This window comes from Kitasatospora sp. NPDC036993 (assembly GCF_055607525.1).
This window is the reverse complement of sequence record NZ_JBVJRP010000009.1, coordinates 328,332-371,500: the sequence shown is the minus strand read 5'-3', so window position 1 is coordinate 371,500 and position 43,169 is coordinate 328,332. Positions and strand designations below refer to the sequence as shown.

Annotated in this window: 36 protein-coding genes (1 of these 36 only partly in view); 20 read left to right on the top strand and 16 right to left on the bottom strand. The window is 71.7% G+C overall.

Annotated features, from left to right (window positions below; translation table 11 throughout):
* Nucleotides 1–135: 135 nt before the first annotated feature.
* The 5 genes from asnB to ACZ7C5_RS21540 all read right to left on the bottom strand — a co-directional run bounded on the left by asnB (nt 136) and on the right by ACZ7C5_RS21540 (nt 8,088).
* Nucleotides 136–1,953 carry an asparagine synthase (glutamine-hydrolyzing) gene (gene asnB / locus ACZ7C5_RS21560; protein ID WP_470323232.1) on the bottom strand — a complete coding sequence of 606 codons (1,818 nt, stop codon included), beginning with the start codon at nt 1,951–1,953 and terminating at the stop codon, nt 136–138.
* A gap of 227 nt (nt 1,954–2,180) precedes the next feature.
* Nucleotides 2,181–3,632: a phenylacetate--CoA ligase family protein gene (locus ACZ7C5_RS21555; protein ID WP_470323231.1), complete on the bottom strand. Its 1,452-nt coding sequence runs from the start codon at nt 3,630–3,632 to the stop codon at nt 2,181–2,183.
* A gap of 138 nt (nt 3,633–3,770) precedes the next feature.
* Nucleotides 3,771–5,393 (bottom strand): aromatic amino acid lyase, encoded by a 1,623-nt coding sequence (locus tag ACZ7C5_RS21550; RefSeq protein WP_401077908.1) that lies wholly within the window; start codon nt 5,391–5,393, stop codon nt 3,771–3,773.
* A 208-nt stretch (nt 5,394–5,601) separates the two neighbouring features.
* Complete coding sequence (locus ACZ7C5_RS21545; RefSeq protein WP_188301126.1) at nt 5,602–6,804, bottom strand: cytochrome P450; 1,203 nt, start codon at nt 6,802–6,804, stop codon at nt 5,602–5,604.
* A gap of 90 nt (nt 6,805–6,894) precedes the next feature.
* On the bottom strand, nt 6,895–8,088 hold the full coding sequence (locus ACZ7C5_RS21540) for an acyltransferase family protein (RefSeq protein ID WP_470323230.1): 1,194 nt from the start codon (nt 8,086–8,088) through the stop codon (nt 6,895–6,897).
* Between the two features lie 206 nt (nt 8,089–8,294).
* On the opposite strand from ACZ7C5_RS21540, the gene ACZ7C5_RS21535 reads away from it, so the two are divergent.
* A complete protein-coding gene (locus ACZ7C5_RS21535) occupies nt 8,295–9,806 on the top strand; it encodes an MFS transporter (protein ID WP_401077914.1) in 1,512 nt (503 codons plus the stop codon).
* Complete coding sequence (locus tag ACZ7C5_RS21530) at nt 9,803–10,837, top strand: GDSL-type esterase/lipase family protein (RefSeq protein ID WP_401077917.1); 1,035 nt, start codon at nt 9,803–9,805, stop codon at nt 10,835–10,837. The genes ACZ7C5_RS21535 and ACZ7C5_RS21530 overlap by 4 nt, the downstream gene beginning before the upstream one ends.
* A gap of 67 nt (nt 10,838–10,904) precedes the next feature.
* Here ACZ7C5_RS21530 and ACZ7C5_RS21525 read toward each other — a convergent pair whose 3' ends face one another.
* The 6 genes from ACZ7C5_RS21525 to ACZ7C5_RS21500 all read right to left on the bottom strand — a co-directional run bounded on the left by ACZ7C5_RS21525 (nt 10,905) and on the right by ACZ7C5_RS21500 (nt 18,812).
* Nucleotides 10,905–12,530 (bottom strand): dipeptide ABC transporter ATP-binding protein, encoded by a 1,626-nt coding sequence (locus tag ACZ7C5_RS21525; RefSeq protein ID WP_470323229.1) that lies wholly within the window; start codon nt 12,528–12,530, stop codon nt 10,905–10,907.
* Nucleotides 12,527–13,402: an ABC transporter permease gene (locus tag ACZ7C5_RS21520; protein ID WP_401077922.1), complete on the bottom strand. Its 876-nt coding sequence runs from the start codon at nt 13,400–13,402 to the stop codon at nt 12,527–12,529. Before ACZ7C5_RS21520 ends, ACZ7C5_RS21525 begins: the two co-directional genes overlap by 4 nt.
* Nucleotides 13,399–14,358, bottom strand: a complete 960-nt coding sequence (locus ACZ7C5_RS21515) for an ABC transporter permease (protein WP_401077925.1) — start codon at nt 14,356–14,358, stop codon at nt 13,399–13,401. The genes ACZ7C5_RS21520 and ACZ7C5_RS21515 overlap by 4 nt, the downstream gene beginning before the upstream one ends.
* On the bottom strand, nt 14,355–16,052 hold the full coding sequence (locus ACZ7C5_RS21510) for an ABC transporter substrate-binding protein (protein ID WP_470323228.1): 1,698 nt from the start codon (nt 16,050–16,052) through the stop codon (nt 14,355–14,357). Before ACZ7C5_RS21510 ends, ACZ7C5_RS21515 begins: the two co-directional genes overlap by 4 nt.
* A 465-nt stretch (nt 16,053–16,517) precedes the next feature.
* Nucleotides 16,518–17,375, bottom strand: a complete 858-nt coding sequence (locus ACZ7C5_RS21505) for an IclR family transcriptional regulator (RefSeq protein WP_401077931.1) — start codon at nt 17,373–17,375, stop codon at nt 16,518–16,520.
* A gap of 132 nt (nt 17,376–17,507) precedes the next feature.
* Nucleotides 17,508–18,812, bottom strand: coding sequence for a M14 family zinc carboxypeptidase (locus ACZ7C5_RS21500; protein WP_401077934.1), 1,305 nt, complete (start codon nt 18,810–18,812; stop codon nt 17,508–17,510).
* A gap of 623 nt (nt 18,813–19,435) precedes the next feature.
* On the opposite strand from ACZ7C5_RS21500, the gene ACZ7C5_RS21495 reads away from it, so the two are divergent.
* A complete protein-coding gene (locus ACZ7C5_RS21495) occupies nt 19,436–21,379 on the top strand; it encodes a TIGR03960 family B12-binding radical SAM protein (RefSeq protein ID WP_470323227.1) in 1,944 nt (647 codons plus the stop codon).
* A gap of 327 nt (nt 21,380–21,706) precedes the next feature.
* Here the strand turns inward: ACZ7C5_RS21495 and ACZ7C5_RS21490 are convergent, their stop codons facing one another.
* The 3 genes from ACZ7C5_RS21490 to ACZ7C5_RS21480 all read right to left on the bottom strand — a co-directional run bounded on the left by ACZ7C5_RS21490 (nt 21,707) and on the right by ACZ7C5_RS21480 (nt 24,605).
* The gene (locus ACZ7C5_RS21490) at nt 21,707–22,519 is read right to left on the bottom strand and encodes an SAVMC3_10250 family protein (protein WP_470323234.1); all 813 of its coding nucleotides are present in this window, start codon (nt 22,517–22,519) and stop codon (nt 21,707–21,709) included.
* Between the two features lie 168 nt (nt 22,520–22,687).
* Nucleotides 22,688–23,401, bottom strand: a complete 714-nt coding sequence (locus ACZ7C5_RS21485; RefSeq protein WP_470323226.1) for a creatininase family protein — start codon at nt 23,399–23,401, stop codon at nt 22,688–22,690.
* A gap of 25 nt (nt 23,402–23,426) precedes the next feature.
* A complete protein-coding gene (locus tag ACZ7C5_RS21480; protein ID WP_470323225.1) occupies nt 23,427–24,605 on the bottom strand; it encodes a hypothetical protein in 1,179 nt (392 codons plus the stop codon).
* A gap of 261 nt (nt 24,606–24,866) precedes the next feature.
* Here ACZ7C5_RS21480 and ACZ7C5_RS21475 point away from each other — a divergent pair, with 261 nt between their 5' ends.
* The 6 genes from ACZ7C5_RS21475 to ACZ7C5_RS21450 all read left to right on the top strand — a co-directional run bounded on the left by ACZ7C5_RS21475 (nt 24,867) and on the right by ACZ7C5_RS21450 (nt 28,490).
* Nucleotides 24,867–25,337 (top strand): ATP-binding protein, encoded by a 471-nt coding sequence (locus tag ACZ7C5_RS21475; protein ID WP_470323224.1) that lies wholly within the window; start codon nt 24,867–24,869, stop codon nt 25,335–25,337.
* Between the two features lie 148 nt (nt 25,338–25,485).
* On the top strand, nt 25,486–25,803 hold the full coding sequence (locus ACZ7C5_RS21470) for a hypothetical protein (RefSeq protein ID WP_470323223.1): 318 nt from the start codon (nt 25,486–25,488) through the stop codon (nt 25,801–25,803).
* Entirely contained in the window at nt 25,800–26,087 is a 288-nt protein-coding gene (locus ACZ7C5_RS21465; protein ID WP_470323222.1) for a hypothetical protein, read from the top strand. The genes ACZ7C5_RS21470 and ACZ7C5_RS21465 overlap by 4 nt, the downstream gene beginning before the upstream one ends.
* Nucleotides 26,088–26,111: 24 nt before the next feature.
* Entirely contained in the window at nt 26,112–26,543 is a 432-nt protein-coding gene (locus tag ACZ7C5_RS21460; RefSeq protein ID WP_470323221.1) for a hypothetical protein, read from the top strand.
* A gap of 242 nt (nt 26,544–26,785) precedes the next feature.
* Nucleotides 26,786–27,277, top strand: coding sequence for a DUF4365 domain-containing protein (locus ACZ7C5_RS21455; protein WP_465772150.1), 492 nt, complete (start codon nt 26,786–26,788; stop codon nt 27,275–27,277).
* Nucleotides 27,249–28,490 carry a hypothetical protein gene (locus ACZ7C5_RS21450; RefSeq protein ID WP_470323220.1) on the top strand — a complete coding sequence of 414 codons (1,242 nt, stop codon included), beginning with the start codon at nt 27,249–27,251 and terminating at the stop codon, nt 28,488–28,490. Before ACZ7C5_RS21455 ends, ACZ7C5_RS21450 begins: the two co-directional genes overlap by 29 nt.
* Nucleotides 28,491–30,065: 1,575 nt before the next feature.
* Here ACZ7C5_RS21450 and ACZ7C5_RS21445 read toward each other — a convergent pair.
* Entirely contained in the window at nt 30,066–30,839 is a 774-nt protein-coding gene (locus ACZ7C5_RS21445; RefSeq protein ID WP_465772152.1) for a GntR family transcriptional regulator, read from the bottom strand.
* A gap of 253 nt (nt 30,840–31,092) precedes the next feature.
* On the opposite strand from ACZ7C5_RS21445, the gene ACZ7C5_RS21440 reads away from it, so the two are divergent.
* The 5 genes from ACZ7C5_RS21440 to ACZ7C5_RS21420 all read left to right on the top strand — a co-directional run bounded on the left by ACZ7C5_RS21440 (nt 31,093) and on the right by ACZ7C5_RS21420 (nt 34,714).
* Nucleotides 31,093–31,446: an SCO3933 family regulatory protein gene (locus ACZ7C5_RS21440; RefSeq protein WP_465772153.1), complete on the top strand. Its 354-nt coding sequence runs from the start codon at nt 31,093–31,095 to the stop codon at nt 31,444–31,446.
* Nucleotides 31,446–31,652, top strand: coding sequence for a hypothetical protein (locus ACZ7C5_RS21435; protein WP_465772154.1), 207 nt, complete (start codon nt 31,446–31,448; stop codon nt 31,650–31,652). Before ACZ7C5_RS21440 ends, ACZ7C5_RS21435 begins: the two co-directional genes overlap by 1 nt.
* Complete coding sequence (locus ACZ7C5_RS21430) at nt 31,649–32,956, top strand: FtsK/SpoIIIE domain-containing protein (protein ID WP_470323219.1); 1,308 nt, start codon at nt 31,649–31,651, stop codon at nt 32,954–32,956. The genes ACZ7C5_RS21435 and ACZ7C5_RS21430 overlap by 4 nt, the downstream gene beginning before the upstream one ends.
* Nucleotides 32,956–33,147: a hypothetical protein gene (locus tag ACZ7C5_RS21425; RefSeq protein WP_392869933.1), complete on the top strand. Its 192-nt coding sequence runs from the start codon at nt 32,956–32,958 to the stop codon at nt 33,145–33,147. Before ACZ7C5_RS21430 ends, ACZ7C5_RS21425 begins: the two co-directional genes overlap by 1 nt.
* Nucleotides 33,148–33,274: 127 nt before the next feature.
* A complete protein-coding gene (locus tag ACZ7C5_RS21420) occupies nt 33,275–34,714 on the top strand; it encodes a replication initiator (protein WP_470323218.1) in 1,440 nt (479 codons plus the stop codon).
* Between the two features lie 202 nt (nt 34,715–34,916).
* Here the strand turns inward: ACZ7C5_RS21420 and ACZ7C5_RS21415 are convergent, their stop codons facing one another.
* Nucleotides 34,917–36,533 carry a recombinase family protein gene (locus ACZ7C5_RS21415; RefSeq protein WP_465772157.1) on the bottom strand — a complete coding sequence of 539 codons (1,617 nt, stop codon included), beginning with the start codon at nt 36,531–36,533 and terminating at the stop codon, nt 34,917–34,919.
* 240 nt (nt 36,534–36,773) lie between these two features.
* Here ACZ7C5_RS21415 and ACZ7C5_RS21410 point away from each other — a divergent pair, with 240 nt between their 5' ends.
* From ACZ7C5_RS21410 to rpmA, 6 genes are all read left to right on the top strand, one after another.
* On the top strand, nt 36,774–37,034 hold the full coding sequence (locus ACZ7C5_RS21410) for a type II toxin-antitoxin system VapB family antitoxin (RefSeq protein WP_470323217.1): 261 nt from the start codon (nt 36,774–36,776) through the stop codon (nt 37,032–37,034).
* The gene (locus ACZ7C5_RS21405) at nt 37,010–37,438 is read left to right on the top strand and encodes a PIN domain nuclease (protein ID WP_401077942.1); all 429 of its coding nucleotides are present in this window, start codon (nt 37,010–37,012) and stop codon (nt 37,436–37,438) included. The genes ACZ7C5_RS21410 and ACZ7C5_RS21405 overlap by 25 nt, the downstream gene beginning before the upstream one ends.
* 170 nt (nt 37,439–37,608) lie before the next feature.
* Nucleotides 37,609–38,409, top strand: coding sequence for a TIGR03936 family radical SAM-associated protein (locus ACZ7C5_RS21400; RefSeq protein WP_401077945.1), 801 nt, complete (start codon nt 37,609–37,611; stop codon nt 38,407–38,409).
* Between the two features lie 396 nt (nt 38,410–38,805).
* The gene (locus tag ACZ7C5_RS21395; protein ID WP_470323216.1) at nt 38,806–42,480 is read left to right on the top strand and encodes an Rne/Rng family ribonuclease; all 3,675 of its coding nucleotides are present in this window, start codon (nt 38,806–38,808) and stop codon (nt 42,478–42,480) included.
* Between the two features lie 228 nt (nt 42,481–42,708).
* Entirely contained in the window at nt 42,709–43,026 is a 318-nt protein-coding gene (rplU, locus tag ACZ7C5_RS21390; RefSeq protein WP_188295972.1) for a 50S ribosomal protein L21, read from the top strand.
* 14 nt (nt 43,027–43,040) lie between these two features.
* A protein-coding gene (gene rpmA / locus ACZ7C5_RS21385; protein WP_030233756.1) for a 50S ribosomal protein L27 crosses the window boundary here: on the top strand, nt 43,041–43,169 show its beginning. 129 nt of this gene lie beyond the right edge of the window; 129 of the gene's 258 nt are visible here — the first part of the coding sequence; its start codon is at nt 43,041–43,043; its stop codon lies beyond the right edge, outside the window.

Here is a 43,169-nt window from a genome sequence, read left to right as displayed (position 1 = left end):
ACATCCCCCCCCCCCCCTTCGCGGCCCCCCGCCCCCCCCTCTCTCCCCTACCGTCTCCGGTCAGAAACCCGCCGCTCTCCCCCAATACAGAGCGCCCCGGTCCGTAGTCCCCCGCCGCCGCGTGCGGTCGGAGGGTCAGAGCACCACGCGGACTCCGTACGTCCGCAGCCAGGCGTCCAGCAGCAGGGCGCGCGGCAGCCAGGGCGGCGGGGTGAAGGTGCCGGTGTGCCAGTCGCCGCCGTCCACCTGGGCGCGCAGCGCGTCGGTGTTCAGCAGCGGCAGCGCGGGCGAGTCCCGGTCGGCGAGCAGGGCGCGGACGGCCTCGCGGACCGCCGCCAGGTACTCCGGGCTCTGCCCGAACGGGAAGCCGCTCTTCTGCCGCCGCACCACCTCGGCGGGCAGCAGGTCGGCGACCGCCTCGCGCAGCAGGCCCTTCTCCTGGCCGCCGACCCGCTTGAGCGCCCACGGGACGTTCCCCACGTACTCGACCAGCCGGTGGTCGGCGAACGGCAGCCGGACCAGCAGGCCGGCCGCGAAGCTCATCCGGTCCTTGCGGTCCAGCAGGAACGGCAGGAAGCGGGTCAGCTGGAGGTGGAAGGCCTCGCGCAGCCGGAGGTCCGCGCCCGACTCGCCCGCCAGCCGGGGGACCTCGGCGATCGCCTCGGCGTAGCGGGCGGCCACCGCGGCGTCCACGTCCAGATGGCGGCGCAGGTCGGCGGAGAGCATCCCGCTGCGGTCGGAGATCCCGGCCGACCAGGGGAAGTTGGCGGTCGGGTTCGCGGCCTCGGCGGCGAACCAGGGGAAGCCGCCGAAGACGTCGTCCGCGCCCTCGCCGGAGAGCACCACCTCGGCGTGGCCGCGCACCTCGCGGAAGAGCAGGTGCAGCGAGACGTCGAGGTCGCCGACGCCGGGCAGGTCGCGGGCGCGCAGGGTGGCGCCCAGGTGGTCGAGCAGCGAGGGGGCGTCCAGCAGGAAGTCGGTGTGCCTGGTGCCCACGTGGTCGACCACCGCGCGCACGTACGGGGCGTCCCGGCTGACGTGCAGGGCGTCCGCCTTGAAGTCGGTCTCGCTGCCGGCGAAGTCGACCGAGTAGGTGGAGACCTTGTCGCCGCCGGCCGCGGCCAGGGCGACGATGGCGCTGGAGTCCAGTCCGCCGGAGAGCAGGGCGCCGGGCTTGACGCCGGTGTCGGCGGACTGCCGGCGCACGGTGTCGGCGAGCAGCTCGCGCACCCGGCGGACGGTGGTCCGCTCGTCGTCGGTGTGCTCGGCGGCCTCCGGTGCCCAGTAGCGCCGGTGGCGTACGCCGTTCGGCCCCGCCACCAGCAGCCATCCAGGGCGGACCTCGTGCAGGCCGCGGTAGACGGCGTCGCCGGGGCGCTTGAGCGCGACGGTGAGGACGTCCACCAGGCCGTCCGCGTCCACCTCGGCGGGCAGCCCGGCGGCCAGCAGGGCCTTCGGCTCGGAGCCGAACGCGAGGGAGCCGTCCGGGAGTTCGGCCCAGTAGAGCGGTTCGACGCCGAGCCGGTCGCGGATCAGCACCAGCTCCTCGGTGCGGGTGTCCCAGATCGCCACCGCGTAGCCGCCGATCAGCCGCTCGGCGGCGTCGGCGCCCCACTCCAGGTAGGCGCGCAGGGCGAGTTCGGCGTCCGAGCCGTTGCGGATGCGGTGGCCGCGGGCGGTCAGCGCGGTGTGCAGCGGGCCCGGGTTGAGCAGTTCGCCGGAGAAGGCGATGACGGCCGGCGCCGGGTCCAGCTCGGGCGGGAACCAGGGCTGCGGCACGTCGTTGCGGGGCCCGGTGTGGAACCGGCGGTGGCCGAGGCCGGCGTGCCTGGCCAGCCAGGTGTCGCCGCCGCGTGGGCCGCGGTGGGTCAGGGTGTCGGTCGACTCCCGTACGAGATCGGCCTGTTCGCGCACATCCCCGGTGCGCGACACCAGCCCGGCGAGCCCGCTCATGCGCCCACCTCGCCGTGCTCGGCGAGCGCTTCGCGCAACGCGCACCTTTCGATGATGAGTTCGCTTCGCTCGCTCATGCGCCCACCTCGCCGTGCTCGGCGAGCGCTTCGCGCAACGCGCACCTTTCGATGATGAGTTCGCTTCGCTCGCTCATGCGCCCACCTCGCCGTGCTCGGCGAGCGCTTCGCGCAACGCGCACCTTTCGATGACGAGCCCGCTTCGCCCGCTCATGCCTTCCCTCCCGTGGCTTCGGCGACCTGCGCCAGCGACTCGCGCACCAGCGAGGTGAGCGGGGCGGGCAGCCGGCCCCAGTTGGCCTCCTCGTTGAGGTCGAGGACCCGGGAGAGCTTCCAGCCCAGGTACTGGCCGAGCGAGGCCAGCGGGGGCAGCTTCTCCACCGGGTGGACGGTCACCGTGTACTCCTCGAACAGCGGGGCGAGGCGCTGTTCCAGCACCCGCGACCAGGAGCCGTCCGGGCTGCCGTCGGTGGTGACCAGGCAGACGAGGCTCCTGCCGCGCAGCACCAGCATGTAGTTGAACACCGAGGCGCCCGGCAGGGCCTCGGCCCACAGCGCCTCCTCCAGGTCGTCCTGGCGGATGTTGTTCTCGGCGAGCAGCAGGACGTCCTGGGCCCGGCCGAGGGTGCGCAGGACGGGCAGCCGGATGCCGCAGTCGCACGGGTCGGTCTCGATCCCGACCAGGTCGCCGGTGCGGTAGCGCAGCAGCGGCCGGGAGGGGATGTCCAGGGTGGTGACGACCAGCTCGCCCTGCACCGGGTCGCCGTCCGGGTCGAGCACGGTGGTGCGCTCGCCGTCGTCGATCTCCAGCAGGTAGCTCTGCAACTGGAGGTGCAGCCTGCGGTGTTCGCAGGTGACGGCGAGGGTGCCGGTCTCCGAGGAGCCGTACGAGCCGACGTACGCGGTGGCGCCGGTGAGGCGTTCGAGGTGGCGCACGAAACTGGGGCCGGTCTGTTCGGCCATCAGCAGCAGCCGGTCGAAGCGGGGCAGCGGCAGGCCGTTGCGCTGGGAGAACTGGGCCAGCTCCAGCAGCCGGGAGGGCGGTCCGACGTAGACGTTGGCGCCGAGTTCGGAGATCAGCCGCAGCACCCGGGTGTAGTCGCCGGTGATGTTGTCCACCCAGGGGCGGAAGGACATCACCCCGAGGTACTCCAGTACCTTCTCGAACTGGTAGGCGGCGGGCGCGAACGGGGCGTTGATGAGGATCAGGGCGACGTCGGCGGGCCGCAGCAGCCGGCCCCACATCTCGCCGATGTTGAGGGTGTTGATCAGCAGGTCGTCCACCGCCTTGGGGGCGGGGGCCGGGTCGCCGGTGGTGCCGGAGGACTCGTAGTAGTGCAGGAACTCGGACAGCGGGCGGGTGAAGGCGCCGGCGCCGTGGCCGCCGAGTTCCTTCTTGCTGAGGAAGGGCAGCGCGGCGAAGACCTCCAGGGCCTCGCCGGCGGTCAGCGGGGTGTCCGAGCGCAGCCGCTCGCCGAGTTCGCCGTCGAGGGTGCCGGCGTACATCGGGGAGCGCACCGCGGCGGCCAGGGTGGCGGCGAGCTTGGCGCCGTAGCGGTCGGCCGGGTCCTGGCCCTGCCAGGTGCGGTGGATCAGGGCGGTGTGGGAGTCCAGGCGCTCGGCGGCGTCCTGGCGCAGTGCGCGGTCGCGCAGTAGCAACATCTTCGATTGCTCCTCGGGTTGTGGGGAGTCACGGTCGGGGACGTGCCGGTGCGGGGGCTGGAAGCGTGACGGGATGCGTGACGGAATGCCGGACGGGATGTGGGGACGCGCGGGGGAGCAGGCCCGGGGGGGCAGGGCTCAGCGTGCGGCGAAGGGCTCGGGGAGCCCGGCGGCGCGGCGCAGCGAGCCGTCCAGGACGAGGCCGGCCACGGCGGCGATGTCGCCGTCCATCCGCCGGTCGCGGTCGGTGAAGGGGGCGTGCTCGCGGATCAGGCCGTGCACCTTCTGGAGGGTGGGCGAGGCCTTGGGCAGGCCGCGCAGCTCGACCGCCTGGGCGACGGCGAGCAGGTGGATCGCGGTGACGTCGCGGGCGAGCTCGACGACCGTACGGGCGTCGCGGGCGGCGATCGTGCCCATGCTCACCTTGTCCTGGTTGTGCGCCTCGGTGGAGCGGGAGAACAGCGAGGCGGGGGCGGCGGTCTTGAGCGCCTCCGCGGTGATCGCGGAGGCGGCGATCTGCATGCCCTTGAAGCCGTGGTGCAGTCCGGCGTGGGTGTCGGTGTCGGCGGCGGGGGCGGTCAGGTTGGGCGGCAGGCCGCGGCTGAACCTGGGGTCGACCACCAGGGCGAGCTGGCGGTCGAGCAGGTCGGCGATGTTGGCGACGGCGGTCTTGAGGCTGTCCATGGCCTGGCCGACGTGGCCGGCGTAGAAGTTGCCGCCGTGGTGCAGCAGTCCCTCCTCGGTGTCGAACAGCGGGTTGTCGGTGGAGGAGTTGACCTCGGTCTCCAGCCAGGGCCGCACCCAGTCCAGGGTGTCCCGCAGCACGCCGGTGACGTGCGGGGCGCAGCGCAGCGAGTACGGGTCCTGGATGCGGTGCTCGTGGGTGAGGAAGCCGCGGTCGCCCAGGCGCTCCTGGCGGTCGAGGATGCCCTGGTAGTCGGTGGCGAGTTCGGAGCCGTCGAGCAGGGCGCGGATCGTGGCGGCGGAGGTGAGCTGGCCGGCGTGCGGCTTCTGGCGGTGCGGGAACGGGTGGAAGTGCGAGGCGTTGCCGTGCAGCGCCTCCACGGCGAGGGCGGTGGCGATGTCGGCGGCGGCGGCGAGTTCGGCCGCGTCGTGCGCGGCCAGGACGGCGAAGGCGGAGGTGAAGGCGGTGCCGTTGATCAGCGCCAGCCCCTCCTTGGCGGTGAGCACGACCGGTTCGATGCCCTCCTCGGCGAGTGCCTCGGCGGCCGGGCGGACCCGGCCGCGGTGCAGCACCTCGCCCTCGCCGAGCAGGGCGTGCGCCAGGTAGCAGAGCGGGACGAGGTCGCCGCTGGCGCCGAGCGAGCCGCGTTCGGGGATGAGCGGCAGGAGGTCGGCGGCCAGGTGGCGCAGCAGGGTGTCGACGACGGCGGGGCGGATCGCGGAGGGGCCGCGGCCCAGGCAGTTGGCGCGGATCAGCTGGGCGGCGCGGGCGACTTCGGGCGCGGCGGTCGGGCCGGTGCCGTTGAGGTGGTAGGTGACCAGGTTCCGCTGGAGCGCGGCGGCCCGGTCGGCGGAGATCTGGTGCGCGACCGAGTCGCCGAAGCCGGTGGTGATGCCGTAGAGCGGGATGCCGCGCGCCAGCCAGTCCTCCTTGAGGGCGACGGAGGCGGTCATCCGACCGGTGGCGGCGGGGGCGAGGACCGGTCCGGGGGCGTTGGGGCGGGCCCGGGCGACGGAGACGATGTCGGTGAGGGTCAGGTCGTGGCCGGTCAGGGCCAGGGCGGGCGTGGCGGGCATGGGGTCCTCGTTCCTGGGCGGAGCGGGCGGTCCGGTCGGTCCGGTCGGTGCGGGACGGTGTACCGGCTGGCCCCAAGTCTCGGGATCGCACGGGTGTTCCGTCTTCGGGCATCGGTACGGACCGGAGCCCGTCCCAACGGCCGGGCGGCGACCGGGGACCCGGCCCAACGGACGGGCCGTCGGGCCGGGTCGTGGGTGCCGGACGCGGTCACCACTCGACGGGCAGCGCCTTCGGACGCAGCGTCAGCAGGCCGCCGAGCCACTCGACCTCGTCGGCCGGCACCGCGAGCCGCAGCGAGGGCAGCCGGCGGGCCAGGGTGCCGAAGGCCACCTGGAGCTCCATCCGGGCGACGCCCGCGCCGGGGCAGTAGTGGGCGCCGTGGCCGAAGGCGACGTGCCTGGGGTCGGTGCGGGTGAGGTCGAGCCGCTCCGGGTCGTCCACCCGGCGGACGTCGCGGCCGGCCGCGTGCATCACCGGGATGACGCCCTCGCCCCTGGCGACCGGGGTGCCGGCCAGCTCCAGGTCCTCGGTGGCGATCCGCATGAAGCCGATCTCGGACGGCGGGGCGTAGCGCAGCAGTTCCTCGGTCGCGTTCTCCAGCAGCTCGGGGCGCTCGGTGAGCAGCCGCCACTGGTCGGGGTGGCGCAGCAGCTGGTAGAGCGCCCTGGAGACCGCGCTGACGGTGGTGTCGTGCCCGGCGACCAGCAGGTTGATGCCGAGCCAGACCAGTTCGCGCTCGTCGAGGCGGTCCTCGTCGTCGCGGGCCGAGATGAGGGTGGAGAGCAGGTCGTCGCCGGGGTTCGCGCGGCGTTCGGCGACCAGCCCGGCCACGTACGCGGCGGACTCCTGCCGGGCGGCGAGCCGTTCCTCGGGGGTGTGGGCGGTGATGGAGACCAGCCGGTCGGTCCACTGCTGGAGCAGCGGGCGGTCCTCGACCGGGGCGCCGACCATCTCGCAGATCACCCAGACCGGCAGCACGGCGGCGAAGTCGTGGTGCAGGTCGGCCGGCCGGGGACCTTCGAGCAGGCGGTCGATCAGCTCGTCGGCGATCTCGACCACCCGGGAGCGCCAGCGCTCGGCCTTGCGCGGGGTGAAGGCGGGGGAGATCAGCCGGCGCAGCCTGGCGTGGTCGGGGCCCTCCTGGTTGAGCAGGTTGTACGGGTTGTCGGAGAAGTCCTCGCCGGAGACGGTGCGCACCGCGCCCGGCTCGCGCAGCGCGGCCCGGGAGAGCCGCTGGTCGGAGAGCGCGGAGACGACCTCGTCGTAGCCGGTGACCAGCCAGGCCTGGTCGCCGCTGGGCAGCCGGACCCGGCTGACCGGGCACTGGGCGCGCAGCTCGGCGAACTCGGCGGGCGGCTCGCCGTAGGGGGAGAGCGGGAGGGGGTAGGCGGTGAGGTCCTGATCGGTCATCGGTCTGCCTCTCGGTCGGGTCGGGTCGTGGTCGCAGTGGTGGTGGTCGTGGTGGTCGTGGTGGTCGTGGTGGTCGCGGTCGGTGGCGGCTCAGGTGGTGGCGGCCAGGTCGGATGAGGTCGAGGTCGAGGGCGCGGGCTCGGGTGCCGGGTCCGCGGTGGGGTCGGGGGGTGTGCGGCCGCCGGGGCGCTGCCGTCGGGGCGTGCCGAGCAGCCGTACCGCAGGGAGTTCGACGTACCGGTGCAGCAGCCCGGCGAGCAGCCAGGCGGCGGTGAACACGCCGAGCAGCAGCGCGGCGGCGACCGGGGTGGTGAAGGCTCGTCCGGCGCCGAGGGCGCGGTGGCCGTGGTCCAGGATCAGCCGGTGGACCAGGTAGAAGGCGAAGGTCCAGCTGCCGAGGGTGACCATCGGCCGGGAGGTCAGGAAGGAGCGGCGGCCGGCCACGTCCCGGGCGGCGAGCGCGGGCAGCAGCAGGGCGATCGGGAGGATCGCGGGGGTGGTCAGGCCCCACAGGAACGGCAGCTGCTTGGCGAGGAGTTGGGCCGGTACGAGGAGCAGCGCGGCGGGCAGCGCCCCGATCGGCAGCCGTCGGCCGGTGAGGACGATCCGGGCGAGCAGGATGCCCAGCACGAACTCCAGCAGCCGCACCGGCGGGAACACGTAGACGAACCAGAACTGCCACACCGAGCCGGAGCCGAAGGGCAGCGGAGGGTGGTCCGGCAGCAGGGCGGCGGCGGCCGGGACGAGCAGGACCGCGGCGATCACCCCGGCCGTCCAGGCCCAGAGCCGCTCGGGGCGGATCCGCCGGATCCAGCGCACCAGCAGCGGGAACGCGGCGTAGAAGAAGATCTCGCAGGAGATCGACCAGCTGACGTCGTCGAGGCTGGAGAAGACCTCGCGGTCCGGGTTCCAGGTGTGCACCAGGAACAGGTTGGGAACGGCCTGGCGGGCAGTGGCGGCCGTGCCCGCGGCGGCGAGCAGCACCAGCGCGGCGGCCCAGGTGAGCACGTGCAGCGGGTAGATCTTCGCGGCCCGGCGGCGCCAGAAGCCGCGGGCGCCGTGGCCTGGGCGGGAGCCCCAGGTGATCACGAAGCCGCTGAGGACGAAGAAGCAGCTGATCGCCGTCCAGGCGCCGTTGGCGACGAGCCAGGTGTAGGCGTCGGCGACCCCCGCGTCGCCGAACGGCTTCTCCATGTCGGCATGGAAGGCGAAGACCGGGACCACGATCAGGAACCTGATGCCGGTGAGGGAGGGCAGGCGGGGACGTCTGACGGATTCGGGCATGGGTGGGCAACTCCCCCGTACGAAGGGCCGAAATTTCTAAGGTTCGGCAATTATCAAACAATAGGAAGTCAACTCCGCGCGATGCAAGGGGTGTTGGTGTTCGTGTAGTGCCGAGATTGTTTGACGCTAGATGATTTGGCTGCTACTTTCGGTCCACTTGATTGAGATGCAGACGATTGTCTGCCAGACGGATAGGGAGAGGGCCGATGCCGGACACGGCGCCCCGCACCCTCGGCGCGCACAAGGGGTTGGCACTCCTGGTGCTCTGCGCCCAGCTCTTCCTCGACTCGATGGACGTCTCCCTGATGGGTGTCGCCCTCCCGGAGATCAGGCAGGACCTCGGCCTCGGGCCGCAGACACTGCAATGGATCATCTCCGGCTACGCCGTCGCCTACGGCGGCTTCCTGCTGCTCGGCGGCCGCGCCGCCGACCTCTTCGGCCGCCGCCGGCTGTTCTTCTGGGCCACCGCCGTGTTCGCCCTGGCCAGCCTCGGCGGCGGGCTCGTCTCCGACGGCACCCTGCTGGTCGTCAGCCGCGTCATCAAGGGCGTCGCGGCGGCCTTCATCGCCCCCGCCGCGATGTCGATCATCACCACCACGTTCAAGGAGGGCCCCGAGCGCACCCGCGCGATGGGCATCTTCTCCCTCACCGGCGCCAGCGGCTACGCGGCCGGCCTGGTCTTCTCCGGCGTCCTGACCGAACTGCACTGGCGGCTCGTCTTCTTCGTCCCCTTCGTGGTCGCCGCACTCGTCCTCGCCGTCACCAACCGCGCCGTCGCCCCCGACCTGCCGCGCACCGGCGAGCGGCCGGGCTTCGACGCGGCCGGCGCGCTCACCGCCACCGCCGGCGTCCTGCTGCTCGTCCTCGGACTCGTCCGCGCCCCCGAGGTCGGCTGGGGCTCCACCGCCACCCTCGGCTCACTGATCGCCGCCGTCGTCCTGCTGGCCGCCTTCGTGGTCATCCAGCAGCGCCGCACCGACCCGCTGCTGCCACTGCGGATCTTCCGCTCCCGCACCCTGTCCACCGCCAACACCGTCGGACTGGTCTGGGCCTGCGCCACCATCGGCTGGCAGTTCATCGCCCTGCTCTACCTCCAGCAGGTGCGCGGCTACAGCGCCCTCCAGGCGGGCCTGGCGATCGTCCCGATGGCCGCCGCGATCCTGCTCGCCGTCAACCTCGCGCCCAAGCTGATCAACCGCTCCGGGCTGCGCCCGGCAGCGGTCCTCGGCCTGCTCCTCCAGGGCGGCGGCATCCTGCTGTTCCTGCGCACCGGCACCGACAGCAGCTACCCGGCCGTCCTGCTGCCCGCGCTGATCGTGCACGGGCTCGGCAACGGCACCAGCTTCCTCGCCTTCAACATCGCCGCCGTCAGCGGCGTGAAGAACGAGGACCAGGGCCTGGCCACCGCGCTGGTCACCGCGGCCCTCCAGCTCGGCGGCGGCATCGGCGTCGCGGTCGGCGCGGCCGTGCTCACCGGCGTCGGCGGCGCCTCGCCGTCGCTCTCCGCCTACCACTGGGCCTTCCTGGTGGCCGCGGTCTTCTCGGCCGTCGGACTGGTCGCCGCCGCCCTCGGGCTCGGTGCGCCGAAGGGCGGGGCGGACGGGGCAGCGCCGGACGAAACGGCAGTTGACGGGGCGCCGGCGGATGGCACCGCCGCGGACACGGCGCCCGCAGAGGCGCAGACCCTGGCCGCGAACCTCCGGGAGGGGCGGGCGTGACCACCACCAGGCCCGCCGCCACCGCCGTCGAACGGCTCACCCCGGACGACCCCAGGATCTCCTGGGACGGCATCAGCGGCCTGGCCCGCCACGAGGACCGCTGGATCCCGCTGCGCCTGCCGCTGGACCGGGTGGCGACCACGCTCTCCGCCGACTTCGCCCGCCTCGCCCGGCTCCCGGCCGGCGCCCGCTTCGGCCTGCGCACCGACGCCGTCGAACTGGTCCTGGAACTGGACGCCGAATCCGGCAGCGCACCGCTGGACGTGGTGGTGGACGGCGTCGTCGCCCACCGCTGGCACCCGGTGTCCGGGCGCCACCGGCTGGCCCTGCCACTGCCCGCGGGAGCGGACGGCCCGGCCGAGGTGGAGGTCTGGCTGCCGCACCTCAGCCGCACCCGGATCGGCCGGCTCTCGCTGCGCGGCCACCGGGTGCTGGAGCCCGTCGAACGGCCGGGGCCGCGCTGGATCGCCTACGGCAGCTCGCTCACCCACGCGATGTTCCCGCACGGCCCGTCCGAGAGCTGGGTCTCCCTGGTGGCCGTCCGGCACGGCTGGCGGCTGCGCAACCTCGGCTTCGCCGGGGAGGCGTACCTGGACCCGCTGGTCGCCCGGGTGCTCAGGGACAGCCCGGCCGAGCTGATCACCCTGGAGATCGGCACCAACGCGTACATCCGCAGCGTGTTCACCGCGCGCAGCTGGGGCTCGGCGGTGTGCGGGTTCGTCGAGACCGTCCGCGACGGCCACCCGGACACCCCGATCGCGGTGATCACCGCGCTGCCCTCGGTGGAGCGGGAGAAGGCGGTCAACGCCGCCGGACTCACCCTGGAGGGCATCCGCGAGCTGACCGGCGAGGCGGTCCGGGTGCTCCAGGGGCTCGGCGACCGGCGGCTGCACCTGATCGACGGCCGGGACGTGCTGCCCGTCGCCGAGGCCGACCGGGTGTACGCGGACGGCCTGCACCCGACCCCGGACGGCGAGCACGACCTGGCCGACCGGGCCGCGCCGATCCTGCGGCGGCTGCTGCCCGGCTGAACCCCGGGCGTACGGCGGTGCCCCGACGGGACGTTCCCGTCGGGGCACCGCCGTGTGCCGGTGGCCGTCAGGCCGCCGCGGCCCGCGCGGGCAGTCTGGGCACCGCCGCCAGCAGCTGCCGGGTGTACGGGTGTACGGGCGACCGGAACACCCGTTCAACCGGGCCGTACTCGACCGCCCTGCCGTCCTTCATCACCAGCACCCGGTCACTGACCTGCCGCACCACCGCGAGGTCGTGCGAGATGAACAGCATCGCCAGGCCCAGCTCGGCCCGCAGCCGGGCCAGCAGCTCCAGCACCTGCGCCTGCACCGAGACGTCCAGCGCGGACACCGGCTCGTCGCAGACCAGCAGCCGCGGCCCGGTGGCCAGCGCCCGGGCGATCGCCACCCGCTGGCGCTGCCCGCCGGACAGCCCGTGCGGCCGCCGCTCCAGGTGCTGCTCGCCGAGGCCCACCTGGGTCAGCAGTCCGACCGCCCGCTCCCGCCTGGCCGCGCCGCGGGGCACCCCGGCGACCGCCAGCGCCTCGGCCAGGATCCGCCGGACGGTGAAGCGCGGATCGAAGGAGGCCAGCGGGTCCTGGTGGACCAGCTGCACCGCGGGCCTGGCCGGGCGGCGCTCGCGCTCGGGCAGCGCGCTCCACGGCCGGCCGTCCAGCAGCACCTCGCCGGCGTCCGGGGCCAGCATGCCCATCACCAGCCGGGCGGTGGTGCTCTTGCCGGATCCCGACTCGCCGACGATGCCCAGGGTCTCGCCGGGCGCGAGCCCGAACGACACCTCGGCGACCGCCTCCCGCAGGCCGCCGTCCGGGGTGCGGTAGCGCTTCACCAGGCCGCGGACGGTGAGGAGTTCGTCCTTCGTGGCGGTGGCGGCGACTTCGGCGGGGGAGTGGGCCGGGGCCGGGGCCGGGCGGTCCGGATCGGGGGCGGCCGCCAGCAGCATCCGGGTGTACGGGTGCTCCGGCGCGCCCAGCACCCGCCCGGCCGGACCGCTCTCCACGATCCGGCCGTCCTTCATCACCGCGATCCGGTCCGCCAGCCTGGCCACCACCGCCAGGTCGTGGCTGATCAGCAGCAGCGCCGTCCCCTCGGCCTTCAACCGGCCCAGCAGGTCCAGCACCTGGGCCTGCACGGTGACGTCCAGCGCGGTGGTCGGCTCGTCCGCGACCAGCACCCGCGGACCGGCCGCCAGCGCGGAGGCGATCAGCGCCCGCTGGCGCAGCCCGCCGGACAGCTGGTGCGGGTACTGCCGGGCCCGCTCGGCCGGCTCCGGCACCCCGACGGCGGCCAGCAACTCCTCGACCCGGCCGGGCACGTCGGCCTTCGGCAGGACGCGGTGGGCGAGCAGCGGCTCAGCCACCTCGGCGCCCACCCGGCGCAGCGGGTCCAGCGCGGACAGCGCGTCCTGGAGCACCAGCCCGACCGTCCGGCCGCGCACCCGGCGCCACTCCCGCTCGCCGAAGGCCGCGGCGTCCCGGCCCTCGACCAGGAACCGCTCGGCCCGTACGGCGGCACCGGGCGCGGTCAGCCCGACCAGCGTCCTGGCCGTGACGCTCTTGCCCGAGCCGGACTCGCCGACCAGCGCCAGGCACTCGCCCGCCGACAGTGTCAGCGACACCCCGGCCACCACCGTGGTGCGCCGTCTGCCGTGGCCGAACTCGACGTTCAGGCCCTCCAGTTCGACGATCGGGCTCATGGCGTCCGTCCTTCCAGGCGGCGGTGCAACTGTCGGCCGAGCACGGTGATCGCGACCACCACGGCGGTGATGGCGGCCCCCGGGAACACCGCGATCCACCAGGCGGTGGACAGGAAGTCGCGGCCCTGCGAGAGCATCGCCCCCCACTCGGGGGCGGGCGCCCTGGGGCCGAGCCCGAGGAAGCTGAGCGCCGAGCCCGACACCACGGCGCTGCCGACGGCCAGCGTGGCGGGCACGGTCAGCGGCCCCAGCGTGTTCGGCAGCACGTGCCGCAGCACCACGGCCGTCCTGGGCACCCCGAGCGCCGTCGCGGCGCGCACGTACTCCGAACCGCGCACCACCATCGCCCGCCCCCGCACCAGCCGGGCGAAGCCGGGGGTGGCCGCGATCGCGATGGCCAGCAGCGCGTTGCCGGTGCCCGGGCCCACCACCGCGATCACCAGCAGCGCGAGCAGCAGTTCCGGCAGGGCCAGCAGGACGTCCACCGCGCGCATCGCGACCTGGTCGCCGATCCGGCCGGACAGCGCGGCCGACAGCCCGACCAGCAGGCCGGCCAGCACCGACAGTGCGGTCGCGCCGAGCCCGATCAGCAGCGAGTAGCGGGCGCCGTGCACCACCCTGGCGTACACGTCCCGGCCCAACTGGTCGGTGCCCAGCCAGTGTTCGGAGCCGGGCGGGGTGAGCGCGGCGACCGGCTCGGCCGCCGTCGGGTCGGCGTGCGCGAGCAGCCCCGGCCAGGCGCAGGCGAGCACCGCCGCCGCCAGGACCAGGGCGGCGAGCAGCACCCCGGGGCGCACCCGGGCGGCCCGCCGGCCGGCCGAGCGGACCTTCCGGGCGGCCGGCCCGGCGGCGGGCACGACGGAGCCGGTCATGCCGCCACCTCCCGCACCGCACCGGCACCGCGCAGCCGGGGATCGATCAGCAGGTAGAGCGCGTCCACCGCGGTGTTCACCACCAGGTAGACCGCCGCGGACAGCAGGATCAGCCCGGTCACCACCGGCAGGTCGTGCCCGCTGACCGCGTCCAGCGCCACCCGGCCCAGACCCGGCCGGGCGAACACCGTCTCCACCAGGACCGTCCCGCCCAGCAGCCCGCCCACCAGCCAGCCGCCCAGCGTGACCGCAGGCACCAGCGCGTGCCGCAGCGCGTGCCGGCCGCGCAGCGCCAGCGGACCGATCCCGCGCGAACGGGCGGTCAGCGCGAACGGCTCGTGCAGCGCCGACTCCAGCCCCTCCCGCAGCACCTGCGAGAGCAGCGAGCCGAACGGCACCGCCAGGGTGACCGCCGGCAGCACCAGCGACTGCCAGCCCTCCGCCCCGGCGACCGGGAACAGCCGCAGGTGGAAGGAGAACAGCGTGAGCAGCAGGACACCCAGCCAGAACGGCGGGGTGGAGACCGCCAGCAGCTCCGCCCCGGAGGCCGCGCCGCGCACCGCCCGCCCCCGCCCTGCCGTGGTCACCGCGGAGACCAGGGCGAACAGCAGGATCAGCCCGAACGCCGTCAGCGCCAGCGCCGCGGTGGGGCCGAGCTGCTCGCCGATGATCCGGCTCACCGGTTGCTGCTGCTGGTAGGAGCGGCCGAGGTCGCCGCCCAGCAGCCGGCCGAGGAAGGTCAGGTACTGCGAGAACAGCGGGCGGTCCAGCCCGAACTCCCGGGTGATCTCGGCCCGGACGGCCGCCGAGCCGGTGGTCACCGAACCGCCGAGCAGGGTCGACACCGGGTCGCCGGGCACCAGATGCAGTGCCAGGAACCCCAGGGTGGCGGCGCCCCAGAGCACCAGGACCGCGCCGCCCAGGCGGTTCAGCACCGCGCGCGCGACCCGTGTCACCTGGTCTTCCAGACGCCGGCGAACTGCGGCCACGCGTTCGCGTCGAACGCCAGGCCCCGGACGGCCTGGGTGTGCCCGATCAGATTGGTGGTCACGTACAGCGGCAGCACCGTGCCGTGCTCCACCGCCCACCGCTCGGCCTTGGTGTAGTTCGCCTTGCGGGCGGCCGGATCGGTGGTCGCCGCGCCCGCCGTCAGCCAGCCGTCCAGCGCCGGGTCGCTGCTCAGCGAGACGTTCTGGCCGCCCGCGGCCGGGGTGTTGGAGGAGAGGTAGAAGCCCGCCAGGATCGCCGGGTCGGCCCGCACCCAGGAGTTGTCCCACAGGTCGTAGTCGCCGCTCGCGTAGATCCTGAAGTAGGTGCCGTTGTCGATGGAGTCGCGCACCAGCTCGATCCCGGCCTTCTTCAGGTCGGCCTGGATGCCCGCCGCCAGGGTGTCGCGCTGGTCCCGCACCAGCGAGGCGATGTACGGCCAGTGCAGGGTGAGCCGCTTGCCGTCCTTCACCCGGTAGCCGTCGCCGTCCCTGGCGCTCCAGCCCGCCTCGTCCAGCAGCCGGCCGGCCGCCGCGGCGTCGTGCGGGAGCGCGTCCTTCAGCCCGGCCTCGTACGCCGCCGGGGTGGTCGGGCTGAGCGGGCTCCAGGCGCGCTCGTACTCGCCGAAGTAGATGCTCCTGACCAGCGCCTCCACGTCCACCGCCCGCTGGACGGCCTGGCGCACCCGCTCGTCCCGCAGCGCGCCGCGGGTCGAGTTCAGGAACAGCGAGTAGACCACGCCAGGGTTCTGGGTGCGGCTCACCTCGATGCCGTCGGCCGCCCGGGCGGTGCGCACCGCGGTGACCGGCAGCGTGGCCGCGTCCACCTGGCGGCTGGTCAGCGCGCCGGCCCGGACCGAGTCCTCGGGCAGGAAGCGGATCGTCAGACCGTCCAGGTACGGCGCGCCCTGGTTCGCGGCGCCCTCCGGCGCCCAGGCGTAGGCGTCGTTGCGCCGGAACTCGACGTGGTCGTTCTTGACGTACTCGGTCTCCTTGAACGGCCCGGTGCCCACCGAGTCCGCGCCGCCCGCGCACAGCCGGTCCGCCTTCTCCGCCAGCGACCTGGGCGAGGCGATGCCCAGGTACGGGGTGGCGGCCGCCTGGAGGAACGGCACGTACGGATCCGCGAAGGAGACCCGGACGGTGAGCGGGTCCACCACCTCGGCGCCGGTGTAGGGGCCGAGCAGGCTGGCCGCGTACAGCGACTTGGTCTTCGGGTCCTTGACGTGGTCCAGGTTGGCCTTCACCGCGGCGGCGTCGAAGGCGGTGCCGTCGTGGAAGGTGACGCCCTCGCGCAGCCGGAAGGTGTACGTCCTGGCGTCCGGCGAGACCTCCCAGGACTTCGCCAGCCACGGGTGGAAGGCGCCCTTGTCGTCCAGGTACACCAGCGAGTCGAAGACGTTGCGCTGGATCACCGCCGTCACGTCGCCCGGGCTGACGTGCGGGTCCAGGCAGGACGTGCCGACCGCCACCGCGTACTTCAGGGTGCCGCCGCGCACCGGAACCCCTTCGGCGCCCGCCCCCGACCCGGCCGGGCCGGCGGAGGAGCAGCCCGCGAGCAGCACCGCCGCCAGTCCGGCGGCGGGCAGGGCGGTCGGGACGGCGAACGGTCGGGCGGTGCGGCGGGGGGTGCGGCGGGGGGTGGGCACGGGTCTGCTGGGCATGCGTGAACTCCTTGGTGGTGCCGGTGGAGGGCGTACGGGGCCGCCGCCGGGCACGGGTGTGCGCGGCGGGGCGGGGGAGGGGGCGCCGGGGTTCGGGCCTTCGGCCGGACGGCCGGACGGTCGGCCGACGGTCGGCCGGGCTGGATCGGGATCCGGGTCAGGGGCCGGACGGGCGTCGGCTCGGGCTTCGGCCCGGCTGCCGGGCCGGGGTCAGACCGAGGCGCGGCTCAGGGCACCGGGCACAGCGGTGCCAGGGGCGCGGGCGCCGCCGAGGGCGCTTTCGAGAGCGCTTTCGAGGGCGCGACATCGGCCGCGGCCGCCGGGACCGCCCGCCGACGGGGCGACGCCCCGCACGGCCGGGGTCCTGCCACCGCTGCTGTGCACTGCGGCCTCCGATGCCTGCGCGTTCGCCCGTATCGCGCACCAGGGTGCCCGGTAGCGGCGGTTCCTGGCCACCACGGGGTTTCACCCAGTGGAACGCGCGCGGTCCGTCCCCTCCGTCCCCTTCGCGCTTCCCGTGGCCTGCCCGGCCTGCCCGGCCTCCTCGGCCACCGAACGCGCCACCCCGGCCGTCATCAGCCGCCCCGCCTCGCGCAACCGCGCCTCGAACCGGGCCGGATCGACGGGCGCGGCCACCACCAGGCCCAGCGCGGCCAGCAGCGAGCCGTCCGGATGGAACACCGGCACGGCCGCCGCCCCGTACACCGGCTGCATCTCCCGGCGCGCGTACCCGACGCCCCCGCGCCGCACCGCCGCCAGCTCCCTGGCCAGCCGGCCGGGCGCCACCACCGTGTCCCTGGTGTGCCGCGCGCCCGCCGCGGACAGACCCGCCGTCACCTCCCTGACCAGCGCCTCCGGCGCGTGCGCCAGCAGCACCCGGCCCACCGCCGTGGCATGCAGGTCCATCCGCCCGCCCACCCGCACCCGGAACGGCGAGGACGGCGCGGCCGCACCCGGCAACCGGTCCAGCAGCAGCGCCGAACGGCCGTCCAGCGCCGCCACCAGCGCGGTCTGCCCGGTCCGCTCGTGCAGGTCCCGCAGGGCCGGCTGCGCCAACTCCCTGACCCGCCGCAGGCACGGCGCCAGCGACCCCAGCGCCCACAGCCGTCGCCCCAGCCGGTACCCGCCGTCCCGCTGCCGCTCCAGCGCGCCCCAGGCGACCAGCTCACGCACCATCCGCAGCGCGGTGGGCGCCGGCAGCCCGGCCTGCCGCGCGATCTCGGCCAGCCGCAGCGACTCCCGCTCCCCGTCGAAGGCCTCCAGCACCGCGAACACCCGCCCGGCCACCGAACGGCCCCCGGCCTCCCCCGAATTGCCCGCCACCGGCCCCACCCTTCACCGCGGTATCCCGTCCCCGGCCCCAACGCCGGTACCCGGCGGCCGGATTCCGCCGGTGGCCCGTCGCGCGGCGAACACCGCCCGACGGGTGCCCCGCCGCGTGCGGGGGCGGGCGGGTCAGAGGAGGCAGTCGGCGGTGGTGAGCACAGCCCGGGTCTGGTGGGCCAGTTGCTCCTGCACCGGCACCCAGCGGGCACCGAAGCGGTGGCGCAGCCGGTCCAGGCTGTCGGTGACGACGGCGCGGGCGCGGTCACGGGCGGCCTCCGCACCGGGGCCGCGGACGTCGGCGAGCAGCCGCAGCAGGATCGACGCGACCCGCAGCGGCACGCGCGCCGCGACCAGCCCGGCGGTGGTCACCCGGGAGGCGGTGAGCGGCTCGGCGCCCCAGCGGTCCAGCCACTCCTCGGCCACCCGCGGGGCGACCGCCAGGCTGAACTCGGCGGTGCGCAGCAGCGAGCGGTACGCCTCGTGGCCGTACGCCTCGTGCCGGTGCGCGGGGACGCTCGGAAGCAGGGCGGTGAGCTCCTCGGCACGCGCGGTGAGGTCGTGGGCGGCGGCCGCGAGGGCCCCGGCCCCGGCCGGGTGGGGGCGGCCGTCGCCGACCGCGTCGACCGCCCACATCGGGACCTCCAGTACCGCGGTGACCGCGCCGTACCGGGCCGCGTACGACCAGGTGGACAGCTCGGGCTCGTCCGGCAGGGCCCGGGAGCCGCCGGCGCCCGGGGCCGGCATCAGATAGGTGCCGGGGTCAGGGCTGGCCCAGCCGATCGCGTCGTAGGAGTCCACGTCGAGCGGGACGCCGGCCCGTTGCGCGGACCGGGCGAAGCGCCCGGCCAGGCCCAGCACCGGGCGGGTGAGCTGGACGAACGCGCCGCCGAAGTCCACCCCGTGCAGCGAGCACTGGAGGAAGGGGCGCAGCTCGTCGATCAGCTCGGTCAGCGCCAGGCTCTCCGGCATCGGCGGGCGGCCGGAGCCGGGGGCGGGCAGCAGTTCGGGCTGCTCCTCGAAGGAGGGGCGGAAGAAGTGCTCGTAGTGGCGGCGCATGGTGAGCGGGCCGTCCAGCCAGCCGGCGTTGAGCGCGGCGCCGTCCGGGTCCAGGCAGAGCAGCAGGTGCCAGGAGAGCCCGGGGCAGGCGGGGCGGTCCAGCAGCACCTCGGCCAGCCGGACGGTCCCGGCGGTGCCGATCGGCTCGTTGGGGTGCGGGCCGCCGACCACCAGCACCGCGCGCGGCCCGCGGTCCACGGAGAGCAGCAGCAGCGGGCGCCCGGCCCTGGAACGGCCCACCTCGCGCAGCCGGCAGCGGTCCGGGTGCCGCAGTGCGAGCCGCCGTGCGGCGGACTCGGCCTGGGCCGGCGTGGGGTAGCGGGCCGGCCGGGTGTCGAGGGGCCGGAGGGGACGGATCCGCCGACCGGTGTCGGTCATGGTTCTCCTTGCGCCGGTCGTACGGCCGCCGGGGCGCAGGCGTGCGGGTGCGCCGCCGGGCACGGCGTGCGGGCGGGGGACGGGGGCGGGCACCGCGGGCCGGGGACGGCGGCGGTGCGGAGACGGGAGGGGCCCGGTGGGGCGGACCGGGCCGTGACAGGGCGGGAGGAGCCGTGGTGGAGCGGAGGGAGGGGCGCGCCGGCCGGAAAACCGACGAGGGCCGAGCGTACGACTCAACTCCCGTGTCCGGAAGGGGTGCAGATGTCTTTGGCGGAGCCCTGTCAGTACCGCACGGCCCGTCCTGGCGTGTCAACGGCGGACGGCGCCCGCCGGCGGGCGCGCACCGCGCGTGCCGGGGCGGGCCCCAGCGGGCGCGGGCGGCACCGGCGGACGGCGCGACACGGGCGGGCGCGGGCGGGAAAGGGAGAGCACCGGCCGTCCGGGTCGCGCCGGAGCGCGGAGGCGCCGAGCGCGGGGCCGTGATCCGGGGCCGTGATCCGGGGCACCCGGTCCGTTCCCCGGATTGGGCTACCCTTGAGGGTCACCTGAGGGTCACCCCGCTGAGGGTCACCCCTCCCGTGCCGGTCCGCGGCACCGAATCACGTCGTAAGGGTTCCTAGTACATGACTGTCGAATCGGTCTTCCCACGCCTGGAGGCCCTCCTCCCGCACGTCCAGAAGCCGATCCAGTACGTCGGCGGCGAGCTGAACTCGACCGTCAAGGACTGGGACGCCTGCGACGTCCGCTGGGCGCTGATGTACCCCGACGCCTACGAGGTGGGCCTGCCCAACCAGGGCGTCATGATCCTCTACGAGGTGCTGAACGAGCGCGAGGGCGTGCTCGCCGAGCGCACCTACAGCGTCTGGCCGGACCTCGAGGCGCTGATGCGCGAGCACGACGTCCCGCAGTTCACGGTGGACGCCCACCGCCCGGTGAAGGCCTTCGACGTGTTCGGCCTGTCGTTCTCCACCGAGCTCGGCTACACCAACATGCTGACCGCGCTCGACCTGGCCGGCATCCCGCTGGAGGCCGGGGACCGCACCGACGAGGACCCGATCGTCCTGGCCGGCGGCCACGCCGCCTTCAACCCGGAACCGATCGCGGACTTCATCGACTGCGCGGTGGTCGGCGACGGCGAACAGGCCGTGCTCGACATCACCGAGATCATCCGCGCCTGGAAGGCCGAGGGCCGCCCGGGCGGCCGCGACGAGGTGCTGCTGCGCCTGGCGCGCACCGGCGGGGTGTACGTCCCGCGGTTCTACGACGTGGAGTACCTGGCCGACGGCCGGATCGGCCGCGTCGTGCCGAACGCCCCCGGCGTGCCGTGGCGGGTGTCCAAGCACACCGTGATGGACCTGGACGAGTGGCCGTACCCGAAGCAGCCGCTGGTCCCGCTCGCGGAGACCGTGCACGAGCGGATGTCCGTGGAGATCTTCCGCGGCTGCACCCGCGGCTGCCGCTTCTGCCAGGCCGGCATGATCACGCGCCCCGTGCGGGAGCGAAGCATCACCGGCATCGGCGAGATGGTGGAGCGCGGGCTGAAGGCGACCGGCTTCGAGGAGGTCGGCCTGCTGTCGCTGTCCAGCGCCGACCACACCGAGATCGGTGACATCGCCAAGGGCCTGGCGGACCGCTACACCGAGGACAAGATCGGCCTGTCGCTGCCGTCCACCCGGGTCGACGCCTTCAACATCGACCTCGCCAACGAGCTGTCCCGCAACGGACGCCGCTCGGGCCTCACCTTCGCCCCCGAGGGCGGCAGCGAGCGCATGCGCAAGGTGATCAACAAGATGGTGTCGGAGGAGGACCTGATCCGCACCGTCGCCACCGCCTACGGCAACGGTTGGCGCCAGGTGAAGCTGTACTTCATGTGCGGCCTGCCCACCGAGACCGACGAGGACGTGCTCCAGATCGGCGAGATGGCGAAGAACGTCATCCAGAAGGGCCGCGAGGTCACCGGCCAGAACGACATCCGCTGCACCGTCTCCATCGGCGGGTTCGTGCCCAAGCCGCACACCCCGTTCCAGTGGGCCCCGCAGCTGTCCGCCGAGGCCACCGACGCCCGCCTGGCCAAGCTGCGCGACTCGATCCGCGGCGACCGCAAGTACGGCAAGAACATCGGCTACCGCTACCACGACGGCAAGCCGGGCATCGTCGAGGGCCTGCTCTCCCGCGGCGACCGCCGGGTCGGCGCGGTCATCCGCGCGGTCTACGAGGACGGCGGCCGCTTCGACGGCTGGCGCGAGTACTTCTCGTACGACCGCTGGATGGCCTGCGCCGAGAAGGGCCTGGCCGGCACCGGCGTCGACGTCGACTGGTACACCACCCGCGAGCGCTCCTACGAGGAGGTGCTGCCCTGGGACCACCTGGACAGCGGCCTCGACAAGGACTGGCTCTGGGAGGACTGGCAGGACGCCCTGGAGGAGGTCGAGGTCGACGACTGCCGCTGGACCCCGTGCTTCGACTGCGGCGTCTGCCCCCAGATGGACACGGCCATACAAATCGGCCCGACGGGCAAGAAGATGCTCCCCCTGACGGTCGTCAACGCCGCTGACCAGCAGAAGTAGGCGGCGGCGTGGGGGACACGGCGAGCGAGCTGTGTGACTTACTTCACAGCCTCTCGGAGGGTGAGCGGGAGCTCGTCCTGGGCGCGCTCGGCATGACGCGCGCCCCGGGCGGGCCTGCACTCGCCCTCGGGGAGGTCCGGCAAGGCAGCCCGAGAACCCCTCTGCCCGCCGCCCGGAGTGCCCCGGGCATCGAGTCCTCGATCGAGTGGGTCTGAGGCCTTGAGGCCATGCGTAGAGCCCTCCCCGAATCTCTCGGGGAGGGCTCTACGGGGTTGCGGGTGGGGAACCCAAGGGGACAGGGGTGCAACCACCAATCGAGGGCGACGCCTACCGCCGCGGCCACCAGCGTTGCCACCACCGGGACGGCAAGGCTCGCTGCGAAACGGAAGCTGCCGGGGTGGGGCGCGTGCCGGTTTCAACGAAGAGGGGTGTTGCCACGATCATTCGGTGTTGCCACTGATCAGGCGGGAAGTTGCACAGCACACGGGCATACCCGTGCAGGTAGGCAGGACCGTCCAGATACCACGACAGCATCGAGTAGCAGGAGCGAGCCGCGAACTCTTGATCGCTGAAGCGCGTGGAGGCCAACCTGTCGGGAAACGATGTGTCACCTCGGGCCTCCCTCTCCACGAGTTCAGCCGCAAGATCGTGGAGCCAGTCGGAACCCGATCCCGTGCGGGTGGCTCTGGCGTCGCGATGCTCCAGGACGTGCTGGATAGATCCACACAGGATGACCTCCACACCAGAACAGGGTGCGCCGCTTTGCTGGCGACAAGGCTCGTCCTCGATCGAGACGTACGCGTACACCCCGCAGTCCCTGAGACCAACGTCGCTCAGACCTCGCCCGAATCGAAAGCGCCCGGTGAACTCCATCCAGTCTCGGGTCATCAGCGACTCGCAAGAGTCAGGCACCTTGTTGTGTGCCCAGGTCTTCTCCCGGATGTGGGCCACCACTTCCTCCAGGGTGGGGGCACCTGGAAGGTCGTCTGCTGCCTTCTCTCCCACAGACAGACGGGCGCTGGCACCGAGCATTGATGCTTCTGCTTCAACCGCCCTCCCCGTACCCCTGCGCGGGAGAGTTCTCTGAAACTCCGCAAGTTTCGCGGTCGACAGGTAGTGAAGCTCATGAAGTTCCTGCATCACCCCTCCACGGTTCGTAACCGCGTCCGCCTGGCGCATAGGTTCCTATGTCAGACGGACGATGACCCGCATGGGTCTGGTTACTCAACGATGTAGGCGGACTGAGGCTTCGGGCGGACGCCATCCCCTCGGCGGGCCCTCCCACCTTCGGGTGGCGGCTTGCGGCTGTTAGCTACCTCGAATGAGTGACAGGTGTGCGGTGGCCGACTTGGACAGGCTGTCCAGAAGAGCCTTGCCCTTCTCCGCGGTGCCGAGCGACGGGCGGCCGATGATGCCGTTCTCGGTGTAGCCGGCCATTCCCAGGGTGAGGAGGTGGGGGCGCTCCGGGGCGTCGTGGTCGTCTTGCTCGATGCCGTCGCGGATGAGGTGAGGAGCACCGTGGAGGAGGAGCGAGACTTCCAGCTCGCCGCCGTGCATGTCCTCGCCGCCGCTGCTCTCCAAGGCGGCGGCTTCGCGGGCCTGGTGCCAGTCCTCTCGGACCGGGAAGAGGGCGACGTGCGGGCCCTCGGTGTTGGCCTCTTGGACCACGTTCGAGAGGACATAGTTCCCGCCGTGCCCGTTCACGATCAGCAGACCGGGGACGCCGGAGGCCTGGAGGGACTTCCGGATGTCGTTGATCACGGCGTAGAGCGTGGCGGCGCTGATGCTGACGGTGCCTGCCATGTGGGCGTGCTCGTGCGAGCAGGACAGCGTGATGGGTGGCAGGAGGAACAGGTCGTAGTCGGTGGCGATCCGCTGGGCGATCAGGCTGGCGACGACGGTGTCGGTGGTCAGGGGCAGGTGATCGCCGTGTTGCTCGAAGCTGCCGACCGGCAGCACGGCGATCTTGGCGCCGCGCCGGCGTTCGTCTGCGGAGGTGGCGGCCGTGATCAGTGCGTCCATGGGCCCAGCCTCTCCCATCGGGTCGTCAGCGGTCGAGAGGGCTTCCGCTGCTCATCAGTGCCAAGCGGTGGGTGAACGTGGCCACTTGGGGTACGGCGCTCCACCGCCGGAGGGCCTTGCCCGCAGCGGACAGTTCGGACATTGCGCGCGCCGATTCGGTGTCGACGGCGATGGACAGTGCGCGGTCCGCTGCGGCGGCAGCCTGCTCGGGTTCACCGGACACCGCGTAGGCCCGCGCCAACCGGGAGAGGTAGACGCCCTGGTCGTTGCGGTAGACCGGCGGCAGAACTCGGAGCTCCGCCTCGAACATGCCCACGGCCGTGTGCGGGTCGCCGAGTTCGATCAGACAGTTCGCGCGCTGCATCTCGATGTAGGTCGGTGTGCAGTAGGCGAGATCAAGGGCGTCGTCGGCGTGCGAATCGTCCGGCGCGGCGGCGATCTCGTGAGCCTCGTCGAACTTCGCCTGTGCGAAGCGAGGGTTGCCCATCATCGCGTGGCCCTGAGCCTCCTGCTGCGCCGCCAGTGCCCGGATCCGGTGAGTGGCCCCGACCGATCGTTGGGCCGCGCGAGCAAGGCTGACGGCTTTCGGGGCGTTCCGCTGGGCGGTGGCCTGGTTGCTCTTCCGGAAGAGCACGTAGGCGGCCATCACATCGTCGCCTGCCTCCTGCGCCCACTCCATGGCGCGGTCCGACCAGAACAGGGCCCGGTCGAAGTCACCGAGATCCTGGTTCAGCCAGCCCAGGAACTCCGCGGTGCGCGCACCGATCGTGAGCAGTTCGTCGCGGGCGCGGCCCCCGGCGTCCTGTTGGAGGCGGTCGAGAAGCCGGAAGTGCCGTGTCACGGCGTCGAGCGCGTGGCGGGAGCCGAGCAGGTTCGCGGCTTTGTAGTGGCCGGGCATCGCACCGCGCAGATGGCTGACGAAGAGCTCGGGGTCGATCGGTGCGCTGAGGCCCGTCCCTCTGGCGGACGGCTCCGGCTGGCGGCGACGGGGCTGCCGGACCGGAGCCTCCAGCTCCCAGGAACGAGAAGCCAGACCGAGCATGCGGCCCGGGATGTGAAGGCCGTCGGCGATCCGATCGATGAGATCGATCTTCTCGATCCTGTGCTTCCCGGACATGACCTCACCGACCCGGCTCGGTGTCATGTCACAGGCGCGGGCGATGAGCGACGGGTAGATCCCCGCCGCCTTGAGCAGCCGGAACACGGCGGCGAAGTCTCGCCCTCGACACGCAGCGATCATCTCCGGGTTGGACAGCAGACCTGCTGGGAGCCGGTCCGGTACGCGAGCCTCGGTCACCACTGCCCCCGCCGTCGATCAGCAGCCGCTGCAAGCAAGTTGATTGACTGTGAGTTTACCCACATTGGGTAACCAGCTTGGGTACGAAGTCCGCACTTCCTCCCGGCAGCCTGGAGTCAAGGGCCGGAACGTCCGGGTTTCGGGCCGCCAATTGGGCATCGGGAGGCGGTGCACGTGACCAGCTCGGGAGAACCCCCCGACGGCTCCGAACCCTACAAGCCGGCCCCCGGGATACCCGCGTTCGAGGCGAGGCTCACGCGGCACAGGCGGTCCGCCGCGGTGGCCAGGAACCACCTGCGTGACTTCCTTCGGAACGTCCCGGGTGGCCCGGCCCTCATGGACGACGCTCAGCTGGTGCTCGGCGAACTGGTGGCCAACGCGGTGACGCACGCGCGTGTTTCGCCTGGGCGTGAGATCGCCGTTCGGTTCGCGGTGGTGTGCGACCACCTGCGGATCGAGGTGCACGACGCGAGCAGCGAGAAGCCCTCGATCCGGTGCGCTGCTGACCTGAGCGACGTCTCGGGGCGTGGGCTGTACCTGGTGGAGGCCCTGTCCCGGGAATGGGGCTTCGAGCCCCGGCCCGAAGGCATCGGAAAGATCGTTTGGGCTCTGGTGGGCCCGGAAGGCGGTGTGGAATGAGCAGGCGGGCGTCCGGGGCGGCGACGCGGTGCTTCTACTGCGGCGCGGGGCTGAGCAAGGCGCTGACCCGAAGCATCGTGGTGAACGGGCAGACGGTAAGTGTCCACAAGTGGCACCCGCGCCGCGCGGGGGAGGTGCCAGGGAAGTGATGCCGCCTGGAATCCCCGATGTGCCGGAGACGCTCTCCCCGTACCCCTTCCCGGTGATCCTGGAAGTTCGCGGTGTCGCGGAGCCCGAGCACTTCGGCAAGCTGCCGGAGGCGATGGCCGCGCTCCTGACCGCGGTCGGCACGCTTCCGCTCGGCCCGGACCAGCAGGCCTACTTCGCCGAGCTGTTCGGGCCGTCGGAGGAGCAGACGATCGGGCGTCGGCTCGCGACGCACGGAGAGGTGAGGGCCCTGGCCTTCCTCGACCTGACCCCGACCGTGGTCCGCCTGTACTCCGCCGGCCCGGAGGCATCCCAGTGATCCGGCACCTGCGGGTTTGGTGGGACCGGGTTTCGACCTGGTGGCTGCTGGACGGCCAGTTCTCCTGGCCGGTGCGGGCTGTCTCTCCGAGTCGGCGGGCCGCGCACCGCGACGCGCTGGCGTGGTACGCCGAGCCCGAATTCGCCGAAGAGCAGCGGTTGCTGCTCATGCGGCAGATCTGGCGGGAGAAGACCGGCGTTGACGACCTGCTGCTCGACCTGACCGAGGCGGAGCTGTTCCGGCGGATCTTCGGCTGCGAGGAGCCGACTTGGGACCGCACCTGACCCTGATCAGGGACAACTGAAGACGTGCCGGACCACCCCGGAACCTTGGCGGGAGAGGGGTGGTCCGGTGGGTCGGAACCCGATGCCGATGGTATCGGGCTCCTCGGCATGCCAGTGCACGGACGGCCGGTTCGGTTCTTGACCAGGGGAGTTGAAGAACAGTTGGACGGGGACGACGACTTCGGTGCGGAGTTGGCGGCGAGCCTCGACCCTGACTCGTGGGTGTGGCTGCCGGGTGTGGACTACGCCGCCGGCTGGCGTGCCGCGAGACGGACAGCCGACGAGCTGAACAGTCTGCTCACCATGTGTGGCGTCAAGCGGTCGCAGCTTCGGGCTGTCGCCGATACTGACGCCGAGGGCGGTCCGGTGGTTCGGCTAGAGGGCATCACGTTGGGGTGGCTCAGCCTCGAAGAACTGCTGTGCCTTGCCGCACAGGTGCGTAGTGAGTCGGCCTAACTGGCCCAGTATTCACATAGGCATGCACCGGCCCGAGGCTGTTGGGAGCCACTGTCAGAGGATAGGTCTAGTGTTCGATTATGGCGATGATGAGAGCCCCTCCCTAAGACAAGTCCGATGATCTACTCTTCTGTGCAGGCGCATGAAGGGTGCATCGTATGGGGGGTTCGCCGAAGGCGGACGGGGGCGGGAAGCCCCGCACGCAGCGCATCAAGGCCGTGGACCCCCGCACCGTCACGAAGATGATGGAGCAGCTTCAAGAGGGGTACGTCTCTAGCGTCGCCGCCACCGCCGGCTGCTCCGCCGAGGTTCTCAGCAAGGACACCTTCGGCGTCGATGTTCAGTTCATCCGGCCCCCTCGCACCCATCTGGAGCAAGAGAGCATGCTCTTTGCCCAGTTGAAGTGCACCACGCAGGTCGTTCCCGACCGCAACGCGAAGTCGTTTCAGTACCGGTTCTCCAAGCGCGAGTACTTTGAGAGCCTGGCCATGACGCGCTCGTACCCCAAGAAGATCCTGATCGTTATGACAGTGCCAGTCGAGCAGCTCGAATGGACTCAGGTAGTCGAGGGTGGGCTGCTTGTTCGGCGGGAGTGCTACTGGGTGCACCTGGAGGGTGAGACCTCTCCGCTGGTCAAGCCAGTCATCGACGTGCCGACGGAAAATGTGTTTGACGCCGCAACCCTGATACGAATCATGGAAAGGCATGATAGGGGTGAGTCACTTGATGGATGAAGTCAATGGCCTGACCATCCCCCAGAATGTCGATCCGGGGCGTCTTTTGACCATTCTCATTGATCTCGGCTGGCGGCATGCTGGCGGGCGCGAAGGAATATATGCGCGCTTCGCCCCTCCGGAGGCAGGGGAAAATGCGGGAACGCTCCCTAGTGTTCTCATTCCACTGAATGAAGCTGCTCCTGATTTTGGCCACCTGATGCATTCTGCGCTTCTCCAATTGGCGCGCAATCGTGACCTTTGGGTGCGGTCTCTTTATCCACGGATCGCGCTAACCGCCACAGATGAGTTTCGGTTTCGTAAGGAGTCGAGTGCCCCGAGTGGCCTAATCTCCTGGCGTCAAGGTGAGCGACTGATTGAAAGTGCCCGTCGAACGCTCCTTGCTGGCGCTAAGTACTTCATCGGGCCGCAGCGTCATTTTGTTAATAGGCATGGGCGGTTCGCGAGCCGGTATATGGATCAGGTTCTGATGGGCCAGACTGCGCCGGGTAGCTACATCGTTACTGCGCTAGCTCCGCCAGATGCTGCAATCTCTTTGAAGGGCTCCTCTGGCCCACTCTCTAGCCCCTTGGACATGGAAGCTACTCGGGTCAGGACCGTGAATGAGGCTGTAGCGCATGCGGTGGGGGCAACGGTTGAGGCCCTTGAGCACTACCGCTCCAGCGGCTCTCTGGCAGGATTTGAACGCGGTGTCATTGATGGCGTCTCATACGAAATGACGAATGCCATCCTGGGTATCGCTGCAAATTCTGATGAGGCAGATATAACCATTGAATGGGATCAGACGCGACAGCTGCCGGACGGAGTTGAGAGCCGCTTCACCTTCCATGCATCGGATGCTGCGCCGCTAACTCAGGCGGCCGTCCGCCTTGCCGAAGACCAGGAGTCCACGCAAGTCACAGTAACGGGGCGTGTTCACATTCTGGCAAAGAAGGAGGCGGGTAGCCCTGGCGTCTTCGGGATCGACTCTCTTCAATCTTCTGGCCCAAGGAAGGTGCGAGTTCGACTTGCAGATGATGAGGACTACCATGAGGCTATCCGTGCACACGAAGAGGACCTGGCAATTCTCGTCAGCGGGCGCCTGGAGAAGGAAGGGAATTTGAGTTGGCTTTACGACGGTACGGTAATTCGAACTCTCGGGCCGCTTGATGAGTATGAAAGTCATCGACGGCCCAAGCGGGAAGAGATTCCTGGACAGCTTGGCATGTTCTAGCTCAAGCACCCGCGCCGTTTCGGGTTGACTTTCTCTATGAGCTTGCGGGCGGCGGAGCGGTTTTGGTCGGTGTCCTGCCTGGTTTGGGGTCGAGCATGATCGGGGGGCCGTAAGCTGTTGCGACTCGGTCAGGGCTTCTGGGCCTGACCGCAATTTGGCCGAGTGGCCCCCCGTTCTTGCTCGACTCGGGTCCCGAGCCTGGGAGGTGGGTAAAACCGTGGAGCCGCCCGCCCCCAGCCATGGCGGGCTCCGACCTCTGCATCCCTCCCGGCCGCACGCTCGCGTGCGCGGCCGGCCGCCGCCGACGTGGGGCGCAGACAGGAGCGGCGGCGTGCGGCAGGGCCGCGCGCTGGCGCTCTGTGCGCGCCCTTGAGTAAGTGAAGAAGAGTTGCGACGCCTCACGCGCTGGCGGCCTGTGTTTCAGTCGAACCGGCGCCAGTTGTCGGTGTCGGGAGGTAGGTTCTTGCTCCTAGATGCGGCCACAGGGCGGGGAGTTTTCTCGATCATGTACGACGCTGAAGTCACGGCGGTGGCAACTGGTGCAGCTGGAACGCTTGTTGCGGCGATTGCAACGTGGGGTGCCGGAAAGATGCAGGTCGCAGTCGACCACTTCTTCCGACGCGGCACGCCCCAGGAGCAGCGCGCAGCGATGGAGGCTGTGAACGCGACTGCGGCTGAGCTGTCTTCTGGCGGGGACGGCGCGAGGGCCGCGGCGGCTGCGGCATGGACAGAAGTTCTAGCGCAGTACCTGTCTGGCCACCGCGACCTTCTGGGCGAAGTCGATGGCCTTGGGCGACCCAGGTCTGCGGAATCGAGTGTGTGGAACCAGCACAACACGGGAACGGGCACCTTCGTTGGCGGGAACGTGTATGGCGGCCTGACCATCCGACAAGGCGGCGGTCCTGATGACGGACGGTGAGCCAAAGGAGCAGCACAACCACGGCTCTGGCACGTTTGTTGGTGGAAGCGTCCACGGTGGCCTCTGGCAGATCTTCCTGCCGCCTTACGGCAAGAAGGCCTCTGGTCCTGCCTCGCCAGGAGACGGGGCTCCGCAGCCGCAGCCGGATGAGACCGACTATGACGGTGTTGGTAGCTCAATGGTGGCCTGCTTGATCTTCGCGCCAGGCTTTGCTTACGGCAGCCTCCACGAGATGATGGGATGGCCGATGGCCCCAGGTGGGGCAGTCCCCGGAGTCGGCGAGCGTATCGGTATGGGCTTCGTTCTTACCTATGCCTTGATAGCCCTTATTTCGGCATTCTTTGCCCGTCTTGCTCAGTTCTTCGAGCTCTGGTCGGAGCGGTGTGCCATCACGGCTTCGCAGACCAGGGGCCGTCTGGTTGCCGCTCCGCCAGCCCTGATGGCTCGGGTCACAGCGACAGTGTCCGCGTGGGCTGCGCTTGTTGCAGGGGTACTGGCGTCTCTCTATGGCTGGAGTGCCTTTGGCGGGGACGTTTCTCGGCGAGCTCACATTGCTCGCGTGAACTCGGCAGCCAACGCCGCGACGGCCCGTGCCGCTGCCAGACGGGCAGCTAGCTGACCGAGCTGACTCGCCGCAACTACAAAGACTTGAGCGATCACGCTCCTGCGGTTCGGCTGGGCTTGCGGGCGTCGATGGCGTAGGTGAGGGCGGTGGTTTCGGCGCCGAGGCGGGTCTCCTCCAGGATGAGGGGCAGTCCGGTGGCCTGGTCGCAGGTGATGCGGTGGGCGACCAGGAGGACGGCGGCCTCGGAGAGTTGGAGGGCTTCGCGCTCGTCGGGCTGGGGGACGCGGGCGGTGACTCGCTCGCGCCAGGTGAGGTCGTGGCCGGCTGCGGCGAGCGTGGCGTAGGCCTCGGCCGGGGTGGCGGCGGGGTGTTGGGCGAGGGGGGTGGCCTCGATGCGTTCCATGGGGAGCAGGAGGCGGTGGAGGGCGCGGCCGTCGCCGGTGGGGTTGGTGAGGAGGCGGTCGCAGCCGAGCATCAGTTCGTCCTGGTCCATCTCCAGCAGTGGCGCGGTGATGGCGTCGGTGCGGGTGCGGTAGACCGAAGGCTTCTCCGCGTGATCGAACCAGGTGTCGATGGGCGTTGAGAAGGTGTCGCCCTGGGTGGTGATGGTTCGATCCATGCTGGCGTTGGGGCCGTGGACGGCGGCGCGGACGAAGGTGCCGCGGCCTTGCTTCACGTCCAACTGGCCCTCGCTGCGGAGGGCGGCGACGGCGAGCCTGACGGTTGGTCGGGAGACACCATAAATCTCGGCGAGATCGGTTTCGGTGGGCAGCTGGGTGCCGGGGGGCCACTCGCCGGTGGCGATCGACTGTCGCATCGCAGCCGCTACCTGCTTGTGCAGTGCCTCGTTCCGGATGATCGCCATGGTGTTGACCCCTTGGTGCGGGCGTCGGGGGAGAGGCCCGCTTCGCGTGTGCCGTGTCGTTTTCGAGGGTTCGTCTGTGGTCGTTTGCCCTGGTCGGGCGGCATCTCTATGTCTGTCGTCAGTTGCTAGCCGTTAAACGTAAGCATGAATTGCTTGCGTCGGGGCGTCAAGGAGGAGCATCATCGAGGCGCCAAAGGTAAGTACGTTTGACGACTGACGTCATGCGGCCTTGGTGTCAGAGGAGTGTGCGCTCATGCAGTCCATTCCCGTTGACGGAACCCGGCTCGGCACGATGACCTGCATCGTTGCCGCCGAGGCGCGGGTGGCGAACCGTGAGACCGGGGAGTTGAGGAAGGACCGGGACGGCCAGACCGTCTACACGGTCGGTGTCGCGGTCCGGCAGGACGGCCGGCGGGCCTCGATCATCGAGATCAGCGTGTCCGGCGAACCGGTCGGTGTGGTGGAGGGCGTGCGGGTGCACGTCACCGGCTTGACCGCCTTCTCGTGGGCGATGGGGGACCGACACGGCCTGTCCTTCCGGGCCGACGCCATCACGCCCGTTCCGGTCGCTGCTCCGGCGGCCTCGCGCAAGGGCGGCGACGCCTGATGAGCAGCGCTACGCGCGTGAGGCTGCGCGGCCTGCTGAGGGAGCTGGGGGACCTGGCGGAAGAGGTCGACCCGTTCGGTCCGGACGGCGAGGGGGCCCAGCTCTTCGACCACATCGCCGCCGTCGCCACCAAGACCGCGGATCAGGCCCGCGACCTGGAGGTCGAGGCGCAGAACGCGGTGCTGGAGAACGGGGGACGGCCGTGATCGTCCTTCAGTTGCTCTGGGTCGCGTTGCTGGCGACGGTGCTCATCGGGCTCAGCATCGCCCCGTCGTTGCGGCGCAACTACCCCTACCTCTGGTGGTGCCTGCTCGGCTACCCGGTGAGTGCCGTGCGGGTCCGGGTGACGTGGCGGCGGCTGACCACGAACCTCGGCCTCGCCGTGGCGAAGCGTCCCGGGCGCGCGCTGATCGGGGACACGGTCGTCCGCGGTGATCCGCTGCGGCCAGCCCCGCCCCGCCTGGGCGTACCGAAGCTGCGGCACGGCGGCCTGGACGTGGTGGTGCGGCTCCACCCCGGACAGGTGCCCGAACACTTCACCGTCGTCGTGGAAGCCTTCGCGCACGCGTGGCGGGTCCACTCGGTCCGGCTGCTGTCCGAAGAACGCGGATTCGTCACCCTGTCCGCTCTGGCCTGGGACCCGCTTCGTGCGCCGGTGCTGCCGTACCGGCTGAAGGAACGGCTGCTGCGGGCGGTGGTCGGCCTGCTGGAGGACGGCCGGGCCTGGGCGATCGACCTACGACGGGTGCCGCACTGGCTGATCGTCGGCGCGACCCGCTCGGGGAAGTCCACCCTCATCGCCGCGCTGGTGAAGGAACTCGCCCCGCAACGCGTCGCCCTGTTCGGCATCGACCTCAAGGGCGGCATGGAGCTGTCCCTGTTCGAGGACCGGCTGTCGGCGCTGGCGGCCACCCGGGCCGAAGCCGCACACCTGCTCGCGGAGTTGGTCGCGGAGTCCGAAGCGCGGATGCAGCTGTGCCGTTCGGTCGGGGCCCGGTCGATCTGGGACCTCCCGGCGAAGCTCCGCAAGATGCCCGTCGTGCTCATCGTGGACGAGGTCGCGGAGCTGTACCTGGCCGCGACCAGAGAGGACAAGGCGGAGGTGGGGGAGATCTCCACCAACCTGCTCAGGCTTGCCCAGCTCGGCGCGGCCCTGGGCGTCCACCTGGTGATCGCGGGGCAACGGGTCGGCTCGGACCTCGGGCCCGGGGTGACCGCCCTGCGAGCGCAGTTGGCCGGTCGGGTCTGCCACCGGGTGAACGATGCCGGGACGGCGGAGATGGCGCTCGGCGACCTCGACAAGGACGCCTTGGTCGCAGCCCAGCAGATCACTGTTGCCGAGCAGGGGGTCGCCATCGCGGCGGACGCCGACGGCCGATGGGCTCGGGCCCGGTCCGTCCACATCACCCCTGAACAGGCGCGTCGCGCTGCCAGAAAGTACGCCCGGCTGGCGCCGGCCTGGCCCGGCCTCCACGTGCCGGACGAGTCGAGCGAAGGGGTCCACCTCTGATGGGCGCCGCCCTCATCCTGACCGCCGTCCTGGCCCTCGTCACCTTCCTCCTGGTCCGCTCCGGCGAACTCAAGGTCTGGCACGTCGTCCTGACCGGCGTCCTCGGTGTCTACCTCGACCGCATCGGGTGGGCCGACCCCGTCGTCTACGCCGTGACCTGGATCGTCCAAGGACTCACCCACACCACCTGAGAGGCGTGATCACCGTGCCAACCCGACCAACCACCCGGCCCGCCCGCCCCAACGCCACCCCCGGCCGCGCCACCGCCTGCCTGGCCCGGCCGGGGCCCGGCGAACCCTGGCCCTGGAGACACCCACCATGACCGCCGGCACCAACCCGTACACCGACCTCACCGCACGCCGCGCCTTCCTCGACCGGGAGGCGCGGCTGCGCCAACTGCCGCCGGTGGAGCGTGACTTCGCCCGCATCGGCGAGCTGCCGGACCTGAACCGTTGGCTGGAGCAGATCCGTGCCACCGGTGGCTGTGCCGAACCGGTGTACCTCTCCGGGCACACCACGACCCTCGACGCGGAGACCGGTGAAGTGCTCCGGCACTTCGTGACCGCCACCGAACCCGGCGGCCGGCTCGCCGTCCGCTGCCGCAACCGCCGGGCCTCCCGCTGCGCGCCCTGCTCCCGTGAGCACAGCGGCGACACCTTCCACCTGGTCCGCTCCGGCCTCATCGGCGGCAAAGGCGTCCCGGAGACGGTGCGGACGCACCCGCGGTTGTTCGTCACCCTGACCGCCCCCTCCTTCGGCCCGGTCCACCGAGCGGGTGTCTGCCGCCCTGCCCGGCGCCGGCGCTGCGAACACGGCGGTCGGCACGGCTGCGGCCGAACCCACCTGGACGCTGACCCGCTCGTCGGGCAGCCGCTCTGCGCGGACTGCTACGACTACCCCGGCCACATCCTCTGGAACGCCATGGCCCCGGCGCTGTGGAAGGCCTTCCGCGACAACCTCCACCACCACCTCGCTGCCCGGGCGGGCGTCGGCCGGTCAGAGATACGCACCCTGGTTCGGGTCTCCGCGGCCAAGGTTGCCGAGTACCAGAAGCGCGGTGCCATCCACTTCCACACGGTCATCCGTCTCGACGGACCCGGTGGGCCCACCGAGCCCCCTCCGTCCTGGGCCACGGGCGGCCTTCTCCTGGAGACCGCCCGCTCGGCGGCTGCCGCTGTGGCACTGCCGTGTCCCGACTCGGCCGCCTTCAACGGTGGCCGGCTCGGCTTCGGCGCCCAGCTCGATGCCCACCCCCTTGGTCGTGGGGACGGAGGGCGGCTCACGGACGATGCCGTAGCGGCCTATGTCGCCAAGTACACGAGCAAGAGCGTGGAAGCCGCCGGCGCCGTCGACCGCCGCATCGAGTCCCTGGCCGAGATACGGTCCCTGCACGTCAGCCCACATGTCCGAGCCCTCATCGCCACCGCCTGGCGCCTCGGTGGTCTGCCCGAACTGCAACACCTGCGGCTTCGTGCCTGGGCCCACATGCTCGGTTACCGGGGACACTGCCTCACCAAGACACGGGCTTACTCCACTACATATGGGCAGCTCCGAGCCGCCCGTGCTGAACACGCCCGCGGCCTGTACGCCGACTGGGACAGCGAGACCGTGGTCGAAGGTGCCTGGCGCTTCGTCGGAGCCGGGCACACCGTGGCCGAAGCACTCATCGCCGCGGGCATCGCCGAAGACCTCGCCACCAACCGGGAGGTCGTCCGTGAAGAAGCGGACAGCACGGGTCGGACGAAGGGGAGAGCGTGAGAGCCCAGCGCGCAGGGCTCAAGGCCTCGAACGATCCGAGGCAGGCGTTACCCGTGCCGCTCGCACGACCGAAGGCGCTCCGAGCTCCGACCATCGAGAGCGAGATCGTTATCGTGGACGATGAGGGCCACGAAGAGCCGTACGACTCCGCCAAGCACTGATCACGGCAGCCCCCGCCACGATGGTGGGGGCTGCCGTTGCCTCAGAGCTTGCTCGCGAAGTCGTCCTCCTTGATGACCAGGCGATCGCGGTAGTCCTTGGGGATCCTGAGCTTGAGGTGCACGGCCGGCTGCCGCTGGCCCGGGACCTTCGTGCGGGTGACCTTGCAGGTGACGCCCACCCGGCGGAGGTCGGCCGCCATGGCCTCCATGCCGCCGGCCTCCCAGTGCTCACGGAAGGTCTTGCCGTTGGCCGCGTTGATCCACCGGTCCTGGGTGGACTCGGGGTCGATAGCCTCCAACTCGTCGATGAGCTGGTTCAGCGTCTCCTCGGCCTGCTCGCGCGTGAAGGTGGTGCGCGCGAAGCGTCCGCCGGGCTCCAGGCCCTTCATGTAGTACGAGACGGACTCCTCCAGCTGCTTCTTCCTCTTCAGCGCCTCGGTGCCCTTGGCGTACTCGCGGACCAGGACCGGCTCGTCACCGAGCACCTTGAGCACGTCCTGGACGAGGGCGGCGTACACCCCGTCCGGATCGTTGACCCCGGCCCCGCCGCCTTTGCAGCCGCTGCACCGCATGTACTTGTACTGGACGCCCTTGGTCGTCGTGACCTGCACCGTGATGTTGGTGTTGCAGTCCTCGCACTCGAAGACTCCGAGGAACTTGGTGGCACCGCCCTCCTGCCGGGTGGGCTGGTTCTTTCCCCACCTGTCGAGGTCCCTGCCGAGCTGTGCGAACTCGTCCTCCGTGAAGATCGGCTCGGCGACCTTGATCGGCTTGCCGTCCTTGCCGAGGATCTGCTTCGACCGGCGGCCGACGCCGCTCTTGTCCTCTTCTACCCGGTACCCCATGAGGGCGGGGTTCCGGAGCCTCCGGAGGTGGGTCGACGTGGTGAGCCCTTCGGAGCCGGGTACGCCCGCGCGCTTGATGATCCGCACCTGGTGGGACGCGGAGATCTTCGATGCCCGGCGCCGACTCCAGTGCAGCACCTTGTAGGCGGTCTCATCGATGGCCAGGACGGTCTTGCCGGTCTCGTCCACGACCGTCTTGTAGCCGTAGGCCGGCTTGCCGACCAGCCACTCCGCCTGGGTCTTGGCGTAGTCCCAGAGGCTGGTGACCCGGGTGGAGGTGTTCGCCGCCTCGATCTCCGCGATCCCGCCGATCAGCGTGATCATCACCTTGCCGACCACGGTGGTCAGGTCGATCGCGTCGTTCTTGGAGACGAGGTTCTTCCCGTACTTCAGGCACCACTCGATCATGGTGCTGAGGTCCGAGAGGCGGCGCACGAAGCGGTCCAGCTTCCAGAACAGCAGGACGTCGAACTCGGGCGCCCGGTTGTTCAGCCAGTCCCCGAGCTGCTTGCGCTTCCACGGCGGCACCTTCGTGGCGCTCACGTTGAGGTCGCTCGCCACTCCGATGACCCGCACGCCCATGTCGCGGGCCAGCATCCGTAGGTCCAGCTCCTGGCGCACCGGCGACGTGGTCTCGTCCGTGAGCACGCTGAGCCGGATGGAGAGGAGAGCCCGCGGAGCGTCCTCGGGCAGGAGCGTCTCCGCCTGCTTCAGGTCCTTCAGGAGTCTGAGGTCCGCCGGCGACCACTCGGCGTCCACGTCGTACTGCTGCTGTCGCTGCGCCGATACGGCGCGCTTCGCACCTCGTCCCATGTCCGAGGACGCTAGCGAGCCTTTTGGCTCTGTGTCTATGTGCCCCCCAGATGGACACCCAGATCCAGATCGGCCCCACCGGCAAGAAGATGCTCCCCCTGACGGTCGTCAACAAGTAATCATATAAACGCTAGAGCCCTCGTCGGATGTGTCCGGCGAGGGCGTTTTGCATCATAAACAACTTGCAATCTGGAGGTTGTTTATGGCACTTTGATATATACGTGGGAGGTGGCCTAGGGTATGTCAAAGACGATGATCGATATTGATGACGAGGCGCTGGCACTGGCTGCCGAGGTGCTCGGGACCACGACGAAGAAGGACACCGTCAACGCTGCGCTCGCTGAGATAGGGGCGCGGCGACGCAGGGAACTCGCATTGCAGGAACTGGTGCGGCTCGCTGAGGACGGCGCGTTCGACAAGTTGCTGGAGCCGGGATTCAAGGACGAGGTCCGGCGCGGAGAGCAAGGTGGGGCTGAATGGGAGCTTGGGAAGGCTTCCTGATCGACACCTCGGCGGTGGCACGGCTGATCACCAGGCCTGCGGCGCTGTCGCTCTGGGGTGAGGCCCTCGCGGCCGGAAGGATCGGCATGTGCGCCCCGACCGAGGGGGAGGTGCTCTATTCCGCTCGGTCGGCGGCTGAACTGCGGGCCATGAGGGCCCAGTTCCAGCGGTTGTACACATGGTGGGTCGTGCCGGACGACGTCTGGCCTCAGGTCTCGTCCCTGCAGATCGGGCTCGCCGAATCCGGCTGTCATCGGTCCGCAGGCGTGGTCGATCTCATGGTCGCCGTCACCGCGATGCACCACGGGCTGACCGTGCTGCACTACGACCGGGACTTCGAGACGATCGCCAAGCACGCCGACCTGAAGGCCAGGTGGCTGGCCGAGCCCGGGTCGCTGGACTGAGGACCAGCGCTGACCAGGGGCGGAGCGAGGGCGGTGGCGGGGCGCGTACCCTTTGAGGTGACAGAGTCCGGACAGTGGCGGGAAGACGCCACGCCGGACGGGGACAACTGACTAAGGACTGAGCGACCCTGGCACGCCGTACGCCCGACGGTCCGCCGCCCGCGCCGACGGTGCAGCGGATTCGTCTCCGCTACACCAAGCGCGGCCGGCTCCGTTTCACCAGCCACCGTGACTTCCAGCGCGCCTTCGAGCGCGCTCTGCGCCGGTCCGCCGTTCCGATGGCCTACTCGGCCGGCTTCACCCCGCACCCGAAGGTCTCCTACGCCAACGCGGCCCCGACCGGGGTGGCGAGCGAGGCGGAGTACCTGGAGATCGGCTTGGCCGCCGTCCGCGATCCCGAGGAGCTGCGGGCGCAGCTGGACGGTTCACTGCCGCCGGGCCTCGACGTGATCGACGCGGTCGAGGTGCGGACGTCGAACTTCGTGGAGCGCCTGGAGGCCTCCGAATGGCTGCTCCGGCTCGACGGCGTCGAGCCCGGCGTGGCCGCCGAGGCGGTCGCGCGTTTCCTCGCCGAGGAGCGGGTCGAGGTCGAGCGCCGTACCAAGAACGGCCTGCGGGTCTTCGACGCGCGGGGCGCGGTGGCGGCGCTGGAAGCCGTCCCCGCCCAGGTCGAGGCAGGTGAGGACACCGAGGCCGGAACCGCCCGCGATGTTCGGACCGGCCGTCCCTGTGCGATACTGCGCCTGGTAGTACGACACGCCACACCCGCCGTACGACCCGACGACGTATTGTCCGGTCTCCGTGTGACGGCCGACCTGGCGCCGCCGGTCCCCGCAGAGGTGACCAGGCTGGCGCAGGGGCCGCTAGACGAGGAGGCCGGCACGGTGACCGACCCGCTGGCGCTCGACCGCGCCGCGGCCCCTGCCGGCTCGGAGCCGGCCGCAGGGCCGCACGCTACCGCGTCCGCCTAGCGGGGGGAGGCCGGGCCCAGTGCCTCACTGGGCCCGAAGGTCCTCCAGGGTTCCCGCGGCTCCCCAGGGGAGCGAGCGTCGTCGCAGCACAGGCCTGTCACCCGGGGCCTGCTGACCAGGAAGGTCGGCCGGTCCGGGACCCCCTCCGGGAGCCACCCGGGGTTGGGGAACGGCGCAGCTTGGGAAAACCTCAGAAGACTGGTCAGACCAGAAGACTTTCGACACCCCGCCGAGTGCGGGGCGCCGAGCGAGACTACGAGCCCCTGTGCGGCCTCGCGTCCGCGCGGCGGCACCGTCAAAGGGTCAGGCCCTGGCATCGTCTCGATGCCGGCCGCCCATCGGTGCCGCGCCGTGCCCGGATGCGGAGCCCGGGGGCCTGACGGGAGATCCACCCGCATGCTCGATAACACCGATCCGCAGCAGACTGCGGCCACGGAGCAGAACGAGACCGCCGTGACCGGTGGCGAGGGCGCGTCCGCCGCGCCGCCGCGCCGTCGTCGCCGCGCGGTGTCCCGCCCCGCGGGCACCCCGCAGGGCGCGGCCGCCGAGGCGGCCGAGACGGTCCTGCCGGCCGAGACGCCGAAGGCCGAGGCCCCGGCCGCTGAGCCGGTGGCCGAGCCGGTCGCCGAGAAGCCCGTCCGGGCCCGCCGTACCCGCAAGCGTGCCGAGGCCCCGGCCGGGGCGCCGGAGGCCACCTCGATCGTGGTGACCGCGCCGGACGCCGCCGCGGCCCAGGCCGCCGAGCAGGCCGAGCCGGCCGCGCCGGTCGCCGGGAAGGCCCCCGCGAAGGCTCCCAGGGCCGCGAAGGCCGACAAGACCGCCAAGGCCGAGCAGACCGCCAAGGCCGAGAAGGCTGAGCAGGCCGAACCGGCCGAACCGGCCGAGCCGGTCGCCGAGAAGCCCGCCCGGGCCCGCCGTACCCGCAAGCGTGCCGAGGCGCCCGCCGGTGCCCCCGCCGCCGAGGCCGAGGCCGCTCCGGCCGTCGAGGTGCCGGCCGTCGAGGCCCCCGCCCCCGTCGCCGTCGCAGAGCCGGCGGCCGAGGAGGCTCCCGCCGCTCCGGCCCGTCGCCCCCGCCGCCGTCGTGTGGTCGAGGCCGCGCCGGTCGTCGAGACGCCGGTCGAGGAGCCGCAGGCCGAGGAGCCCGAGGAGGAGGCCGCCGAGGCCGCTGCCGAGGCCCCCGCCGCCGCTCCGGCTGCCGCCCCTGCGCCCGCCGAGGCCGAGCCGCCCCACCGGGTGCGCCGCCGCGCGGTCCGCCCGGCCACCGCGGTGTTCCAGGCTCCCGTGTTCCAGGAGCCGGCCCCCTTCGTCGCGGCCTCCGCGCCGTCCGCGGTGTCCGCGCCGTCCGCACCGCAGCAGCCCGCCGCCGCCCCGGCGCAGGCCGAGGCCCCGGCCGCGGCCGAGCGCGAGGAGGACGAGTTCGAGTACAGCGGTGTCGGCCGCCGCCGCCGGGTCCGCACCCGGGTCGAGCCGACCCGTCGCAAGTCGGCCGCCCAGACGAAGGCCCAGGCGAGGGCGCAGGCCAAGGCACAGGCCGCCGCGCCGGTTGCCGCGCCCGTCGTCGAGGCCCCCGCCCCCGCCCCCGCTGTCGAGGCCCCTGTCGTGGAGGCCCCCGCCGCCGGTCCCGAGGCCGAGGACGAGTGGGAGGACGGCCGTCCGTCGCGCCGTCGCCGCCGGGGCGGTCGTCGCCGCCGTCGTGGCGAGGCCGAGGAGTTCGAGGCCGCCGAGGCCGTCGAGACCGAGCAGCCCGCCGCCGAGCAGCCCGCCGCCCAGCAGCCGGCCGAGGCCGTCGAGGACGAGGACGAGGACGACGACGAGCTGGCCGCCGGCCTGTCCTCCTCGCGCCGTCGCCGCCGCCGTCGCCGCCGCAGCGGTGAGACCGGTGCGGTCGAGACCGCCGAGACCACCGAGGACGGCGTCCGCACGGTGGTGAAGGTGCGCGAGCCGCGCCGCCGTTCCACCGAGCCGTCCTTCGACCCGGACGAGGTGCAGTCCATCAAGGGCTCGACCCGTCTGGAGGCGAAGAAGCAGCGCCGCCGCGAGGGCCGCGAGCTGGGCCGCCGCCGGGTGCCGATCATCACCGAGGCCGAGTTCCTGGCCCGCCGCGAGTCGGTCGAGCGCGTCATGGTGGTGCGCCAGAGCGGCCAGCGGACCCAGATCGGTGTCCTCGAGGACGGCGTGCTGGTCGAGCACTACGTCAACAAGGAGCAGGCCACCTCGTACGTCGGCAACGTCTACCTGGGCAAGGTCCAGAACGTGCTGCCGTCGATGGAGGCCGCCTTCGTCGACATCGGCAAGGGCCGCAACGCGGTGCTGTACGCCGGTGAGGTCAACTTCGGCGCGCTGGGCGGCCACGGCGGCCCGCGCCGGATCGAGTCGGTGCTGAAGTCCGGCCAGTCCGTGCTGGTGCAGGTCTCCAAGGACCCGATCGGCCACAAGGGCGCCCGCCTGACCAGCCAGATCTCGCTGCCCGGCCGCTACCTGGTGTACGTGCCCGAGGGCTCGATGACCGGCATCTCGCGCAAGCTCCCCGAGAACGAGCGCGCGCGCCTGAAGCAGATCCTCAAGAAGATCGTCCCGGACGACGCGGGCGTCATCGTGCGCACCGCCGCCGAGGGCGCCTCCGAGGAGGAGCTGACCCGCGACGTCCAGCGCCTCCAGCAGCAGTGGGAGGACATCCAGAAGAAGGCCGCGACCGGCAACGCCCCGGCGCTGCTGTACGGCGAGCCGGACATGACCGTCCGGGTCGTCCGCGACATCTTCAACGAGGACTTCACCAAGGTCATCGTCTCCGGCGACGAGGCGTGGAAGACCATCCACGAGTACGTCTCCAACGTGGCGCCCGACCTCGCCGAGCGGCTCCAGCGGTGGACCTCCGAGGTGGACGTGTTCGCCACCTACCGGATCGACGAGCAGCTGATGAAGGCGCTGGACCGCAAGGTCTGGCTGCCCAGTGGCGGTTCGCTGGTGATCGACCGCACCGAGGCGATGGTCGTCATCGACGTCAACACCGGGAAGTTCGTCGGCCAGGGCGGCAACCTGGAGGAGACGGTCACCCGGAACAACATCGAGGCGGCCGAGGAGATCGTGCGCCAGCTGCGGCTGCGCGACCTCGGCGGCATCATCGTGATCGACTTCATCGACATGGTGCTGGAGTCCAACCGCGACCTGGTACTGCGCCGTCTGCTGGAGTGCCTGGGCCGGGACCGGACCAAGCACCAGGTGGCGGAGGTCACCTCGCTGGGCCTGGTCCAGATGACCCGCAAGCGGGTCGGCCAGGGCCTGCTGGAGTCCTTCTCCGAGCCGTGCGTGCACTGCAACGGCCGCGGTGTGATCGTCCACATGGAGCAGCCGAGCGCCCACGTCCACGCCCCCGTGTCGGTGGGCGAGGCCGGCTCGGCCGGCGGCAAGCGCCGTCGCCGGGGCAAGGGCGGCGCGGCCCACGAGGAGCTGCCGGCCGTCGAGGCCGCGGTGGCCGAGCCGGTGACCGAGGCCGTCGCCGAGCCGGCCGAGCCGGTGCGCGAGGAGATCGAGGGCCAGCTGGCCCTGGAGGTCCCCGGCGTCGAGGCCGCGGCCGAGGAGGCCGTCGTCACGGCTCCGGTCGCCGCCGCTCCGGCCGTCGAGGCCCCGGTGGCCGCTCCGGCGGGCCGTCCGCGCCGCCGGGCGGTGCGCAAGGCGACCGCTCCGGCAGGGTCCCCGGACACCGCCGAGATCGTGGTGCTCCAGGCCAAGGCCGAGGCGGCGCTGGAGGCGGCCCTGGAGGCCGCCGCCCCGGCTGCCGCGGAAGCCGCTGCCGAGGCCGTCGCCGAGGCGCCGGGCGAGCCGGTCGTGGCCGTCGAGGCCGCGGTCGTCGAGGAGGCCCCCGAGGCCGCCGAGGCCGTCACCGAGGCTCCGGCCGAGGAGGCGCCGGCGCCGAAGAAGCGGGCCGCCCGGAAGACCGCCGCGAAGAAGACGGCCGCCAAGAAGACCACCACGGTGGCCAAGAAGACCACCGCCCGCAAGACCGCCACCAAGCGGACGAGCGCGGCGGCCAAGAAGGCCGCGGCCGCCGAGGGTGATACGGCGGCCGAGTAGTGCCCACGCCCGGGGCGGGAGCGATCCCGCCCCGGGCCGTACGGGCCGGTTTGCCCCCCGGGCGGCCGGTCCGTATTCTTGACCATCGGCGTGTCTACGCCATGCTCCCGAGCACATCACCTTCCCGAGGTCGCCGCGTTCGCGCGGAGAGCCGGGGAGAGGCTCCTGTGTCCGTACCCAGGTGGCTGGCGTCGGGGGTTCCGACCGAGCAAGGAAAGCAGGTACCGCATGTACGCGATCGTTCGCGCAGGCGGCCGCCAGCACAAGGTCGCCGTCGGCGACGTGCTGGAGATCGACCGTATCGAGGCCAAGCCGGGTGACTCGGTCGAGCTCTCGACCCTCCTCGTCGTCGACGGTGACGCTGTCACCTCCGACCCGTGGGTCCTGGCCGGCGTGAAGGCTCACGCCGAGGTGGTCGACCAGACCAAGGGTGACAAGATCATCATCCTGCGCTACAAGAACAAGACCGGCTACCGCCGCCGTCAGGGTCACCGTCAGCAGCACACCGCGGTGCGCATCACCAGCATCGACTCGGTCAGCAAGTAAGGGGATAGCGGAAAATGGCACACAAGAAGGGCGCAAGCTCTACTCGTAACGGCCGTGACTCGAACGCCCAGCGCCTCGGCGTGAAGCGCTTCGGTGGCCAGGTCGTCTCCGCCGGCGAGATCATCGTCCGCCAGCGCGGCACC

Excerpts from the sequence above, each read along its gene's own strand:
- ACZ7C5_RS21470 (WP_470323223.1), top strand. The coding sequence starts at position 25,486 with ATGCCGCCTGGAATCCCCGATGTGCCGGAGACGCTCTCCCCGTACCCC.
- ACZ7C5_RS21535 (WP_401077914.1), top strand. The coding sequence starts at position 8,295 with ATGCCGGACACGGCGCCCCGCACCCTCGGCGCGCACAAGGGGTTGGCA.
- ACZ7C5_RS21485 (WP_470323226.1), bottom strand. The coding sequence starts at position 23,401 with ATGGACGCACTGATCACGGCCGCCACCTCCGCAGACGAACGCCGGCGC.
- ACZ7C5_RS21405 (WP_401077942.1), top strand. The coding sequence starts at position 37,010 with ATGGGAGCTTGGGAAGGCTTCCTGATCGACACCTCGGCGGTGGCACGG.
- ACZ7C5_RS21490 (WP_470323234.1), bottom strand. The coding sequence starts at position 22,519 with ATGCAGGAACTTCATGAGCTTCACTACCTGTCGACCGCGAAACTTGCG.
- ACZ7C5_RS21410 (WP_470323217.1), top strand. The coding sequence starts at position 36,774 with ATGTCAAAGACGATGATCGATATTGATGACGAGGCGCTGGCACTGGCT.
- ACZ7C5_RS21510 (WP_470323228.1), bottom strand. The coding sequence starts at position 16,052 with ATGCCCAGCAGACCCGTGCCCACCCCCCGCCGCACCCCCCGCCGCACC.
- ACZ7C5_RS21495 (WP_470323227.1), top strand. The coding sequence starts at position 19,436 with ATGACTGTCGAATCGGTCTTCCCACGCCTGGAGGCCCTCCTCCCGCAC.
- ACZ7C5_RS21520 (WP_401077922.1), bottom strand. The coding sequence starts at position 13,402 with ATGACCGGCTCCGTCGTGCCCGCCGCCGGGCCGGCCGCCCGGAAGGTC.
- ACZ7C5_RS21395 (WP_470323216.1), top strand. The coding sequence starts at position 38,806 with ATGCTCGATAACACCGATCCGCAGCAGACTGCGGCCACGGAGCAGAAC.
- ACZ7C5_RS21440 (WP_465772153.1), top strand. The coding sequence starts at position 31,093 with ATGCAGTCCATTCCCGTTGACGGAACCCGGCTCGGCACGATGACCTGC.
- ACZ7C5_RS21545 (WP_188301126.1), bottom strand. The coding sequence starts at position 6,804 with ATGACCGATCAGGACCTCACCGCCTACCCCCTCCCGCTCTCCCCCTAC.
- ACZ7C5_RS21555 (WP_470323231.1), bottom strand. The coding sequence starts at position 3,632 with ATGTTGCTACTGCGCGACCGCGCACTGCGCCAGGACGCCGCCGAGCGC.
- ACZ7C5_RS21435 (WP_465772154.1), top strand. The coding sequence starts at position 31,446 with ATGAGCAGCGCTACGCGCGTGAGGCTGCGCGGCCTGCTGAGGGAGCTG.
- ACZ7C5_RS21450 (WP_470323220.1), top strand. The coding sequence starts at position 27,249 with ATGATAGGGGTGAGTCACTTGATGGATGAAGTCAATGGCCTGACCATC.
- ACZ7C5_RS21445 (WP_465772152.1), bottom strand. The coding sequence starts at position 30,839 with ATGGCGATCATCCGGAACGAGGCACTGCACAAGCAGGTAGCGGCTGCG.
- rplU (WP_188295972.1), top strand. The coding sequence starts at position 42,709 with ATGTACGCGATCGTTCGCGCAGGCGGCCGCCAGCACAAGGTCGCCGTC.
- ACZ7C5_RS21425 (WP_392869933.1), top strand. The coding sequence starts at position 32,956 with ATGGGCGCCGCCCTCATCCTGACCGCCGTCCTGGCCCTCGTCACCTTC.
- ACZ7C5_RS21500 (WP_401077934.1), bottom strand. The coding sequence starts at position 18,812 with ATGACCGACACCGGTCGGCGGATCCGTCCCCTCCGGCCCCTCGACACC.
- ACZ7C5_RS21415 (WP_465772157.1), bottom strand. The coding sequence starts at position 36,533 with ATGGGACGAGGTGCGAAGCGCGCCGTATCGGCGCAGCGACAGCAGCAG.
- ACZ7C5_RS21550 (WP_401077908.1), bottom strand. The coding sequence starts at position 5,393 with ATGCCCGCCACGCCCGCCCTGGCCCTGACCGGCCACGACCTGACCCTC.
- ACZ7C5_RS21420 (WP_470323218.1), top strand. The coding sequence starts at position 33,275 with ATGACCGCCGGCACCAACCCGTACACCGACCTCACCGCACGCCGCGCC.
- ACZ7C5_RS21455 (WP_465772150.1), top strand. The coding sequence starts at position 26,786 with ATGATGGAGCAGCTTCAAGAGGGGTACGTCTCTAGCGTCGCCGCCACC.
- ACZ7C5_RS21525 (WP_470323229.1), bottom strand. The coding sequence starts at position 12,530 with ATGAGCCCGATCGTCGAACTGGAGGGCCTGAACGTCGAGTTCGGCCAC.
- asnB (WP_470323232.1), bottom strand. The coding sequence starts at position 1,953 with ATGAGCGGGCTCGCCGGGCTGGTGTCGCGCACCGGGGATGTGCGCGAA.
- ACZ7C5_RS21540 (WP_470323230.1), bottom strand. The coding sequence starts at position 8,088 with ATGCCCGAATCCGTCAGACGTCCCCGCCTGCCCTCCCTCACCGGCATC.